The organism is Streptomyces sp. NPDC025784, assembly GCF_055558435.1.
The window spans coordinates 171,768-223,533 of the sequence record NZ_JBVHMN010000010.1; the positions used below are offsets into that span (position 1 = coordinate 171,768).

Annotated in this window: 51 protein-coding genes and 1 pseudogene (1 of these 52 running past the window's edge); 34 read left to right on the forward strand and 18 right to left on the reverse strand. The window is 72.2% G+C overall.

Features of this window, described 5'->3' with window-relative positions; genetic code table 11:
• The 3 genes and pseudogenes from ACZ4IF_RS23200 to ACZ4IF_RS23210 all read left to right on the forward strand — a co-directional run.
• Window positions 1-219, forward strand: the final stretch of a protein-coding gene (locus ACZ4IF_RS23200; protein ID WP_467565584.1) for a carboxypeptidase regulatory-like domain-containing protein. It extends 1,167 nt beyond the left edge of the window; 219 of the gene's 1,386 nt are visible here — the last part of the coding sequence; its start codon lies beyond the left edge, outside the window; its stop codon occupies window positions 217-219.
• 351 nt (window positions 220-570) lie between these two features.
• Complete coding sequence (locus tag ACZ4IF_RS23205) at window positions 571-1,377, forward strand: thioesterase family protein (protein ID WP_467565586.1); 807 nt, start codon at window positions 571-573, stop codon at window positions 1,375-1,377.
• 179 nt (window positions 1,378-1,556) lie between these two features.
• Window positions 1,557-2,432: pseudogene (locus ACZ4IF_RS23210) on the forward strand (SulP family inorganic anion transporter); the annotation flags it as partial.
• A gap of 87 nt (window positions 2,433-2,519) precedes the next feature.
• Here ACZ4IF_RS23210 and ACZ4IF_RS23215 read toward each other — a convergent pair.
• The 8 genes from ACZ4IF_RS23215 to ACZ4IF_RS23250 all read right to left on the reverse strand — a co-directional run bounded on the left by ACZ4IF_RS23215 (window position 2,520) and on the right by ACZ4IF_RS23250 (window position 11,566).
• The gene (locus ACZ4IF_RS23215; RefSeq protein ID WP_467565588.1) at window positions 2,520-3,875 is read right to left on the reverse strand and encodes a diacylglycerol/lipid kinase family protein; all 1,356 of its coding nucleotides are present in this window, start codon (window positions 3,873-3,875) and stop codon (window positions 2,520-2,522) included.
• A gap of 49 nt (window positions 3,876-3,924) precedes the next feature.
• Complete coding sequence (locus tag ACZ4IF_RS23220; protein ID WP_467565590.1) at window positions 3,925-4,347, reverse strand: DUF7144 family membrane protein; 423 nt, start codon at window positions 4,345-4,347, stop codon at window positions 3,925-3,927.
• A gap of 32 nt (window positions 4,348-4,379) precedes the next feature.
• Complete coding sequence (locus tag ACZ4IF_RS23225) at window positions 4,380-4,862, reverse strand: SHOCT domain-containing protein (protein WP_467565592.1); 483 nt, start codon at window positions 4,860-4,862, stop codon at window positions 4,380-4,382.
• Window positions 4,863-5,004: 142 nt separating this feature from the next.
• Window positions 5,005-5,676, reverse strand: a complete 672-nt coding sequence (locus tag ACZ4IF_RS23230; RefSeq protein ID WP_467565594.1) for an HdeD family acid-resistance protein — start codon at window positions 5,674-5,676, stop codon at window positions 5,005-5,007.
• A gap of 221 nt (window positions 5,677-5,897) precedes the next feature.
• A complete protein-coding gene (locus ACZ4IF_RS23235) occupies window positions 5,898-6,101 on the reverse strand; it encodes a hypothetical protein (RefSeq protein WP_095932753.1) in 204 nt (67 codons plus the stop codon).
• Window positions 6,102-6,231: 130 nt separating this feature from the next.
• The gene (locus ACZ4IF_RS23240) at window positions 6,232-6,756 is read right to left on the reverse strand and encodes a hypothetical protein (RefSeq protein ID WP_467565596.1); all 525 of its coding nucleotides are present in this window, start codon (window positions 6,754-6,756) and stop codon (window positions 6,232-6,234) included.
• Between the two features lie 19 nt (window positions 6,757-6,775).
• Window positions 6,776-8,422: an MFS transporter gene (locus ACZ4IF_RS23245; protein WP_467565598.1), complete on the reverse strand. Its 1,647-nt coding sequence runs from the start codon at window positions 8,420-8,422 to the stop codon at window positions 6,776-6,778.
• Between the two features lie 474 nt (window positions 8,423-8,896).
• Window positions 8,897-11,566, reverse strand: coding sequence for a winged helix-turn-helix domain-containing protein (locus ACZ4IF_RS23250; RefSeq protein ID WP_467565600.1), 2,670 nt, complete (start codon window positions 11,564-11,566; stop codon window positions 8,897-8,899).
• A 229-nt stretch (window positions 11,567-11,795) separates the two neighbouring features.
• On the opposite strand from ACZ4IF_RS23250, the gene ACZ4IF_RS23255 reads away from it, so the two are divergent.
• The 9 genes from ACZ4IF_RS23255 to ACZ4IF_RS23295 all read left to right on the forward strand — a co-directional run bounded on the left by ACZ4IF_RS23255 (window position 11,796) and on the right by ACZ4IF_RS23295 (window position 19,887).
• Complete coding sequence (locus ACZ4IF_RS23255; RefSeq protein ID WP_467565602.1) at window positions 11,796-12,461, forward strand: SDR family NAD(P)-dependent oxidoreductase; 666 nt, start codon at window positions 11,796-11,798, stop codon at window positions 12,459-12,461.
• A gap of 121 nt (window positions 12,462-12,582) precedes the next feature.
• Window positions 12,583-13,665 carry an NADH-quinone oxidoreductase subunit B family protein gene (locus ACZ4IF_RS23260; protein ID WP_345658062.1) on the forward strand — a complete coding sequence of 361 codons (1,083 nt, stop codon included), beginning with the start codon at window positions 12,583-12,585 and terminating at the stop codon, window positions 13,663-13,665.
• Between the two features lie 50 nt (window positions 13,666-13,715).
• Entirely contained in the window at window positions 13,716-15,497 is a 1,782-nt protein-coding gene (locus tag ACZ4IF_RS23265) for a nickel-dependent hydrogenase large subunit (RefSeq protein WP_467565605.1), read from the forward strand.
• 21 nt (window positions 15,498-15,518) lie between these two features.
• Window positions 15,519-16,427: a NifU family protein gene (locus ACZ4IF_RS23270; protein WP_467565607.1), complete on the forward strand. Its 909-nt coding sequence runs from the start codon at window positions 15,519-15,521 to the stop codon at window positions 16,425-16,427.
• Window positions 16,424-17,104: a DUF5947 family protein gene (locus ACZ4IF_RS23275; protein WP_467565609.1), complete on the forward strand. Its 681-nt coding sequence runs from the start codon at window positions 16,424-16,426 to the stop codon at window positions 17,102-17,104. The genes ACZ4IF_RS23270 and ACZ4IF_RS23275 overlap by 4 nt, the downstream gene beginning before the upstream one ends.
• Window positions 17,101-17,742 carry a DUF6084 family protein gene (locus tag ACZ4IF_RS23280; protein ID WP_359489930.1) on the forward strand — a complete coding sequence of 214 codons (642 nt, stop codon included), beginning with the start codon at window positions 17,101-17,103 and terminating at the stop codon, window positions 17,740-17,742. Before ACZ4IF_RS23275 ends, ACZ4IF_RS23280 begins: the two co-directional genes overlap by 4 nt.
• A gap of 1 nt (window position 17,743) precedes the next feature.
• The gene (locus tag ACZ4IF_RS23285) at window positions 17,744-19,246 is read left to right on the forward strand and encodes a hypothetical protein (RefSeq protein ID WP_467565611.1); all 1,503 of its coding nucleotides are present in this window, start codon (window positions 17,744-17,746) and stop codon (window positions 19,244-19,246) included.
• Window positions 19,243-19,764 carry a hydrogenase maturation protease gene (locus ACZ4IF_RS23290; protein WP_095932762.1) on the forward strand — a complete coding sequence of 174 codons (522 nt, stop codon included), beginning with the start codon at window positions 19,243-19,245 and terminating at the stop codon, window positions 19,762-19,764. The genes ACZ4IF_RS23285 and ACZ4IF_RS23290 overlap by 4 nt, the downstream gene beginning before the upstream one ends.
• Before the next feature lie 18 nt (window positions 19,765-19,782).
• Window positions 19,783-19,887 (forward strand): DUF6893 family small protein, encoded by a 105-nt coding sequence (locus ACZ4IF_RS23295; protein WP_373557516.1) that lies wholly within the window; start codon window positions 19,783-19,785, stop codon window positions 19,885-19,887.
• Here ACZ4IF_RS23295 and ACZ4IF_RS23300 read toward each other — a convergent pair.
• Window positions 19,863-20,483 carry a helix-turn-helix transcriptional regulator gene (locus tag ACZ4IF_RS23300; RefSeq protein WP_467565614.1) on the reverse strand — a complete coding sequence of 207 codons (621 nt, stop codon included), beginning with the start codon at window positions 20,481-20,483 and terminating at the stop codon, window positions 19,863-19,865. The two genes, ACZ4IF_RS23295 and ACZ4IF_RS23300, sit on opposite strands and share 25 nt — an antisense overlap.
• Before the next feature lie 88 nt (window positions 20,484-20,571).
• Here ACZ4IF_RS23300 and ACZ4IF_RS23305 point away from each other — a divergent pair, with 88 nt between their 5' ends.
• The 8 genes from ACZ4IF_RS23305 to ACZ4IF_RS23340 all read left to right on the forward strand — a co-directional run bounded on the left by ACZ4IF_RS23305 (window position 20,572) and on the right by ACZ4IF_RS23340 (window position 28,724).
• Window positions 20,572-21,009: a hydrogenase maturation nickel metallochaperone HypA/HybF gene (locus tag ACZ4IF_RS23305; RefSeq protein ID WP_467565616.1), complete on the forward strand. Its 438-nt coding sequence runs from the start codon at window positions 20,572-20,574 to the stop codon at window positions 21,007-21,009.
• On the forward strand, window positions 20,993-21,883 hold the full coding sequence (hypB, locus tag ACZ4IF_RS23310) for a hydrogenase nickel incorporation protein HypB (RefSeq protein ID WP_467565618.1): 891 nt from the start codon (window positions 20,993-20,995) through the stop codon (window positions 21,881-21,883). The genes ACZ4IF_RS23305 and hypB overlap by 17 nt, the downstream gene beginning before the upstream one ends.
• The gene (gene hypF, locus ACZ4IF_RS23315) at window positions 21,880-24,258 is read left to right on the forward strand and encodes a carbamoyltransferase HypF (protein WP_467565620.1); all 2,379 of its coding nucleotides are present in this window, start codon (window positions 21,880-21,882) and stop codon (window positions 24,256-24,258) included. The genes hypB and hypF overlap by 4 nt, the downstream gene beginning before the upstream one ends.
• A 36-nt stretch (window positions 24,259-24,294) precedes the next feature.
• Window positions 24,295-24,687: a HypC/HybG/HupF family hydrogenase formation chaperone gene (locus tag ACZ4IF_RS23320; protein ID WP_467565622.1), complete on the forward strand. Its 393-nt coding sequence runs from the start codon at window positions 24,295-24,297 to the stop codon at window positions 24,685-24,687.
• Window positions 24,684-25,802 carry a hydrogenase formation protein HypD gene (gene hypD / locus ACZ4IF_RS23325; RefSeq protein WP_467565624.1) on the forward strand — a complete coding sequence of 373 codons (1,119 nt, stop codon included), beginning with the start codon at window positions 24,684-24,686 and terminating at the stop codon, window positions 25,800-25,802. Before ACZ4IF_RS23320 ends, hypD begins: the two co-directional genes overlap by 4 nt.
• A gap of 73 nt (window positions 25,803-25,875) precedes the next feature.
• The gene (gene hypE, locus ACZ4IF_RS23330; protein ID WP_467566031.1) at window positions 25,876-26,865 is read left to right on the forward strand and encodes a hydrogenase expression/formation protein HypE; all 990 of its coding nucleotides are present in this window, start codon (window positions 25,876-25,878) and stop codon (window positions 26,863-26,865) included.
• A 197-nt stretch (window positions 26,866-27,062) separates the two neighbouring features.
• Complete coding sequence (locus tag ACZ4IF_RS23335) at window positions 27,063-27,419, forward strand: DUF779 domain-containing protein (RefSeq protein ID WP_467565626.1); 357 nt, start codon at window positions 27,063-27,065, stop codon at window positions 27,417-27,419.
• Between the two features lie 75 nt (window positions 27,420-27,494).
• The gene (locus ACZ4IF_RS23340) at window positions 27,495-28,724 is read left to right on the forward strand and encodes a phosphodiester glycosidase family protein (protein WP_467565628.1); all 1,230 of its coding nucleotides are present in this window, start codon (window positions 27,495-27,497) and stop codon (window positions 28,722-28,724) included.
• 29 nt (window positions 28,725-28,753) lie between these two features.
• Here the strand turns inward: ACZ4IF_RS23340 and ACZ4IF_RS23345 are convergent, their stop codons facing one another.
• From ACZ4IF_RS23345 to ACZ4IF_RS23370, 6 genes are all read right to left on the reverse strand, one after another.
• Window positions 28,754-28,948, reverse strand: coding sequence for a hypothetical protein (locus ACZ4IF_RS23345; protein WP_359489910.1), 195 nt, complete (start codon window positions 28,946-28,948; stop codon window positions 28,754-28,756).
• Between the two features lie 181 nt (window positions 28,949-29,129).
• A complete protein-coding gene (locus tag ACZ4IF_RS23350; RefSeq protein ID WP_467565630.1) occupies window positions 29,130-29,993 on the reverse strand; it encodes a phosphatidylinositol-specific phospholipase C/glycerophosphodiester phosphodiesterase family protein in 864 nt (287 codons plus the stop codon).
• Between the two features lie 181 nt (window positions 29,994-30,174).
• Window positions 30,175-31,269: an acyl-CoA dehydrogenase family protein gene (locus tag ACZ4IF_RS23355; protein ID WP_467565632.1), complete on the reverse strand. Its 1,095-nt coding sequence runs from the start codon at window positions 31,267-31,269 to the stop codon at window positions 30,175-30,177.
• Window positions 31,266-32,447, reverse strand: a complete 1,182-nt coding sequence (locus ACZ4IF_RS23360) for an acyl-CoA dehydrogenase family protein (protein ID WP_467565633.1) — start codon at window positions 32,445-32,447, stop codon at window positions 31,266-31,268. The genes ACZ4IF_RS23355 and ACZ4IF_RS23360 overlap by 4 nt, the downstream gene beginning before the upstream one ends.
• The gene (locus ACZ4IF_RS23365) at window positions 32,444-33,421 is read right to left on the reverse strand and encodes an NADPH:quinone oxidoreductase family protein (protein WP_467565636.1); all 978 of its coding nucleotides are present in this window, start codon (window positions 33,419-33,421) and stop codon (window positions 32,444-32,446) included. Before ACZ4IF_RS23365 ends, ACZ4IF_RS23360 begins: the two co-directional genes overlap by 4 nt.
• A gap of 118 nt (window positions 33,422-33,539) precedes the next feature.
• Window positions 33,540-34,124 carry a helix-turn-helix domain-containing protein gene (locus tag ACZ4IF_RS23370; protein ID WP_467566034.1) on the reverse strand — a complete coding sequence of 195 codons (585 nt, stop codon included), beginning with the start codon at window positions 34,122-34,124 and terminating at the stop codon, window positions 33,540-33,542.
• A gap of 89 nt (window positions 34,125-34,213) precedes the next feature.
• Between ACZ4IF_RS23370 and ACZ4IF_RS23375 the strand changes: the two genes are divergently transcribed.
• The 5 genes from ACZ4IF_RS23375 to ACZ4IF_RS23395 all read left to right on the forward strand — a co-directional run bounded on the left by ACZ4IF_RS23375 (window position 34,214) and on the right by ACZ4IF_RS23395 (window position 39,054).
• Window positions 34,214-35,152: an NAD(P)/FAD-dependent oxidoreductase gene (locus ACZ4IF_RS23375; RefSeq protein WP_467565639.1), complete on the forward strand. Its 939-nt coding sequence runs from the start codon at window positions 34,214-34,216 to the stop codon at window positions 35,150-35,152.
• Between the two features lie 167 nt (window positions 35,153-35,319).
• Entirely contained in the window at window positions 35,320-36,858 is a 1,539-nt protein-coding gene (locus tag ACZ4IF_RS23380) for an ATP-dependent DNA ligase (protein ID WP_467565642.1), read from the forward strand.
• Window positions 36,855-37,319 (forward strand): NUDIX hydrolase, encoded by a 465-nt coding sequence (locus ACZ4IF_RS23385; RefSeq protein ID WP_467565645.1) that lies wholly within the window; start codon window positions 36,855-36,857, stop codon window positions 37,317-37,319. The genes ACZ4IF_RS23380 and ACZ4IF_RS23385 overlap by 4 nt, the downstream gene beginning before the upstream one ends.
• A 75-nt stretch (window positions 37,320-37,394) precedes the next feature.
• Entirely contained in the window at window positions 37,395-38,789 is a 1,395-nt protein-coding gene (locus ACZ4IF_RS23390; protein WP_467565648.1) for an NADP-dependent succinic semialdehyde dehydrogenase, read from the forward strand.
• 25 nt (window positions 38,790-38,814) lie between these two features.
• On the forward strand, window positions 38,815-39,054 hold the full coding sequence (locus ACZ4IF_RS23395; RefSeq protein ID WP_467565651.1) for a DUF6213 family protein: 240 nt from the start codon (window positions 38,815-38,817) through the stop codon (window positions 39,052-39,054).
• Window positions 39,055-39,090: 36 nt separating this feature from the next.
• Here ACZ4IF_RS23395 and ACZ4IF_RS23400 read toward each other — a convergent pair whose 3' ends face one another.
• The gene (locus ACZ4IF_RS23400) at window positions 39,091-39,858 is read right to left on the reverse strand and encodes a transcriptional regulator (protein WP_467565654.1); all 768 of its coding nucleotides are present in this window, start codon (window positions 39,856-39,858) and stop codon (window positions 39,091-39,093) included.
• Window positions 39,859-39,978: 120 nt separating this feature from the next.
• On the opposite strand from ACZ4IF_RS23400, the gene ACZ4IF_RS23405 reads away from it, so the two are divergent.
• The 3 genes from ACZ4IF_RS23405 to ACZ4IF_RS23415 are packed head-to-tail and all read left to right on the forward strand — an operon-like array spanning window position 39,979 to window position 42,843.
• On the forward strand, window positions 39,979-41,094 hold the full coding sequence (locus ACZ4IF_RS23405) for a type III polyketide synthase (protein WP_257004611.1): 1,116 nt from the start codon (window positions 39,979-39,981) through the stop codon (window positions 41,092-41,094).
• Window positions 41,095-41,099: 5 nt separating this feature from the next.
• Window positions 41,100-42,314, forward strand: coding sequence for a cytochrome P450 (locus ACZ4IF_RS23410; protein ID WP_467565658.1), 1,215 nt, complete (start codon window positions 41,100-41,102; stop codon window positions 42,312-42,314).
• 7 nt (window positions 42,315-42,321) lie between these two features.
• Window positions 42,322-42,843: a cupin domain-containing protein gene (locus tag ACZ4IF_RS23415; protein WP_467565661.1), complete on the forward strand. Its 522-nt coding sequence runs from the start codon at window positions 42,322-42,324 to the stop codon at window positions 42,841-42,843.
• Here ACZ4IF_RS23415 and ACZ4IF_RS23420 read toward each other — a convergent pair.
• Window positions 42,840-44,066, reverse strand: coding sequence for an acyl-CoA dehydrogenase family protein (locus tag ACZ4IF_RS23420; protein WP_095932782.1), 1,227 nt, complete (start codon window positions 44,064-44,066; stop codon window positions 42,840-42,842). The two genes, ACZ4IF_RS23415 and ACZ4IF_RS23420, sit on opposite strands and share 4 nt — an antisense overlap.
• A 169-nt stretch (window positions 44,067-44,235) precedes the next feature.
• On the opposite strand from ACZ4IF_RS23420, the gene ACZ4IF_RS23425 reads away from it, so the two are divergent.
• Window positions 44,236-44,883, forward strand: a complete 648-nt coding sequence (locus tag ACZ4IF_RS23425; RefSeq protein WP_359489884.1) for a TetR/AcrR family transcriptional regulator — start codon at window positions 44,236-44,238, stop codon at window positions 44,881-44,883.
• A 276-nt stretch (window positions 44,884-45,159) separates the two neighbouring features.
• Here the strand turns inward: ACZ4IF_RS23425 and def are convergent, their stop codons facing one another.
• Window positions 45,160-45,699 (reverse strand): peptide deformylase, encoded by a 540-nt coding sequence (gene def / locus ACZ4IF_RS23430; protein WP_467565666.1) that lies wholly within the window; start codon window positions 45,697-45,699, stop codon window positions 45,160-45,162.
• 154 nt (window positions 45,700-45,853) lie between these two features.
• On the opposite strand from def, the gene ACZ4IF_RS23435 reads away from it, so the two are divergent.
• From ACZ4IF_RS23435 to ACZ4IF_RS23455, 5 genes are all read left to right on the forward strand, one after another.
• On the forward strand, window positions 45,854-47,092 hold the full coding sequence (locus tag ACZ4IF_RS23435; protein WP_095932785.1) for a MurT ligase domain-containing protein: 1,239 nt from the start codon (window positions 45,854-45,856) through the stop codon (window positions 47,090-47,092).
• Between the two features lie 19 nt (window positions 47,093-47,111).
• Window positions 47,112-47,840: a type 1 glutamine amidotransferase gene (locus tag ACZ4IF_RS23440; protein WP_345658098.1), complete on the forward strand. Its 729-nt coding sequence runs from the start codon at window positions 47,112-47,114 to the stop codon at window positions 47,838-47,840.
• Window positions 47,841-48,124: 284 nt separating this feature from the next.
• Window positions 48,125-49,150 (forward strand): 6-phosphofructokinase, encoded by a 1,026-nt coding sequence (locus tag ACZ4IF_RS23445; RefSeq protein WP_359489880.1) that lies wholly within the window; start codon window positions 48,125-48,127, stop codon window positions 49,148-49,150.
• Between the two features lie 181 nt (window positions 49,151-49,331).
• Window positions 49,332-50,285 carry a cytochrome c oxidase assembly protein gene (locus ACZ4IF_RS23450; protein ID WP_467565671.1) on the forward strand — a complete coding sequence of 318 codons (954 nt, stop codon included), beginning with the start codon at window positions 49,332-49,334 and terminating at the stop codon, window positions 50,283-50,285.
• Between the two features lie 125 nt (window positions 50,286-50,410).
• Window positions 50,411-51,766, forward strand: a 1,356-nt coding sequence (locus ACZ4IF_RS23455) for a DUF6777 domain-containing protein (protein ID WP_467565674.1), incomplete at its 3' end; no start/stop codon positions are given.

Below are 51,766 nucleotides of genomic sequence, written 5' to 3' on the forward strand. Positions count from 1 at the left end.
GACGCCCGCGGCCGGAGGCTGGTGTCCACGACGACGAACGCGCACGGCGAGTACGCCGTGGCCGGACTGCCCGAGGGACACCTCAGCGTCGTCGCGTCCTCGGCGGGCCGCAGACCGGTGGTCCACCGGGAACTGCTCGGCGCCGGCGCCGTCCTGCGGACCGACTTCGCGTTGCACGAGCGCGGGACGGCTCCGCGGCAGACCGTCGGCGAGCGCTAGACATGGACACACGGGCATCCGGGCACGGGGCATCCGCGCGCGGACGTGGACGCGTGGACCTCCACGCCCGGACAGGCCTGCGCACCGGACGCCACGCGCGGCTCGACGATCGTGCGGCAGCCGTCGGCGCGGAGGCCCGTGGGTATCCTCGCGATCCTCGGGGTGACGGCATTGCACGGCTCCGTGCCCGCCGACCCGCACGGCTCGGGGGTACGCGCTGCTCGCGGTCGCCGTCCGCGTCGGCGTCCACCTCGGCGCGCGGCCGCCGCACCGTCCCCGGTGCCGGCATCGGCGCCGCCGTCCATGCCGTCCTGCTCAACACCCTGTGACCCGTACAAGGAGAGACGTCCGTTGACCACCGGCACCCCGGCCCCCGGCAGCTACTACGAGCGCATCGACGAGCACCGCTACAAGCCCACCGCCCACGCGAGCGGCGCCTGGGACTCCGGCGAGCTGCACTTCAGCCCGCTCGGCGGTCTCGTCGCGCACGCCCTGGACCGCCACACGGCCACGCGTGCGGACTCCGGACTGCTGCTGTCCCGCATCAGCTACGACATCCTCGGGCGGCTCGCTCTCGACGAGTGCGAGATCCGCGTGGAGACGATCAGGCCCGGCCGCACCATCGAACTGCTCGAAGCCGTCGTACTGATCGCCGACCGCCCAGTGGTCCGTGCCCGTGCCTGGCTCCTCGCGGCCCTCGACACCGGCGATGTCGCGGGCGGTGCCGACGAGCGCCTCGCCCCGCCCGAGAGCCTCCCCCGGCGGCAGCTGTCCGACGTGTGGCCGGGCGGCTACATCGCCTCCCTCGACGTGCGAGCGGTCACCACGCCCCGGCCGGGCCGGGCGACCGCCTGGGTCTCCACGCCCCTCGACCTCGTCGCCGGCGAACCCAGCGGCCCGCTCGCCTCCTACCTCGCGCTGGTGGACACGGCCAACGGCATCGCCGTACGGCAGCCGCCGACGGCCTGGATGTACCCCAACGTCGACCTGACCGTCCACCTCCACCGACGCCCCGAGGGCGCGTGGACCGGTCTGGACACCACCGTCACGTTCGGGCCGACGGGCCAGGGTGTCACCAGCACCGTCCTGCACGACGTGCGCGGGCCGGTGGGTCACGCCCAGCAGATCCTCACCGTCCGGCCGATCACCGCCGACTGATCGCGCCGGTGGACAGCCGGCCCGGCCCCGGCAGCGACCGGCCGGTCGCTCCGGTCGGGGCGGGCGCCGCCCGGAGGGCGGGGCCCGGTCCGGCAGTCACCCGTGGAGGGTGAACCGTCGCGGGCGCGCCGGGCGGATGCTGCGAGCCGGGGCGGCCGAGCGCGGCGGGAGTGTGGCCCATGACGATCCGGCACCGCACCACGAGAGGCCCCGCCTGGCTGCGGGCCGTGCCCGGGGTCCGCGCGGTGGCGTCCTACCGGCGGGAGTGGCTGGCCAAGGACGTGGTGGCCGGGGTCGTCCTGACCACGCTGCTGGTACCGCAGGGCATGGCGTACGCCGAGCTCGCGGGCCTGCCTCCGATCACCGGGCTCTACACGACGATCCTGTGCCTTCTCGGCTACGCGGTGTGCGGCCCGTCCCGGATCCTGGTGCTGGGTCCGGACTCCTCGCTCGGGCCGATGATCGCCGCCACCGTCCTGCCCCTGATCGCGGCGGAGGGCGATCCGGCGCGTGCGATCGCGCTGGCGTCGACGCTCTCGATCATGGTCGCGGCCGTCATGATCCTGGCGTCGGTGGCGAAGCTGGGCTTCATCGCCGACCTGATCTCCAAGCCGACCATGATCGGCTATATGAACGGTCTGGCCCTGACCATCTTCGTCGGCCAATTGCCCAAGCTGCTCGGCTTCAAGGTCGACGCGGACCATCTGATCGGCCAATGCGTCGAGGTGGTCCGGAAGCTGGCCGAGGGAGCCGTGGTGCCCGCCTCGGCCGCCGTCGGCATCTGCGGGATCGTCCTGATCGTGGTGCTCCAGCGCCGGCCGCCGAAGGTCCCCGCGGTGCTCGTGATGGTGGTGCTGGCCATCGCCGCAGCCACAGTCTTCGACCTGGGTGCGCACGGGGTCGGTCTGGTCGGTGTGCTGCCCGAGGGCTTCCCGCCGCTGACGGTTCCCGACGTGCGGTTCGGCGACCTGGCGCCGCTGTTCGCGGGGGCGCTGGGCATCGCCGTGGTGTCGCTGGCCGACACGATCTCCAACGCCTCGGCCTTCGCCGCCCGGCCTATCGCCTACGCACGAGCGCGGAGTGGACCTTTGTCCCCTCCGCCGGACGGATCCGGGACCGGTGAGCGGGCGGAGCCGGCCCGGTCAGCCGGGAAGCAGCGGGCGCAGGGCGATGCGGACCACCCTCGGCCAGTCGACCGCCGGTCTGTTCACCGGCGTGCCCGGGCGGTGACGCGGCACCCGGACCCGCAGTGCCCCCGGAGCGATGCGGCACACCACGGGTGCGGGGAGCACGACGTGCTCGCCGTCGATGCCCGCCGGGACGGTGCCGGTGTCGGCCTCGACGACGACCTCCGGGGCCGTCAGCCGCAGGAAGCTCGAGGAACGGGCCCCGCTCACCATCCGTGCCGCCTGCGCGGAGTTCTCGACGCACACGCCCAGCACCCCGAGCAGTCCGGAGTCCAGGCGCTCCCGGCGCCCCGGACGCGCCGCGTCGACGGCGCGCCGGTAGGGGTTGTTGCTGACGAGCAGCGCCTGCAGTCCCTCGGCCCGGGTGTCGCCGGCGCGCATCCGTAGCCGGGTCGCGTCGTCGCCCGTGAGGAGACCCGGCAGCGTCTCCAGGATCGTCTGCGCCTTCGCGTCCCGGTAGGCGGGGTCGCCGACGACGGCCGCGTACGTCCCGAAGGACGCGTTGTTGACGAAGACGCGGTCGGCGGCGAACCCCAGGTCGGCGCGGATCTCGACACCGTCGGTCAGGGCGTCCAGGGCGGCCGCGGGATCGTCGCGGTCGAGGCCGAGGTCGAGGGCGAAGTGGTTGCGGGTACCGGCCGGGATCACCAGGAAGGGCAGGCCGTGCCGCGCCGCCACCTCGGCCACCAGGGCCTGGGTGCCGTCGCCGCCCGCGACGGCGAGGAGGTCGGCTCCGTCGGACACGGCCTGCCGGGCCAGTTCGCTCACGTCCTCGTGTCCGGCACCGAGCAGGACGACGTGGGCGCCCGCCGCCCGCGCCTTCTCCACGAGCTGGAACCGGTCCACCTTGCCGCCGCCGGAGCGAGGGTTCATGAGGATCCAGGGGCGCCGTGGCGGCTCGACGCGGGTGCGTTCGCGGACGTGGGCGGTGTGCAGCGGCGCCAGGGCCGTACGGGCCGCCGTGACGGCCAGCACCCACAGGGCCAGGGCGACGAAGGCCGGGGCCAGCAGTCCGAAGACGGCGTAGAGCACCAGGACGGACAGCGGCGCGAGGACGGACAGGGCGACTCCGAGGACGCGCACGACGCCGGTGTGGGCGAGGGTCCACCACACACCGACGGCGGCGAGGGCCAGCCCGGCGACGCCGATCAGAACCCAGAACACGCTCCGCAGACCCGCCGCGACGAGCGGGATCAGCACGCAGGCCGTCAGGGCGAGCAGCGCCAGACGCGCCCACCCGGCCCGCCCTCTGCGGGCGGCCGTGGTGGGGCACGCGTCCGGCGCCCTCGCATTGCTTCGGTGTCGTCGCACCTGTCCGTCCGCTCCGCTCACCGCCGCGGGCCGACGGCACTCCGGTCCCTCAGACCTTCGCGCTCTCGTCGGGGCGTGCCACGCACAGGGCCCAGATGATGAACCCCGAGAAGGCGATCATCACGATCGACCACACCGGGAAGTACGGCAGGGACAGGAAGTTGGAGATGATGATCAGCCCGGCGACGGCCACGCCCAGGACACGTCCCCACATCGTGTCCTGGAAGAGCCCGATGCTGACGATCACGGCGATCGCTCCGAGGATGACATGGATCCAGCCCCACCCGGTCAGGTCGAACTGGAACACGTAGTTGCGCGTGGTGAGGTAGACGTCGTCCTCGGCGATCGCGCTGATGCCCCGGAGGATGTCGAGGATCCCGGCGATCGCCAGCAGGACGGCTCCGAAGACCACGAGCCCCGTGGCCCACTGATGCTTGGCCGTGTGTACGTGTGCGGTGTGTGTGGCGGTCATCCTGCTGCCTCGTTTCGTCTCGTCCGGCCCGCTCAGCGGCCGGAGGCGGAGGTGGAGGAGGTGGAGGTGGTGGTTGCGGAGCCCGTACCGTCGGATGCGCCGTGGCCGCTGAGGACCAGGTCCTTGGCGCGGCGGAACTCCTCGTCCGTGATGTCGCCGCGGGCGCGGATCTCGGACAGCTTGGCGAGTTCGTCGACGCTGCTGGTGCCTCCGGCGGCGGTCTCACGGATGTAGGCGTCGAAGGCGCCCTGCTGGGCCTTCGCCGACTCCAGCTCCCGGTGGCCCATGCTCTTGCCGCGGGCGATCAGATAGACCAGGACGCCCAGGAACGGCACGATGATGACGCCCACCAGCCAGCCGGCCTTGCCCCAGCCGCCCAGGGTGTCGTCGCGGAAGATGTCGCCGATGATCCTGAAGAGCAGGATGAACCACATGATCCACAGGAAGAACCAGAGCATGGTCCAGAAGGCGCTCAGCAGCGGGTAGTCGTACGCGAGATACGTCTGGGCGGTCATGGTCTCTCCTCCGTCCCGGGCGTTCGCCCGGCAGGCGTTCTGTGCCGTTCTCAGCGTGCCGGGGGCAGGGCCGGGCGGCCTCACCCCAGGCGGGTGATCTTGCGTTCCACGACGGGTGACGGGGGTGCGTCGGTGCGGGGTCTCACACCGTCGCGGTCGGGCCGGTGGGGCCGGTCGGGTAGTCGGTGAGCGTCTTGCGCAGCGCCGCCCGCCAGGCGAAGGCGAGGATCAGCTCGGCCACGCCGAGCAGCACCATCCACAGTCCGAGCAGCCGGGTCAGGGCGCGGGCCGACTCGGTCGGCAGGGCCAGTACGACGATGCCCGCGACGATGCCGAGGACCGCGGCGCCGATGACGAACCCGCGATGCGGCAGGTCCTTGGTGGCGATGGCCGTGTACGCGGTCAGCATGCCGGACACCAGCCAGACGATCCCGACGATCAGCGAGAGCGCGGCGATCGTCTGCATCGGGTTCCGCAGGCAGAGCACTCCGGCGAGGACGAACAGCACCGACAGGAGCAGTCCCGGGAGCCGTTCGCCGTGTTCGTGCCGGGAGAAGGCCGACACGAAGCGGAATCCTCCGGTGACGAGCAGGTAGAGGCCGAGGAGCACCGCCAGGATGTGCAGGGTCTCCTCGGGCCAGACGAGGATCAGGACGCCCGGCATCAGCGTGGTGATCGCCGAGCCCAGGATCCAGGTCCACGAACTGCCCAGTCCCGCAAGCAGTTCCGCCGCGTCCGCGGTCGAGTCGGACGCCGCCCCGTCGGGCATGTGTTCCGGTCCGGTCTGCGGTGCCGGGCCACGCGAAACGGTCATGGCTCCTCCTCGCGCGCATCGAACGGGTCGTTCCGGACCGCCGACGGGGCGGTGCGGAGACCTCGCCGAGCCAGCGTCCCGCGGGCCTCCGGCTTCCGGATCACCCTCGGCGGGTGATCTGTGGGCGGCACCGAAGAGGGGGCGCCACCCGCTCCCGGTGCCCGGGCACGCCCCGCGAGGCGCGTGCGTCGCGCCAGGAGGGGGCGGTGACAGCGACCAGGTCACTCCGTCTCCGGCAGAGGGCGCATCTCCACGACGCGCAGGCCCAGCGACTGACAGCGGGCCAGGAGCGCGTACAGATGTGCCTCGTCGACGACGGGGCCGAACAGCACGGTCTGACCGGACATCACCACATGGTCCAGCTCGGGGAAGGCTTTGGTCAGCGTCTCCGACATGTGTCCTTCGACGCGGATCTCGTAGCGCATGAGCTGCTCTCCCGCATGCGGCCTGGGGGCAGGCGGACGGCGCCCTTCCATCGATCCTCCTTCCCGGCGCCCGGTCCGGCCTCACCCGATGCAGGTGATACGAAGGACCGGCTCTTGTGTGCGCCGCACGTCAGTGGGTGAGGAACAGCTTGAGCGAGATGATCACGAGGCCGAGCACCAGATTGACCGAGGCGGTGACGGCGACGAGGTTCCACGAGGCACCGGCGCGCCGTGCCGCCGTCGCCGACCAGCCGACCTGACCGGCCACGGCGACGGCCACGGACAGCCAGATGGCGCCCTGTACGCCCAGCCCCAGCAGCGGGCTGACGGCGACCGCGACGGCCGGTGGCACGGCGGCCTTGACGATCGGCCACTCCTCACGGCACACCTCCAGGACGACACGGCCGTCGAGGCTGCGCTGCGCCATCCGTGCCCCGAACAGCTGGGCATGCACGTGGGCGATCCAGAACACGAGACCGGTGAGCAGGAGCAGCACCACCAGCTCGACGATGGGGAAGTCTCCGAGGGTGCCGGCTCCGATGACCACGGACGCGGCGAGCATGGATCCGTAGACGGCGCCCGTGTAGTTGGCATGAGCCCTGCGCTCGGCTCTGCGGGCGCGGCGGGCCGCGGAGGAGTGGCGGATCCTTGGCATGCAAAGTCTCCCGTGGGCATCAGCTCGGGGCGCCGGGCGGAGCGCCGTCGTCGTGCTGCCGCGGACGGCGGGAAGCACCGGAGTCCCGCCTGCTGCCGGACCGTCCGGCGGGCAGGTGTGGGGTGACGAGGAAACTGGCCAGCGTGATGCCCCCGGTGGCGAGGATCGCCGCCCGCAGCCCGTCCAGTTGCGCCGACGCGTACGAGTCCGTGACCGCGTCGACCTGACCGGGCGGCAGCCCTGCGTCCTCGGCCGCCGCGTGCACCTGGGCGGTGGAGACGAAGTTGACCCCGGCTTCGAGAGCGACGCCGGTCTGCCGGCGGGCCTCGTCGGACAGCCGCGGATTCTCCTGCACCTGTGTGGTGAAGGCGTGCGCCAGGGCACCGATGAGGATCGAACCGATGAGCGCGGTGCCGAGCGCCGACCCGAGGTTCTGGGCGGTGAACTGGAGTCCGCCGACCTCGCTGCGTTCCTCCTCCCCGGCGCTGGACTGGACGACGTTGCCCAGTTGCGACGCGAGCAGGCCCATCCCCACGCCCAGCACGGCCATGGCCCAGGCGAACTGGGCGTCGTCGATGGCCGGGTCGATGGTGGCCAGCAGCCAGACGATGGCCGCCGCCAGCGTCGTCAGCGCCAGCCGGACCACCAGGCGCGGTCCCGCCACCCGTGCCAGCGGTGAGCCGCACAGGGAGGCCACCAGCATGGTGACGGACACCGGGAGCAGGCGCAGCCCGGTCTCGAAGGCGTCGAAACCCTGCACCACCTGGAGGTAGAGCGGGATGGTGAAGAACAGTCCCAGGAGGATCAGGTTCTGACTCAGCAGCGTGAGCAGACCGGCGCGCAGCACGGGGCGGCGCAGGAGCGCGAGGTGCATGAGCGGGTCGGCGCCGAGGGCGTCCCGGTGCCGCTCCCAGCGCACGAAGACCGCCAGGACGGCCACCCCCGCTCCGACGACGAACAGCGTCGGGGCGAATCCGAGGACGGTGAAGGGCGGGTTGCGCGGCTGCACCCAGCCCCAGGAACTGCTCTGCAGCACCCCCAGGACGCCGAGCGCCAGCCCGGCCGCCGACAGTGCGGCGCCGACGCCGTCCAGCCGGGGCCGGTGGCCGCTCGGGGCAGGCTCGGTGATGACCCGGTAGGCACACAGGACGGCCGCGACGACCACGACCTCACCGGCGAAGACGAGGCGCCAGGTGAGGTACGTCGTCACCCAGCCGCCGAGGAGCGGGCCGATCGCGATGCCAGCCCCGGCGAGCCCTCCGATGACGCCGTACGCGACGGCACGGTCGGCGCCGCGGTAGGAGGCCGCGACGAGGGCCGCCATGGCGGGCAGCACCAGGGCGGCGCCGAGGCCCTCGATGACCGACCAGCCGAGCGCGAGGACCCACAGGGTGGGCGCCAGGGCGGTCAGCGCCGAACCCGTCCCGTAGACGACCATGCCGATGACGAACACGCGGCGGCGGCCCAGGATGTCGCCGAACCTGCCGCCGATGATCATGAAGGCGGCCATGACCAGCGCGTAGAGGGTGATCACCGCCTGGATGGCGGTGACCTCGGTGTCGAAGTCCTCGACCAGCCGGCTGATGGACACGTTCATGACGGAGGTGTCCAGGACCATGAGGAACTGGGCCGTCCCCAGCACGATCAGCGCCCGCCAGCGTCTCACTGCGTCCACCTCACCGACTCGGCCCGGGGCTCCGCGGAGCGGGCCGGGCGGCGGCCGGTGCGTACCGTGCCGCACTCCCATCGCACCGGAAGAACGCGCCCTGCGCCTCACCCGCCGCGGGCGACGGTGCGGCGCCCGGTTCGTCGTCCCCCACCTGCGGCGGGAGCGCGTGGGCGGGTCGGACCGTCGCCCTCCCCCACGCCACCACCGCGAGGAAGGACCCGACCGTCCGGCCCGACCGGCGCCACCGCAGCGAGGGCGAACGCGACGGTCCTCCCCCATCGGCGGCACCACGACGGGACCGGGTCCGGCCCCCACCGGCGGCACCACCGGGAGGACGATTCGGCCCGTCGGCCCTCCCCCGGGCACCATCACGGCGGGGACGGATCCGGCAGCCCTCGACCGCCGGAGTGCGCCACCGCGAGACCGGGCCCGCTCCCCCCGGCGGCAGGTCCGCGGCGGCGGACCCCGGGTTCACAGCAGACGCAGTTCGCGGGCCCGGCGCACGGCCTCGCCCCGCCGGTTGACGGCCAGCTTGCGGTAGACGCTCTTGAGGTGGGTCTTCACCGTGTTGACGGAGACGAACAGGTCGGCGGCGATCTCCTCCGTCGACATCATCTGTGCCAGCCGCCGGAGGACATCGAGCTCACGGGCGCTCAGTTCCTCCACGACCACCGAGGCGGGCGCGGGTTCGGGTCGCGGCGGCTCACCGGGGCGCGACGCGGCCGCCGTGAGCCACCCCGCCGACAGTTCCTGGAGCGCAGCGGACTCCATCAGGCGCCGTACCCAGGGTCCGGCTTCGAGGAAGGGGCGCCGCAGCCGTTCACGGCGGGCCTTGAACAGCGCCTGGGCCACCAGCCTGCGGGCGGTGTCGAGGTCTCCGGCCGCCTGGGCGGCCTGGGCGCGCACCAGTGTGGCGCGGACGGTCACCGCAGGACCGGTGCGGCCCTCCGTGTGCAGGCCGTCGAGCATGTCGAGCGCCGCGCCCGGGTCACCCACGGCGAGCTGGACCCGTGCCGCCTCCACGGCGCACGCGGGCTGGTCGTCGGGGGCCTGCCGCAGCACCTGCGCCGCGCTCTCCGGTCTGCCCTCGGCCAGGTGCGCGGCGGAGGCGACGAGCGCGGCGTGGCCCTCGGCCCACGGCGACAGCACGTCGGCGGCGACGGCGGGTCCCGACACTTCCAGGGCGGCCCGCGGATTGCCGCGGGCCAGCAGCAGGCGCGCCGTGACCATGGCCCGGCCCGCCGCCATCACGGGGTCCTCCCGCGGTGGACGGGAGTCGGCCGCCTCGTCGAGAAGAACCTGGGCCTGTGCGAGTTCGTTGCGGTCGACGGCCACGGCGGCCAGGACCAGCCGGCCCATGCCGGACGCGGAGGGCCGCGACAGCCCGAACCGCTCGGTGTCCGCCGCGGCCTCCAGTGCCTTGCGTTCCGCTCTGCCGATCCAGCCGTCCAGGTAGTCGATCAGTGCCAGGTGGCACAGGGACTCCTCCCTGGGGAGGGCCGTGGACGCCCCGCCGCTGCTCCCGGCCACCGTCGTCAGGGCGGCGCGCGCGTCCTCGAAGCGGCCGGCCCACAACCGTGTGGCGCCCAGGTGGGTGAGGAGCAGCGCGGCGAGTTCGGGGTGCTTCTCCACGAGGTGGGCGGGGACTTCGTGCCGCCATTCCTCCGCGGTCTCCGCCGCCTTCTCCGCACGTACCGGCGAGCCGGTCAGCCGGGCGACGAGGGCTTCCAGCAGGGCTCGGCTCAGCTGGGCCGCCGCCAGATCGGGCATGTCGGCGGCGAGGGCCTCCTCGGCGTGGTGCAGGTGGACCAGACCGCGGTCCAGGTCGCACTGGGACAGGTCACGGGCCGCCCGTACGAGGTCGGTGGCCGCGCTGGTGGCCTCCGGTCCCATCCGTGAGAACAGTTCGTCCAGGCCGTCGGAGCTCAGGCCGGTGAACAGCTGCCCGATCGCCAGGTCGTCGACGAGGGCCCGCGCGGTGAACTCCCAGTCGCCCGCGGCGGCGCCGTGCGCGAGGGTCTCCTGGAGGGACCCGGAGCGGCGCAGCCACTGAGCGGCGCTCCGGTGCAGTTCGGGTTCGAGTCCGGGCGAGCGGACCCGCAGATGGGCGCGGAGGATCTCCCCGAACAGGGGGTGGAGCCGGTACCAGGAGTGCCCGAGGTCCTCGACGAAGGCGTTCTCGCGGTGCAGTTCGGCCAGGATGGGTTCGGCGTCGGTCCGCCCGGTCAGCGCGTTCGCCAGATCGGGGCAGAAGCGTTTGAGGACGCTGACGCGCAGCAGGAGGTCCTGCGTCTCCTCCGTCTGCCGCTTGAGCACCTCGGCCAGCAGGTAGTCGGCGACCGTACTGCGCCCGGCCTCGAACTCCTTCAGGTAGACGACCGGATCGGGGCTCTCCTGGGCGGCCAGGGCGCACAGGCGCAGCCCGGCGGCCCAGCCCCGGGTGCGGTCCACGAGGGAGGCCGCGGCGTCCACGGGCAGGCTCAGGCCGTGCACCTCCAGGAGTTCGGACGCCTCTTCGGGGGTGAAGGCGAGTTCCGCGTCGCGGATCTCGGTCAGGTCGCCGGCCGCCCGGTAGCGGTGCAGCGGCAGCAGCGGTTCGGTGCGGGTGACGATGAGCAGGCGCATGCCGGGCCCGGCATGGTGCAGGACGAATTCCAGCTGCTCCGCGATCTCCGGGTCGGTGACGCGGTCGTACTCGTCGAGCACGACGATCGCGGGCCGGTCGCGGCCGCTGAGACCGGCGGCGAGCCGGGCCAGCAGGGTGTGGTCCACACGGCTCGCGTCGGCGGGGAAACCGACCTCCGCGGGCACCGGGACGCCCGAGACCCGGAGGGCCTGGAGCAGGTAGGCCCAGAACACGCCGCGTCGCTGGTCCGCGGAGTCGTTGGTGAGCCAGGCGACGGGCTGGCCGAGGCCCGCGGCCCAGTCGGCCACCAGCAGGGTCTTGCCCGAGCCCGCGGCTCCGTTGACCATCGTCAGCGGGGTCAGCAGGGCCTGGTCGAGATGGCTGACGAGGCGCTGCCGCCGCAGGAACGTGCCGGGTCTCGCGGGGAGGGCGAACCGTGTCCGAAGGAACGGGTCACCCAGGGGATCCACACACGGAATGCCGGACCCCGCCCCCTCCTCGTCGATCGCAGCCATGGCGCTCACCACCACCGTCCGTCAGGGCATGGGCAGCGCTACCCCCCTCAGGATCCCAGCTTTCCGCCGCACCCGCGCGCCACGCAGTCGGCCGGGCACACACGGCAGCGGGCCGCCGCCGGACGCCGGCGGGTCCGGCGGCGGGCACGCCGGGACCTGGCGCATCCGTGGCCGGGCACCGCGACGCGCGCGCTGGTCCTCGTCCGCGTCGTAGGGAACGCTGGGAACCATGACCACCATCGCCATCATCGGAGCCGGCCCCGGTCTCGGCGCCGCCGTCGCGCGGCGGTTCGGCCGCGAGGGGTACGACGTCGCCCTCGTCGCACGCGACCAGGGCCGCCTCGACGCGCTGGCCGACCGACTGGCGGCCGACGGGGTGCGTGCCCGCGGCTTCGCCGCCGACGTACGCGATCCGAAGGCCCTGGCGGCCGCCCTGGACGCGGCGACCGCGATGCTGGGACCGATCGAGATCCTCCAGTACAGCCCGGTTCCGCACCGCGACTTCATGCGGCCGGTGCTGGACACCGGGCCCGAGGACCTCGTCGGGCCGATCGAGTTCTCGCTGTACGGACCGGTCACCGCCGTCCGGCAGGTGCTTCCCGGCATGCGCGCGCTCGGGAGCGGGACGGTCCTGTTCGTCAACGGCGGATCCGCCGTGGTCCCGCACGCCGAGCGCGCCGGTACGTCGATCGCGTTCGCCGCCGAGGGCGCGTACGCGCGGCTGCTGCACGACACGCTGGCGCCCGAGGGCATCCACGTGGCGCAGTTGATCATCCCGGGCGCGATCGTCCCGGGGCACCACCGCAAGGACCCGACCGTGCTCGCCGACACCCTGTGGCGCCTGCATCACGAGCGGCGCGGTTTCCGGCACTTCGCCGACGACCTGGATTCCTGATGCCCGGTGCGGCGGGCCGATAGGGCCGTCGCGCACTTACCGGCGGGGCAACCACGCCGCCACCATGAAGGAGGCAGTTTGGCCAGTTATGCCTGAAATGCGTTGATCTCTAGGAGGGCTCATGGACGCCCCGACCGCCACAACGGCAGACGCCGCCCCGCGGGACGACGTACAGGAAGAGCCGACCGTACACATCCTCTGGATCAACGCGGGGCTGAGCTGCGACGGGGACTCCGTCTCGCTGACCGCCGCGAGCCAGCCGAGCATCGAGGAGCTGGCGCTGGGCGCCCTGCCGGGACTGCCCAAGATCGCGGTCCATTGGCCCCTGATCGACTTCGAGTGCGGGCCCGTGCAGGGTGCCGACAACTTCGTCGACTGGTTCTTCAAGGCCGATCGCGGCGAGCTGGAGCCCTTCGTCCTCGTCGTCGAGGGCTCGATCCCCAACGAGCGGGTCAAGCCCGAGGGCTACTGGTGCGGCTTCGGCGACGACCCGGAGACGGGCCAGCCGATCACCACCAGTGAGTGGCTGGACCGGCTGACGCCCAAGGCGCTGGCCGTCGTGGCGATCGGCACCTGCGCGACGTACGGCGGCATCCACGCGATGGCGGGCAACCCCACCGGGGCGATGGGCGTCCCGGACTACCTGGGCTGGGAGTGGAAGTCCAAGGCGGGCATCCCGATCGTGTGCGTCCCGGGCTGCCCCGTGCACCCCGACAACGCCTCCGAAACCCTGCTCTACCTGCTCTACCAGGCGGCGGGCGCGGCCCCGATGATCCCCCTGGACGAGGAGCTGCGGCCGTCCTGGCTGTTCGGCGCCACGGTCCACGAGGGCTGCGACCGGGCCGGCTACTACGAGCAGGGCCAGTTCGCCACCGAGTACGGCTCTCCCGAGTGTCTGGTCAAACTCGGCTGCTGGGGCCCGGTCGTGAAGTGCAACGTGCCCAAGCGCGGCTGGATCAACGGCGTGGGCGGCTGCCCGAACGTGGGCGGCATCTGCATCGCGTGCACCATGCCCGGATTCCCCGACAAGTTCATGCCCTTCATGGACGAGCCGCCGGGCGGCCATGTGTCGGCGACGGCGAGCGGCATCTACGGCTCGGTCGTGCGACGGCTCAGGCACATCACGGAGAAGACCGTCGAGAAGGAACCGAAGTGGCGCGGCAAGGGCGAGAAGCTCACGACCGGCTACAAGGCCCCGTGGTGACACCGGTTCCCCGCTGAGGAAGACACCCGACAGGAAGGCGGCACGGCACCATGGCGACGGCGACGAACAAGCCGGCCGGTGACGGCCTGATGGAGATGTCGTGGGACCCGATCACCCGCATCGTGGGCAGTCTCGGCATCCACACGAAGATCGATTTCGCCGCGAAGCGCGTCGCGGAGTGTTACAGCACCTCGTCCGTCTTCCGCGGCTACAGCGTGTTCATGCGCGGCAAGGACCCGCGGGACGCGCACTTCATCACCAGCCGGATCTGCGGCATCTGCGGCGACAACCACGCCACCTGCTCCGTCTACACCCAGAACATGGCCTACGGCGTGGCGCCGCCGCACCTCGGCGAGTGGATCATCAATCTCGGTGAGGCCGCGGAGTACATGTTCGACCACAACATCTTCCAGGAGAACCTGGTCGGCGTGGACTACTGCGAGCGGATGGTCCGCGAGACCAATCCGGGCGTGCTCGAACTCGCCGAGCGCACCGAGGCCCCGCACGCGGCCGATCACGGCTACCGCACCATCGCCGACATCATGCGCTCGCTCAACCCGCTGGAGGGCGAGTTCTACCGCGAGGCGCTCCAGGTGAGCCGCTACACGCGCGAGATGTTCTGTCTGATGGAGGGCCGCCACGTGCACCCCTCCACCCTGTATCCCGGAGGCGTCGGCACCGTCGCCACCGTGCAGTTGTTCACCGACTACCTCACCCGGCTCACCCGCTACGTGGAGTTCATGAAGCGCGTCGTCCCGCTCCACGACGACCTCTTCGACTTCTTCTACGAAGCGCTGCCCGGCTACGAGGAGGTCGGCAAGCGCCGTGTGCTGCTGGGCTGCTGGGGCGCCCTGAACGACCCCGAGCACTGCGACTTCCGGTACGCGAGCATGGAGGACTGGGGCCGGCGGATGTACGTCACCCCCGGCGTCATCGTGGACGGCAACCTGGTCACCAACAGCCTCGTCGACATCAACCTCGGCATTCGCATCCTGCTCGGCAGCTCCTACTACGAGGACTGGGCGGGCATGGAGAAGTTCGTCGAGCAGGACCCCCTGGGCAACCCGATCGACGAGCGGCACCCGTGGAACCAGCACACCGTCCCCGCGCCGCAGAAGCGCGACTTCGACGACAAGTACAGCTGGGTCATGTCTCCGCGCTGGTTCGACGGCACCGACTACCTGGCCCTCGACACCGGCGGCGGCCCGCTCGCCCGGCTGTGGTCCACCGCCCTGTCCGGACTCGTCGACATCGGCTACATCAAGGCCACCGGCCACAGCGTGCAGATCAACCTGCCGCGGACGATGACCAAGCCGGAGATGTCGCTGGAGTGGCGGATCCCGCAGTGGAGCAACGCCATCGAACGCAACCGCGCCCGGACCTACTTCCAGGCGTACTCCGCCGCCGCGGCCCTCCACTTCGCCGAGCAGGCGCTGGAGGAGGTGCGCGCGGGACGGACCCAGACCTGGGAGAAGTTCGACGTACCGGACGAGTCGATCGGCTGCGGCTTCACCGAGGCGGTCCGCGGAGTGCTCTCCCACCACATGGTGATCAGGGACGGCAAGATCGCGAACTACCACCCGTACCCGCCGACTCCGTGGAACGCCAGTGTGCGCGACAGCTACGGCACGCCGGGCCCGTACGAGGACGCGGTGCAGAACACGCCCATCTTCGAGGAGAACCCGCCCGAGAACTTCAAGGGCATCGACATCATGCGGGCCGTCCGCAGCTTCGACCCGTGTCTGCCGTGCGGCGTGCACATGTACGTCGGCGGCGGCCGGACCGTCCAGCGGACGCACATGCCGACGGGGCTGAGCGGCCTGGCCGTCTGACCTTCGAAGAGAGGGGATCCGATGGCCGGACAGGAGACGGGTGAGCGGATCGCCGCGCTCCTCGACGAACTGGCGCGGCAGGCGGGACCAGAGGCGCGTGACACCGCGGACGAACTCGTGCGCTGCATCGTGGAGTTCTACGGCGAGGGCCTCGCGCGTACGGTACGGCTGCTGCGCTCCGCACCGGACGGCGCGGATCCCCTCGCCGTCCTCACCGCGGACGAACTCGTCAGCGACCTGCTGATCCTGCACGACCTGCACCCCGAGGACACCCTCACCCGGGTGGGCCGTGCGCTCGACAAGGTGCGGCCCTACCTCGGTTCGCACGCCGGCGACGTCGAGGTCGCGGGGCTCGACCCGCAGGGGGCGGACGGGCCGACGCTGCGGCTCCGGCTGCGCGGCAGTTGCGAGGGCTGCCCGTCCTCCACCCAGACCGTGCGCTGGACCATCGAGGAGGCGATCGCCCGGACCGCCCCCGAGATCGCGCACATCGAGGTCGAGGGGATGACCGAGGACACCCACGAGGCGCCCCTGCTGCAGATCCTTCCGCACCGCCCGGACGACGCCCCCGGCGGCCCTCTCTCCCCCGCCGCCGACGGCCCGGCGCACTGGTACACCGTGGGCCCGCAGGCCCTGCCCGCGCACGACCGGGCCACCCGTGCGACGCGGGTGGCCGGGCAGGCCCTGCTGCTCGTACGGCTGCCGGGACAGCTCTACGCCTATCGCGACCGCTGTCCGGCCTGCGGCACGGGCCTCGCCGACGCGGCCCTCGACGACGAACGGCTGCGCTGCTCGCAGTGCGCCGCGGAGTTCGACGTCCGGACGGCGGGCCGCGGCGCGCTCGGGCACCTGGAGCCGGTACCGCTGCTGGAGGAGAGCGGATCGGTGCGGGTGGCGCTGCCCGGTGAACTGCTGGGGGCGGAGCCGTGACCGCGGATGTGCTGCGGCAGTTCACGCGCCGGCCGCCGCCCCCCGGGGAGCGGTGCGACCTGTGCGGGGAGCCGCTGCCCGCCGAGCACCGCCATCTCGTCGACACGACCCGGCGGTCCCTCAAGTGCGCCTGCCCGCCGTGCCATCTGCTCTTCACCCGGCCCGGCGCGGGAATCGGCCGCTTCCGCGCCGTCCCCGACCGGTACCTCACCGACCCGGACTTCGCCCTCGACGAGGGCGACTGGACCCGGCTCCAGATCCCCGTGGGGCTCGCCTTCTTCTTCCGCAGCTCCGCCGTCGACCGGCTGGCGGCCTTCTATCCGAGTCCTGCGGGCGCGACCGAGAGCGAACTCGATCCGCAGACCTGGGACGCGGTGCTCGGCCGCACCCCGCTGACCGGCATGCTCGAACCCGACGTGGAGGCACTGCTGCTGCGCTACGAGCGCGGCGGCCCGGTGACCTGCACTCTCGTACCGGTCGACGTCTGTTACGAGCTCGTCGGCCGGATGCGGCTGCACTGGAAGGGGTTCGACGGCGGCGCGGAGGCACGCGCGGACATCGACGCGTTCTTCCGCCGGATCGCGGCCGCGGCCAGAGCCCTGGACGCGGACTCACCCGGCGCCCCGTCACCCGCGGAGCCCGACGAACCGCCCCCGGAGACCGGGGGCGCACCATGACGGACCTCCACTTCCAGTGCACCGGCGTACGGCCGGAGCCGTTCGGCGCCGGGCCCACCCTGCTGTTCGGGCTGCGGATCGAGGAGGCCGACCACCAGCCGGTGCACGCCATGGCCCTGCGCTGCCAGATCCGCATCGAGCCCGCCCGACGCCAGTACGAACCGGAGGAAGTCGGCATGCTGGGCGACCTGTTCGGTGAGCCCGACCGCTGGAGCAGCACCCTCAAGCCGCTCCAGTTCGCCCACGCCTCGATCACGGTGCCGGGCTTCACGGGCACGACGCACGTCGACCTCCCGGTGCCCTGCACCTACGACACGGAGGTCGCGTCCGCGTCGTACTTCCGGGCGCTCTCCCGGGGCGAGGTCCCACTGCTCCTGCTCTTCTCCGGCACGGTCTTCACCGGCCGCGACGGCTTCCGCGCGGAGCCCATCCCCTGGCACAAGGAGACATCCTTCCTGATGCCGGTGGACGTGTGGCGGAGCATGATCGAGCAGTACTTCCCGCACACGGGCTGGCTGCGGATCCGCCAGGACGTCCTGGAAGCCCTGCGGCGCTACCGCTCGGCACGTGCTCTGCCGTCCTGGGAGCAGGTCTTCGAGGAACTTCTGGCCACCGCCGACGCGAAGGGCGGCGACTGACATGCGCAATCCCCTGGAGGACGGCTTCGGACAGGCCCGCGCGGTCGCCGACGCGGTCCTGTTCGAGGGGTACGTCCTGTACCCGTACCGCGCCTCGTCCGCCAAGAACCGACTGCGCTGGCAGTTCGGCGTCCTGGTGCCGCCCGCCTGGGCCGCCACCGGCGGGGAGCACGCCGTCCAGCGCACCGAGGTCCTCCTGGAGCCCCGGGCCGGCGACCGGCTCCACGCCGAGCTGCGCTTCCTGCACGTGCGGCGGCGCACGGTCGAGCGGCTCGGGTCCGACGGCCGCTACACGGAGGTGGCCGAACTGGAGCTGCCCGACCGGGTGCTGGTCCCCTGGGACGAGGGGCACGAGGAACGCGTCCTGATCCACGCGCCCTTCGACGAGCTGACGGAACCTCGAGCAGCCGCGCGCGTGGTGAAGTTCGACCTGCCGCCCGCCACCGAGCACGAGCCCGTCACGGACTCCGAGGGCCGGACCGTGGGCCGGCTCGTCCGGCACCGCGAGCGACTGTCCGGCGAGCTGCGCCCCCTCGTCGAGGAACTCCCGGGCCCCTACCGGGTGTTGCGGCTCACCGTCGGCGTGCACAACACCACGGACGCCGACGTCGCCGACCGTACGGAGGCACTCGCCCACAGCATGATCGGCACCCATCTGCTGCTCGGCGTGCCCGGCGGACGGTTCCTGTCGATGACGGACCCGCCGGAGTGGGCCCGCCCGGCCGTCGCGGAGTGCCACAACGACCACACCTGGCCGGTGCTGGCGGGACCGCCCGGAGCGGAGGAGATCATGCTCTCCTCGCCGATCATCCTGGAGGACCATCCGGCCCTCGCCGACGAGAGTCCGGGCCCGCTGTACGACGCCACCGAGATCGACGAGATCCTCTCGCTGCGCACGGCCGCGCTCACCGAGCGGGAGAAGCGCGAGGCACGTGGCACGGACGCGCGCTCCGCCGAGGTCGTCGACCTGGTCGACACCATGCCGCAGGCGGTACGGGAGCGGCTGCACGGGGCGATCCGCGGTCTGCGCGAGGTCACGGGGGAACCCGGACCCGGGGGACTCGCCCCGGCCGGGCCGGTCCCCGCGGCGGCCGGTGCGAGCTCCGGGGCCGCCGAACCGTACCCGGCCCCGGCGGCACGGGTCTTCTCCCCCACCGCGACCGGCCTGACCCTGCCGGACGGCCCCGGACACCCTTGGTGGGACCCCGCGCAGGACCCCGCCGCCGGCGAGGAGGTGCCTGCCGCCGTCGTCATCGACGGCCGGACCGTGCGCGCCGGAAGCAGGGTGCTGCTCACGCCGGGCACCCGGCGCTCGGACGCCCAGGACGAGTTCCTCCTCGGCCGGCTCGCCACGGTCGAGGCGGTCGTCGGAGACCTCGACGGCGAGACACATCTCGCGGTGGTCGTGGACGACGACCCGGGCACCGACCTGCGCCGCGCACAGGGCCGCTTCCTGTACTTCCGGCCCGACGAGGTGGCCCCGCTGGAGGAGGAGACACCATGACCGAGCCGGACAGGACGCGCCGGATCCTGGTGGCGGGAGTCGGCAACGTGTTCCTTCAGGACGACGGATTCGGTGTGGAGACGATCCGGCGTCTCGCGGACCGTGCCGGTGAACTGCCGCCCGGCACCGAGCTCATGGACGCCGGTATCCGGGGTGTGCACCTCGCGTACCGCCTGCTGGAGGGCTATCACACCCTCGTGCTCGTGGATGCCGTCAGCCGCGGCGGCCGGCCCGGCACGCTGTACACCGTCGACGTCGGACCCGAGCCGCCCGCCGCCCCCTCCGCGCCGATGGACAGTCACGCCATGGACCCCGCGAGCGTCCTGGCGCTGCTGCACGACCTGCACGCCGGTGCGGGCGGCACCCTCCCCGAGGCGGTGTACGTCATCGGCTGCGAACCGCGCGCCACGGACGAGGGCATGGGCCTGACCGCGCCGGTGGCCGAGGCGGTGGAGACCGCCGCGGACCTGGTGCTCGACCTGGTGCGCCGCGACACGTCCGTACCCCAGAGAAGCTGACGAACGATGGAGGCAACCATGGAATGGACATGGGTGGGCGTCGCCGCGGGCCTCGTACTGGCCTACGGAGTCGCCAGGAACCTGCCGGACATGCGCCGTTACCTGCGCATGCGGCGCATGTGATCCCGGATCAGCGCCTCGGTCTCCCGCAACTGCCCGTCGGTGGGCCGCGATCCGTCGACGGGCCGGGGGTCACCGGGCCGCGAACCGTCGGCGGGCCGGGGACCGTCGGCGCCCCGCGAGCCTCGCGCGCGTCCGTCGGCCGCCGCCCGGGGCCCGCCCGCACCCGGCGCCCGCCGGCCGGTACCGGACCCGGACGCGTCGGCGGCCGGCCGGCGTGCGGCGGGGCCGGGAGCGCCACCGCGCCCGTCCCGGCCGCCGACGTCCTCAAGCTGCACATACCGTTCGAGGAAGAGGTGGAGGGTGCTGTGCAACTCCCCCAGGCGCACGAACCACAGCGCGAGGTCCATCGCACCCTGCTGGGTGATCGCGTAGACACGGCGCGCGGGACCGCTCGCGGAGGCGTGCCAGCGCGAGGTGACCTCACCACTGCTCTCCATGCCGCGCAGCAGCCGGTACACATGTGCCGGATCGGTGTCGGCGCAGCCGAATCCGCCCAGGCGCTGCACCAGCTCGTAGCCATGGCCTTGACGCTCGGCCAGGAGCAGGAGAAGCACCGGGGTGAGCAGAGCGCGCCGTTCGACGTCATGCCCAGTCATGGTCCTCTCAGCCTAGCCAGCCGGGCGCGACCCACAATTTCGCAGAGCGCGCGGCCGGCCCGCGCATGGACGCGGGCGGGTGGCGCCGGTGCATGAGCTCTCCATCGCCGTCGCGGTCGTCGAACAGGTCGAGGAGGCCCTACGGGGACAGGGCTGCGCGGTCGAGTCGCTGACCCTGCGGATCGGCGAGCTCGCCGGTGTGGTGCCCGAGGCCCTGGACTTCTCGTTCGGGCTCGCCACGGAGGGAACCGCGCTGGCGGGGGCACGGCTGCTGATCGAGACTGTTGAGGCGCGGGCGCGCTGCGACGGGTGCGGCCGCGAGACCCCCACCGGGATGCCTCCCGTGCTGTGGTGTGCCGACTGCGGGAGCACGCTGACCCTGCTCGGCGGCCGGGAGCTGGAGATCGTCCGGTTGGTGGTCGCCGGCGGGAGCCCGGACGGTGGAACCCCGCACCGCGGGCCGCGGGCCGCCCCGGCGGCGGGCCGGACGGACGACCAGGAGACGAGCCATGTGCCGCACCGTTGACCTTCATCAGGCCGTCCTCGCCAAGAACGACGAGAACGCGCTGACCCTGCGGGGCTATCTGGGTGACCGGGGCACTACCGCGGTGAACCTGCTGTCCAGTCCCGGCAGCGGCAAGACGGCCCTGCTGGAGCGGCTGTTGGCCCGTGCCGTGGCCGAGGGCACCCCCGCCGCGGCGGTCACCGCGGACCTGGCCACCGAGAACGACGCGACCCGGCTCGCCCGTTCGGGTGCCCCGGTGCGGCAGATCCTCACCGACGGGCTCTGTCATCTGGAGGCGGGCATGCTCCAGCGGCAGCTGGACGGCTGGCTGCCCGAGGGCACCCGGGTCCTGTTCGTCGAGAACGTCGGCAATCTCGTCTGCCCCGCCTCCTACGACCTCGGCGAGACCCTGCGCATCGCGCTCGCCTCGGTGACCGAGGGCGAGGACAAGCCCGTCAAGTACCCGACGGCCTTCGGGCTCGCGCATCTCGTGGTGGTGACCAAGACCGACATCGCGGACGCCGTCGGCTTCGACCGTGAGGCGTTCCTGCGCGGCGTCGAGCAGGTCAATCCCGGGGTGCCCGTCCTGGAGACGTCCGCGCGCACGGGCCGGGGCGTCGACGCGCTGCTGGCCCTCGTGCTGCGCTGCGCGGCCGGCGACGCGCCGCACACGCCGGTGCTCGCCCAGGAACACTCCCGGCATCTGCACAGCCACGAGCACGAGGCCGGACCCGCACAGGCGAACGGACACCACCCGCAGACGGCGGGACAACGGTCGTCCGGCCCTCGGCACTCGCACCCGACGGATCACCACGCGTCCGGCCCGGGGGACCCGCGCACCGCGGACCACCCCGTCGGCCCGGGACACCCGCACGAGCAGGAGCCCGCCAGGTGAGTCCGTCCCCGGGGCGCGAGCGCAGGCACATCACCGTCAGGGGCGTCGTCCAGGGAGTCGGCTTCCGGCCGTTCGTGTACACGCTCGCCGAGCAACTCGGCCTGACCGGCTGGGTCACCAACAACGCGCAGGGCGTCGAGGCCGAGGTGGAGGGTCCGGCCGCCGCCGTCGCGGAGTTCTGCGAGCGCGTCGGGACCCGGCCCCCGCCACTCGCCGTCGTCGAGTCGGTCGAGCACCGTGTCGTGCCGCCGGAGAACGACGGCTCGGTGTTCACCATCCGGCCCTCCGCCGGCGGCCCGGGCCGCACACTGGTCTCCCCGGACACCGCCACCTGCGACGCCTGTCTGAGCGAGCTCGCCGACCCGGCCGACCGACGCCACCGGCATCCGTTCATCACCTGCACGCACTGCGGTCCGAGGTTCACCATCGTCACCTCGCTGCCCTACGACCGGGACCGGACCACCATGGCCGGGTTCCCGATGTGCGCCGACTGTGCGGGCGAGTACACCGATCCGGCTGACCGGCGCTTCCACGCCCAGCCGATCGCCTGCCCGGCCTGCGGCCCGCGGCTCACCCTGCGGACCGGGCCCCACGACGCCGACGGGCCGCGCGACGCGGCGGCACTGGCCGAGGCCCGCCGGATGCTGGCCGAGGGCGCCGTGGTCGCGGTGAAGGGGCTCGGCGGCTACCACCTGGCGTGCGACGCGGGCGACCCCTCGGCCGTGCGCACCCTGCGCAAGCGCAAGAACCGGGGCGACAAGCCGTTCGCCGTGCTGGCCGACTCCCTGGCGACGGTGGAGCGGCTGGCTCTGGTGGGCGACGCCGAGCGCGAACTGCTGCTCGGGCCGCGCAAGCCGGTCGTCCTCCTGCGGCGCCGGACGTCCGCGTGCGCCGACGTGGCCGCGGCGGTCGCCCCGGGCAGCCCCGACCTCGGGGTCATGCTGCCGTACACGCCGCTGCACCGGCTGCTGCTCGGGCTGCCCGGAGATCCTCCCGGCCCGGCCGTCCTGGTCATGACCAGCGGCAACCGGTCGGGCGAGCCGATCGTCACGGACGACGCAGAGGCGCTGACCCGGCTGGAGGGTCTGGCCGACGCCTGGCTCGCCCACGACCGCCCCATCCACGTGCCGTGCGACGACTCGGTGGTGCGGGTGTGCGCCGGGGCCGAGCTGCCGGTGCGCCGCTCACGCGGGTACGCCCCGTTCCCCATCGCCCTGCCGGTACCGGTGGTCCCGGCGCTGGCCACCGGCGGCGACCTCAAGAACACCTTCTGCGCCGGTGACGGCCGCTACGCCTGGCTGTCCGCACACGTCGGCGACATGGACGACCTGGCGACGCTGAACGCCTTCGCGCGGGCCACCGCGCAGCTGACGGACCTCACGTCCGTCGCACCGCGGCTGCTGGTCGCCGACCGGCACCCCGGTTATCGCTCCACCCAGTGGGCGCACCGCGAGGCCCGGGCGCGTGACCTGCCGCTGCGTCAGGTGCAGCACCACCACGCCCATGTCGCCTCCGCCATGGCCGAGCACGGGCTGGACGGCTCCGAGCCGGTCATCGGGGTCGCCTTCGACGGAACGGGGTACGGCGACGACGGTGCCGTGTGGGGCGGCGAGGTACTGCTCGCCGACTACGACGGATACCGCAGGTTCGCCCATCTGGGCTATGCGGCCCTGCCGGGCGGCGACGCCGCCGTGCGCAACCCCTACCGGATGGCGCTGTCCCACCTGCGCACGGCGGGTCTGCCCTGGTCGGAGGAGCTGCCGTGCGTCGGGGCCGCCACGCCGGAGGAACGCCGGCTGCTGCGACGGCAGCTGGAGCGGAACCTCAACTGCGTGCCCACCTCCAGCATGGGCCGGCTGTTCGACGCGGTGTCCTCGCTGGCGGGCGTCTGTCACCGGGTGGAGTACGAGGCGCAGGCGGCGATGGAGCTGGAGAACGCGGCGCTGGAGGACCTGTCCGGCGCCTCTGGGTCGCCCGCCGGCCTCCTCGACGACGGGCGAAAAGGTGCGTACCGGTTCATGCTGAGACCGGTCCGTCAGGACCCGGAGGCACCGTTGGTCGCCGATCCGGCGCCGGTGCTGGCCGCTGCCGTCGCGGATGTCCGCGCCGGGGTCGCGGCCGGTCCGGTGGCGCGTCGGTTCCACGCGGCGGTGGTCTCCCTCGTCCAGGAGGTGTGCGCGGTGGCACGGGAACGCACCGGCATCGGCACGGTCGCCCTGAGCGGCGGCGTGTTCTGCAACGCCCTGCTGACCGAGGGCTGCTGCGCCGTTCTGGAACGGGACGGCTTCGCCGTCCTGCGGCACCACAGGGTTCCCCCCAATGACGGCGGTCTTGCGCTCGGACAGCTGATCGTCGCCGCCCGCGCCACGCGGTAGCGCGGGAGTACCGCACGAGCGAGGCAGGAGCGACTCATGTGTCTGGCCGTACCCGGCCGAGTGCTGAAGATCGAGGAACGTGACGCGACGCGGATGGCCAAGGTGGACTTCGGCGGTGTCGTCAAGGACGTGTGTCTGGAGTACGTGCCGGACATGCAGGTCGGTGACTACGCCATCGTCCACGTCGGGTTCGCCCTGCAACGGCTGGACGAGCAGTCGGCGAAGCAGACCCTGGAGCTCTTCGAGAACCTCGGGGTCCTGGAGGAGGAGTTCGGCGACGCCTGGGGCAAGGCCGCCAGGGACGCGGGTGCCGAGCGCCCCGCCGGTACCGAACTCCCGGACACCGGACCCGCCCCCACGAACGGCGTCCGGCCCGGTCACGACGGGCCCGCCGCCGAGGACAGTGCCGACAAGGAGGCGCGGTCATGAAGTACCTGGACGAGTTCAGCGACCCGGTCCTCGCCAAGCGGCTCTTCGACGACATCAGGGCGGTCACCACACGGCCCTGGTCCCTCATGGAGGTCTGCGGCGGGCAGACGCACTCGATCATCCGTCACGGCATCGACCAGTTGCTGCCCGAGGAGATCCAGCTGATCCACGGGCCGGGCTGTCCGGTGTGCGTGACGCCTCTGGAGATCATCGACAAGGCGCTGGAGATCGCCTCCCGCCCGGACGTGATCTTCTGCTCCTTCGGGGACATGCTCCGGGTGCCCGGCAGCGGACGAGACCTGTTCAAGGTCAAGAGCGAAGGCGCGGACGTCCGGGTCGTGTACTCCCCGCTGGACGCGCTGAAGATCGCCCAGGAGAACCCGGACCGTCAGGTCGTCTTCTTCGGCATCGGCTTCGAGACGACGGCCCCGCCCAACGCGATGACCGTCTACCAGGCCAAGAAGCTGGGCATCACCAACTTCAGCCTGCTGGTCTCCCACGTGCGGGTGCCACCCGCCATCGACGCGATCATGAATTCTCCGGACTGCCGGGTCCAGGCGTTCCTCGCCGCGGGCCACGTCTGCACGGTCATGGGCACCGCCGAGTATCCGGAACTGGCCGAGCGGCACCGGGTGCCCATCGTGGTGACCGGTTTCGAGCCGCTCGACATCCTGGAGGGCATCCGCCGGGCGGTGCGGCAGCTGGAGTCGGGTCGGCACACCGTGGAGAACGCCTACCCCCGGGCCGTTCAGGCCGACGGCAGCCCCGCGGCGCGCGCCATGCTGGCCGACGTCTTCGAGGTGACCGACCGGGCGTGGCGCGGCATCGGCACGATCCCGCGAAGCGGCTGGCGGCTGTCGCCCAAGTACCGCGACTACGACGCCGAACACCGCTTCTCGGTCACCGGCATCGAGACCGAGGAGTCGACGGTGTGCCGCAGCGGCGAGGTCCTCCAGGGCCTCATCAAGCCGCACGAGTGCGCGGCGTTCGGCAAGGAGTGCACACCGCGCAATCCGCTGGGCGCGACCATGGTCTCCAGCGAGGGCGCGTGCGCCGCCTACTACCTGTACCGACGGCTGGACGCCCCGAACAAGGAGGCGAGCAGCGTTGTCTGACTCCGCTTCGGCACCCGTCGACTTCTCGTCCTGGACCTGCCCTGCGCCGCTGCGCGACCACGACAGGATCGTGATGGGGCACGGCGGTGGCGGCACGCTCTCCGCCGAGCTGGTGGAGCACCTGTTCGCGCCGGCCTTCGGCAGCGACGTGCTCGCCGAACTGGGCGACTCCGCGCGGCTGCACCTGGACGGCGCCCGCCTGGCGTTCTCCACCGACTCCTTCGTCGTCCGTCCGCTCTTCTTCCCGGGCGGCAGCATCGGGGACCTCGCGGTGAACGGCACGGTCAACGACCTGGCGATGGCCGGGGCCGTGCCCGCCTACCTCTCCTGCGGGTTCATCCTGGAGGAGGGCGTCGAACTGGCCGTCGTGGGACGCGTGGCGGAGGCTCTCGGCGAGGCGGCCCGTACCGCCGGGGTGACGGTGGCGACCGGTGACACCAAGGTGGTCGACGCGGGGCACGGGGACGGCATCTTCATCAACACCGCCGGGATCGGTGTGATCCCGGCGGGCGTGGACATCCGTCCGCAGCGCGCGACCCCCGGGGACGTGGTGCTCGTCAGCGGCCCCATCGGGGTGCACGGCGTGGCCATCATGAGCGTGCGGGAGGGGCTGGAGTTCGGCGTCGAGATCCAGAGCGACACGGCGTCGCTGGCCGGTCTGGTCGCGGAGATGCTGGCCGTCTGTCCGGACCTCCATGTGCTGCGCGACCCGACCCGCGGCGGTCTGGCCACCTCCCTGAACGAGATCGCGGCAGCGGCGAACGTCGGCGTCAGGCTCGACGAGCGCTCGCTGCCCGTGCCGGACACGGTCGCCAACGCCTGTGCGTTCCTCGGCCTGGACCCGTTGTACGTGGCCAACGAGGGCAAGCTCGTGGCGTTCGTGCCGCCCGAGCACGCCGATGCCGTGCTCGCGGCCATGCGCGCCCATCCGCTCGGCAAGGAGGCCGTGGCGATCGGCCACTGCGTCCCGGATCATCCCGGCATGGTGGTCGCGTCCACCGGGCTCGGCGGCACCCGCGTCGTGGACATGCCGCTGGGCGAGCAGTTGCCCCGCATCTGCTGACGACCGGCACATCGGGTCCCGAGACCGGCCCCGGTGACGTCTCCCGCGCACGGCGGGCGTCACCGGGGCCGGTCTCTCGCGGAACCGGCCCCGTGTGCAACCCTCTCGCAACCTCCGGGATGGTCGGCTGTGCGGTGGCCCGGCCGTGGTGCGCCGTCGGTGGGGTCACCGCATCCGTGACCCGACGGGGAGAGCCGATGGATGTCGTCCCGCGCGTGGAGCTGACGCCCGCCGCAGCCGAGCTGGTCCGGCGGCTGAGCGCCCTCCACGGACCGTTGATGTTCCACCAGTCGGGCGGCTGCTGCGACGGCAGTGCGCCCATGTGCTATCCGAACGGCGAGTTCCGCACCGGCGGCTCCGACGTCCTGCTCGCGGATCTGGAGGTCGAGGGCCTCGACGACCCGGTGGCCTTCTGGATGTCCCGGAGCCAGTACGAGCTGTGGAGCCATACGCGGCTCATCGTGGACGTGGTGTCGGGGCGGGGCAGCGGCTTCTCGCTGGAGGCACCCGAAGGAGTGCGTTTCCTGATCCGTTCCCGGGTCGTCGGCCCCTAGCCATCGGCACGGGCGCCGCCGTCTGGTGCAATTCCCCTGAGTCCTGCCAAAGTTGACGAGACCTCAGGGGGCACTGTGACGCGTCGTGATGGACGGCTCAGAACGGCACTGACGGTTTTCACGGCATGCGGAGCGCTGGCCGGTGCCGCCCTGGTGGGGGCGGCACCGGCCAGCGGCGCGGAGGACGGCACCGCGATCGCGCCCGGCGTGGAGTACACCCAGCTGGACATCCAGGGGGCCAAGGGGGTGGCGCACGCGCATGTGCTCGACGTCGACCTGCGCGACCCCCGTGTGCGCGTCGGACTGCTCCACCCGGGCGCGGTGGCGGCCCGGGCGCCCGTCTCCCGGCTCGCCGAAGCACAGGGCGCCGTCGCGGGAGTCAACGGCGACTTCTTCAACATCACGGAGACCCAGCATCCGGGCGTGGAGGCGACCGGCGCGACCGTGGGCCCGGCGATCGCGGGCGGGCACGCGCTCAAGGCGGCCGTGCCGAACGGGCAGCGCTTCGGCCCCGCCCTGCCGCCCGGCACGACCACCGAGGACGTGTTCGGCGTGGGCGTCGACCGCAGGGCCCGGCTGGACGGTCTGGCGCTCGACGGTTCCGTGCGCAGCCACGAGGGACGGTGGCCGCTGGGCGGGCTCAACCAGTACGCGCTGCCCGAGGGTTCGATCGGCGCGTTCACGTCGGACTGGGGCAGTGTCTCCCGGGTGCGGGCCACCTGCGGCACGGACACCGAGCGGGCGGCGCCGTGCAGCACGGACACGTACGAGGTGACGGTCGAGGGGGGACGGGTCGTGTCGGCGGCCGACACCCCTGGCGCCGGTCCCGTCGCGTCGGGCAGCACGGTGCTGGTGGGCCGGGAGGCGGGCGCGCAACTGCTGCGGAAGCTGTCCGTGGGCGAGCGGGTCACGGTGCGGCACCGTCTGGTGGCGGAGGCCTCCCGCATCCCGTACGGCATGGCGCTGGGCGGCTACCCGATGCTCGTCGACGGCCGTCCACTGCCGGGACTGGACGACACGACCGCGGCGGTGCGGACCGCCGTGGGCGTCGCGGACCACGGCCGGCGGATGCTGCTCCTCGCCCTGGACGGCGCGCCCGAGTACCGCAATGGGCTGACGATCGCGGAAGTGACGGAGACGATGCGGCAGTTGGGCTCGGAGGACGCGTTCAGCCTGGACGGCGGGGGATCCAGCACGATGGTCGCCCGGCAGCCGGGTGCGGACGTGGCCGGCGTCCTCAACCATCCGAGCGGTGGCGCCGAACGCCCCGTGCCGAACGGCATCGGCGTGTTCTCGCGTCCCTGACCGCCGGGTCCGGCCCGCGCCGAAGTGTCTCAGGGGCGCAGGCTGCCCACGATGTCCGCGGTGGCCGTGAGCCCGCTGAGGATGGTCGGGGCCATGCTGGTGCCGGCCAGGTAGAAACCGAGCAGCACACAGACCAGGGCGTGGGAGATCTTCAGTGCGCCGTTGCGCAGGAAGACCACCGCCAGGATCACGAGCAGCAGCACCACAGAGATGGAAATCGCCATCGTCAACCTCCTCCACCACGTCCGCTTCGCGGCGTTCGGCCGTAAGTGTGGCGTAGCGAAGGGTTCGTCCGGGCGGCTGACCTGTCCTCCGAACGTGTGGTTCTCGCACCCGGTCGCCCGGCGGCGGGCGACCGGGTGCGCAGGTGGTGGCCGGTGCCTGATCGGATCCGAACGAATCCCCCTAGACCCGCCGGTGGGCGTCCAGGAACGTCTCCAGGCCTGCCAGGTCGTCCGTGTTCAGATGGTCGACGTCGGCGGCCAGCAGTTCGCCCCACAGCGCGTCACGGGCCGGGCCCGCCAGATCGGGTGTCGCCCAGAAGCGGACCTTCTGCCGGCGTCCGTGCGCCGCCGCGATGATGCCGCGCAGCTTCTCGCGCTCGGCCGCCGGGAACGGGCCGTCGCCCAGCCAGCTGAAGTTCAGGGTCCAGTTGTCGCTGATCAGCGGGACGAACGAGGCGGGGGCCGTGGTGCCGAGGTCGCTGAGCCGCCCGTCGTAGAAGGCGCGCCGCACGGTCTGGGCCTCCATCGGCGCCCGGGCCGCACGGTCGCCGGAGATCACCGCCGTGACCGGTCCGGGGTGCACCCGGCCGTGCGCGTAGGTGGTGAACAGATGGCGGTAGCGGCGCAGGTGACGGTCGAGTTCGAGATACGTCGACGCGCCCTCGGTCTTGATGTCGACGAGCAGTTGCAGGGGTTCGCGGTAACCGCGGTACACCGAGCCGTGGTTGGCCCTGACGCGGGCGGCGAGGGGTTCGAGGTAGAGGGATTCGAGGGTGCGGTTCGGGTCGAGGTCGACGGGGTCGTGGGCGACGAGGAGCTGGTCGCCGACGAGGTAGATGTCGGCCTCGACGCTGCCGAACCGGTGGTCGAGGGCGTCGTACAGGGGGCGCGGGTGTTCGTAGTCGTTGTGGGCGTGGGCGCGCCACAGCGGGCGGGGGCCGTGGTGGCCGCCGCCCGCCCACGCCTGCGTGGCCGGCAGTGCGACCGCGCCGGCGAGGGCGGTGCCGAAAGTGGTGAGGGCTCTGCGACGGGTGGTGAGGGCCATGCTCTGCCTCCCTTTGAGGGCCGGGTGGGACCGAACGAGTATGCGTTCGGTCGGAGCCCAAGGAGCCTCTCCGTGCGGGGAGTTGGCTGGACTGCCGCCCTCTGTTCACTTCCGCGGGGCGGCCCGCACGACAAAGCCCGCCCCAGGTGGGGCGGGCTTTCCCGGACGGGCCGGAGGCAGGTCAGGGCGCGCGCAGGTCGACCAGTTCGGCCAGCGCCTCGCGGTGGGCGCCCGCCGTGCCGTACGCCAGGGAGTCGGCCTTGGCCCGCTTGAGATACAGGTGCACGGGGTGCTCCCAGGTCATGCCGATGCCTGCGTGCAGCTGGAGCGCCTCCTCGGCGGCGTGCACCGCGACCGGAGCCGCGTAGGCCTGGGCCACCGCGACCGCGACGTCGGCGTCCGCGCTGCCGGTGGCGAGCGCGTCGGCGGCATTGCGGGCGGCGGCACGCAGGTTGACGACCTCCAGCCACAGCTGTGCCAGCCGGTGCTTGAGCGCCTGGAAGCCGCCGACGGGCCGGTTGAACTGCTTGCGCTCCTTCAGGTAGCGCACTGTCTCCGTCAACGACCATTCGGCCAGACCGAGTTGTTCGGAGGCCAGCAGTCCGGCACCGGCGCGCAGGGCCCGTCGCACGGCCGGCTCCGCGTCGCCCAGCCGTCGGCCCGTGACGCCGTCGAGGCCGACGGTGGCGACGGGGCGCGTCAGGTCGAGGGACACCCGCGGGGTGACGGTCACGGACTCCGCGTCCACGGCGTACAGCCCGCCGTCCTGTGCGGGCACCAGCAGCACGTCCGCGGCGACGGCGTCCGTGACGCCGGTCAACTCGCCGTGCAGCAGCCCGTCTTCCAGCCGTACGGTGCTGAAGGCGGCGCCCGGCGCGGTGCCGAGGCTCACGGCGAGCACTCCGACGGTCCGTCCGGAGGCCAGCCGGGCCGTCAGTTCGTCGTCCTCGCAGGCCAGCACGGCCTCGGTGGCCACCACCGCGCTGCTCAGATAGGGCACCGGGGCGACGGCCCGCCCGAGCTCCTCCAGGACGACGGCGGCTTCACGATGGGTGGCGCCCTGGCCGCCCCGGGCCTCGGGCACCAGGAGGCCCGCCAGCCCCATCCCGGCCGACAGCGCCTTCCACAGCTCGGGGTCGTGCGGTGTGCCCGACTCGGTGCGGGCGATGACGCCCGCCGCGTCGCAACGGTCGGCGAGGAGGTCGCGGACGGCGGCGCGGAGCGCCTCTTCCTCCTCCGAGTAGAGCAGATCGGGCTGGTGGCTCTGCGTTGTCATCGGGCGAGGTCCTTCCACGCGACGTCCTTGTCCGTGCGCGGCTCGGACGGGAGTCCCAGGACGCGTTCGGCGACGATGTTGAGCAGGACCTCGCTGGTCCCGCCCTCGATGCTGTTGCCCTTGGAGCGGAGATAGCGGTAGCCGGCGTCGCGGCCGGTGAAGTCGACGAGCTCGGGCCGTCGCATCGTCCAGTCGTCGTACAGCAGGCCCTCCTCGCCGAGGAGTTCGACCTCCAGGCCGGAGATCTCCTGGTTGAGCCGGGCGAAGCCCAGCTTCATGCCGGAGCCCTCCGGGCCGGGCTGGCCCGCGACGAGCTGCTGGCGCAGCCGCTCGCCGGTGATGCGGGCGACCTCGGCCTCCACCCACAGCTTCAGCAGCCGCTGGTGCAGGTCGTGGGTGCGCAGTTCGGGGCGCTCGCGCCAGGTCCTGGAGACCGGACCGATCATGCCGCCCTCGCGCGGGATGCGCATCCCGCCGATGGACACGCGCTCGTTCATGAGCGTGGTCTGCGCGACCTTCCAGCCGTCGCCGACGTCGCCGAGGCGCCGGGAGTCGGGGATGCGGACGTCGGTGAGGAAGACCTCGTTGAACTCGGCCTCGCCGGTGATCTGGCGCAGCGGCCGGACCTCGACGCCCGGGTCGGTCATGTCGCAGACGAAATAGGTGATGCCCCGGTGCTTGGGCACGTCCGGGTCGGTGCGGGCGATGAGGATCGCCCAGCGGGCCACATGGGCGCTGGACGTCCACACCTTCTGCCCGTTGACCACCCAGGCGTCGCCCTCGCGGACGGCCCGGGTGCCGAGCGCGGCGAGGTCGGACCCGGCGCCGGGCTCGCTGAAGAGCTGGCACCAGACCTCCTCCCCGGTCCACAGGGGCCTGAGGAAGCGTCGCTTCTGCTCCTCGGTGCCGAAGCCGAGGATCGTGGGCGCCGCCATGCCGAGGCCGATGCCGATGCGTCGCGGGTCGTTGTCGGGGGCTCCGGCGGCCTCCAGTTCGGCGTCCACGACGGCCTGGAGGGTGCGCGGGGCACCGAGTCCGCCGAGGCCCTCCGGGTAGTGCACCCAGGCCAGGCCGGCGTCGAAGCGCGCCCGGAGGAAGTCCGTGCGGTCGGTCGTGGCGGGCGGGTGCGCTGCCAGCAACTCCTGGGTGCGGCGGCGCAGTTCGGCTGCGTCGGTCATGCTGCGGCTCCATTCTCCAGTGCGGGGAGCACGGCGATCCGTCCGGTGGTGACACCGTCGGCGACGCGCTGCACGGCGGCTGCCGCCCCGCTCAGCGGCACGCGCTCGCTCACCAGCGGCTTGACGGCACCCCGGGCGGCGAGCTCGGTGAGCTGCTCGTGGCAGTGCTGGACCAGCTTCGGGTTCTTGGTGTTGTACAGGCCCCAGTGCAGGCCGAGGATCGAGTAGTTCTTCACGAGGGCGTGGTTCAGCGCGGGGCTGGGGATCGTGCCGCTCGCGAAGCCCACGACGACGATCCGGCCCTCGAAGGCGACGACCTTCGTGGACTGGGTGTAGGCCTCGCCGCCGACGGGGTCGTAGACGACGTCGGCACCCCGGCCGCCGGTGGCCTGCTTGACCGCGGCGACGACGTCCTCGGCGCGGCGGTCGATCACCACGTCGCAGCCCAGCTCGCGGGCCACGGCGGCCTTGTCGGCGCCGCCGACGACGCCGATGACGGTGGCGCCCGCCGCCTTGCCGAGCTGCACGGCCGCGCTGCCGACCCCTCCTGCGGCAGCGTGGACGAGCAGGGTCTCGCCGGCCTCCAGGCGGGCGCGGCGGTGCAGGCCGAACCACCCCGTCTGGTAGCCGATGTGCAGGGCGGCGGCCTCGGCGTCGTCCAGGGCCTCCGGTGCGGGCAGCAGGGCGGCGGCGTCCGCGATCGCGTACTCGGCGAATCCGCCGTGCGGCAGGGCCGGGTTGGCGATCACGCGGCGTCCGTCCTCGGTCTCGCCGCAGATCTCCACGCCGGGGGTGAACGGCAGCGGCGGCCTGACCTGGTACTGGCCGCGGCACAGCAGCGCGTCCGGGAAGTTGATGTTCGCGGCGCGCACCTTCAGCAGGACCTGGCCGTCACCGGGCGTGGGCCGCTCCACCTCCTGGAGGCGCATCGCCTCGCTCGGCTCGCCGTTCTGGTGCACTTGCCATGCCTGCATGCGGGGCCTCCAGGGGCTGCGTCTCGGTGTCCGGCGTCTGGACCGCGGTCGATCGCATACTAAGCGGTCGCTTGCCTGCCTGGGAACAGTAGGCGCCGGTCGTCTTCGACACGCCCCGTCAGTCGGCCCGCCCGCGCCGGGCGGGCCGCGCCCGGACATGCATCCGCTCCCCCTGTGCACCGAACAGACTCAGGAACTCCACGGGCCCCTCCCCCGTGGACCCGAACCAGTGCGGTACGCGGGTGTCGAACTCCGCGGCCTCCCCCGGCCCGAGCACCACGTCGTGCTCGCCGAGCACCAGCCGCAGCCGCCCCGACAGGACGTACAGCCACTCATAGCCCTCGTGGACCCGCGGGTCCGGCTCCATGCGCCGCTTCGGTTCGAGCACCTTGTAGGCCTGGAGCCCGCCGGGCTGACGGGTCAGCGGCCAGTGGGTGCGCCCGTATCGCACGATCGGCTCGGCCCGTACGCGCGGGTCGCCCACCGGCGGCGCGCCGACGAGCTCGTCCAGCGGCACCTGGTGCGCCCGCGCGATCGGCAGCAGCAGTTCCAGACTGGGTTTGCGCAGCCCGGACTCCAGGCGGGAGAGCGTGCTCACCGAGATGCCCGTCGCCTCGGACAGCCCCGCGAGGGTCGCGCCCCGCTCCTTGCGGATCCGCCGCAGGCGCGGCCCGACCTCGGCCAGCACCTCGTTCGTCTCCATGTCCTCACTCATGCTCGTATTGCAGGATCGGCAAAGTCGTTTGTCAATTCGGCGCGACTCGCGGGACCTTCTCGGTGGAGGTGGTCACCATGACCGAGAGGTTCGAAGTCGTCGTCGTGGGCGGCGGCACGGCGGGACTGTCCGCGGCGCTGGTCCTCGGCCGGGCCCGGCGCCGCACGCTGGTCGTCGACGCGGGCGAGCCCCGCAACGCCCCCGCCGCGCACCTGCAGGGCTATCTGTCGCGGGACGGCATGCCGCCCGCCGAGTTCCTCGCCGAGGGACGGCGCGAGGTCGAGGGGTACGGCGTCGCACTGGTCCGGGACCGCGTGGTGGACGTGGCCCGGGACGGCGCCGGCGAGTTCGACGTCACGCTCGCGGACGGGCGGCCGGTGCACGCGCGCCGGCTGATCGTCACGACCGGCCTGGCCGACGAACTGCCGTCGGTGCCGGGGCTCGCCGAGCGGTTCGGGCGGGACGTGCTGCACTGCCCGTACTGCCACGGCTGGGAGGTGCGCGACGAGGCCTTCGGCGTGCTCGCCACCACGCCGATGAGCGTGCACCAGGCGCTGATGGTGAGCCAGTGGTCGAAGGACGTGACGCTCTTCCTGCACACCGTCCGCGAGGACGAGCTGACGGACGACGATCTGCGCCGGCTGGCCGCGGCGGGCGTCGCCGTGGTGCCGGGCGAGGTCGCGGAGCTGGTGGTCGGGGACGACCGGCTCACCGGGGTGCGGCTCGCGGACGGCACGACGCACGCCCGTTCGGTGCTGTTCGTCGCGCCGCGCGCCGTCCCGCGGACCGGCCTGCTGGAACGTCTGGGCGCCGAACTGCGCGAGACCCCGTTCGGAACGTATCCGGTGGTCGACGAGACGGGGCTGACGAGCGTGCCCGGCGTCTGGGCCGCGGGCAACGCGATCGGCTTCGCGGAACAGGTCGTGAACGCGGCGAGCGGCGGCTACCGGGCGGCGGCCACGCTCAACGGCGAGCTGCTCTTCACGGACCTCGACGCGGCCGTGGCGCGGGGTTGAACCGGGCAACGTGGCCGCCCGCCCGCCGTGGCACGGGGCTGAACCGGGGAGCGGACCGGCCGGCCGCCGTGGCACGGGCCCGAGCCCGGCCGGACGCCGACAGGTGGTGCCCGCACGACGGGCCCCGCAGGGGTGTGCACGCGGCGCGCTCGTTGCACCATGGCTGCATGCTGCTGAGCCGGCTCGCCCAAGTGTCGCAGGAGGTCGCCGCCACCTCGGCGCGGTCCCGGAAGATCGGGCTGCTCGCCGAGCTGTTCCGGGACGCCGACGCGGACGACGCGCCGATCGTGATCCCGTACCTCGCGGGCCGGCTGCCCCAGGGGCGGCTCGGCGTCGGCTGGAAGGTGCTGAGCCGACCCGTCGCCCCGGCCGCCGAGCCCGCCCTCACCGTGCGGGAGGTGCACGCGCTGCTCACCGAGCTGGGTGAGGTGTCCGGCACCGGCGCGCAGGAGCGCAGGACACGCCTGGTGGGGCAACTGATGGCGGCGGCCACCGCCGAGGAGCAGCGCTTCCTGCTCGGGCTGATCACCGGTGAGGTGCGGCAGGGCGCGCTGGACGCGGTCGCCGTGGAGGGGCTCGCCCGGGCGACGGGAGCGCCCGCCGCCGACGTCCGGCGGGCGGTGATGCTCGCCGGTTCGCTGCAGACGGTGGCGCAGGCCCTGCTGGCACAGGGGCCGACGGCCCTGGAGGGGTTCCGGCTGACCGTGGGCCGCCCGGTGCTGCCGATGCTGGCGCACACGGCGGCCTCCATGTCCGAGGCCGTGGACAAGCTGGGCGTGTGCGCCGTCGAGGAGAAGCTCGACGGCATCCGCGTCCAGCTGCACCGCGACGGCGACGACGTACGCGTGTACACCCGGACCCTGGACGACATCACCGACCGCCTGCCCGAGCTCACCGGGGCCGCGCTGGACCTGAAGGGCGAACGGTTCGTCCTGGACGGCGAGGTGATCGCGCTGGACGCGGCGGGGCGCCCGAGGTCCTTCCAGGAGACGGCCGGACGCGTGGGCTCCCGCGTGGACGTGGTCACGGCCGCGCGGACCGTGCCCGTCTCCCCCGTCTTCTTCGACGCGCTGTCCGTCGACGGGCAGGACCTGCTGGACCTGCCGTTCGCCGAACGGCACGCGGAGCTGGCGCGGCTGGTGCCCGAGCCGATGCGGGTGCGGCGCACGCTCGTCGACGGCCCGGCGGACCTCTCCGCGGCGGAACGGTTCCTCGCCGACACGCTGGAACGCGGCCACGAGGGGGTCGTGATCAAGGCGCTCGACGCCCCCTACAGCGCGGGCCGGCGCGGCGCGTCCTGGCTGAAGGTCAAGCCCGTGCACACCCTCGACCTGGTCGTCCTGGCGGCCGAGTGGGGCCACGGACGGCGCACCGGCAAGCTCTCGAACCTGCACCTGGGCGCGCGGGACGCGGACGGGTCCTTCGCGATGCTCGGCAAGACCTTCAAGGGCATGACCGACGCGATGCTCGCCTGGCAGACCGAGCGGCTCCGGGAGCTGGCCGTCGGGGACGACGGTCACGTGGTGACCGTACGGCCCGAACTCGTCGTCGAGATCGCGTACGACGGTCTCCAGCGGTCCACCCGCTACCCGGCCGGTGTCACCCTGCGTTTCGCGCGCGTCGTGCGGTACCGCGAGGACAAGGCCGCCACCGAGGCCGACACGGTCGCGACGCTGCTGGCCGCGCATCCGGAGGTCACTCGGTGAGGGGGAAGCACAGCGCGGGACTGCTGCTGTTCCGGCGCACCGACGACGGCCTGGAGGTCCTGCTCGGCCACATGGGCGGCCCGTTCTTCGCGCGACGCGACGCCGGGGCCTGGACCGTCCCGAAGGGCGAGTACGAGGCCGACGAGACCCCCTGGGCCGCGGCGCGCCGTGAGTTCCAGGAGGAACTGGGGCTCCCGCCGCCGGACGGGCAGGCACTCCCGCTCGGCGAGGTCACCCAGGCCAACGGCAAGCTCGTCACGGCCTGGGCGATCGAGGCGGACCTGGACCCGGCGTCCGTCGTCCCCGGCACCTTCGAGATGGAGTGGCCGCCCAAGTCGGGCCGGCGGCGGGAGTTCCCCGAGCTGGACCGGGTGGAGTGGCTCGGCCTGGACAGGGCGCGGACGCTGATCGTGAAGGCGCAGGGGGAGTTTCTCGACCGGCTCGCCGAGCACTCGTCCTGAGCGGCGCACTCTGCGTTGCGGTGTCGGGTGCGGCGCGGGAGGGTCGAAGACACAACCCGCTCCAGGAGGTCGGCCATGCCCATCGCGACGGTGAACCCGGCGAACGGCGAGACGCTCAAGACGTTCGACGCCCTGAGCGCGGAGGAGATCGAGCGCAGGCTCGCCATCGCCGAGTCCGCGTTCCGCACCCACCGCACCACGTCCTTCGCCGAGCGGGCCCGGCTGCTGCACCGGGCCGCCGACCTCCTCGACGAGGACCTTCAGACCATCGGCCGGGTGATGACCACGGAGATGGGGAAGCCGGTCAAGCAGGCCCGCGCGGAGGCGGCGAAGTGCGCGAAGGCGATGCGCTGGTACGCGGACCACGCCGAGCGTCTGCTGGCCGACGAGGAACCCGACCCGTCCGACGCCAAGGACTCCGGCGCCTCCCGGGTCCTGGTGCGGTACCGGCCGCTGGGGCCCGTCCTGGCCGTCATGCCGTGGAACTTCCCGCTGTGGCAGGTGGTCCGGTTCGCCGCGCCGGCGCTGATGGCGGGCAACGTGGGCCTGCTCAAGCACGCCTCGAACGTGCCGCAGACCGCCCTGTACCTGGAGGACCTGTTCCGCCGGGCGGGCTTCGCCGACGGCTGCTTCCAGACGCTGCTGATCGGCTCGGGCGCCGTCGAGGCCGTCCTGCGCGACCCGCGCGTGAGGGCGGCCACGCTGACCGGGAGCGAGCCCGCGGGGCGGGCGGTCGCGTCGGTGGCCGGCGACGAGGTGAAGAAGACGGTCCTGGAGCTGGGCGGCAGCGACCCGTTCGTCGTCATGCCGTCGGCGGACATCGACCGGGCGGCGCGGATCGCGGTGACGGCCCGGGTGCAGAACAACGGACAGTCGTGCATCGCGGCGAAGCGGTTCATCGTGCACGCGGATGTGTTCGACGCCTTCGCCGAGCGGTTCACGGCGGGCATGGAGGCGCTGAAGGTCGGCGACCCGCTGGACGAGGACACGGACGTCGGTCCGCTCTCCACCGAACAGGGCCGCAGCGACCTGGAGGAACTGGTCGACGACGCCGTGGAGAACGGCGCGAACGTGCTGTGCGGCGGCGAACGTCCCGAGGGACACCGGGACCGGGGCTGGTTCTACGCGCCGACGATTCTCGCCGACATCACCCCGCAGATGCGCATCCACCAGGAGGAGGCCTTCGGGCCGGTCGCCACGCTCTACCGCGTGGCGGACCTCGACGAGGCGGTGGCTCTCGCCAACGACACACCGTTCGGGCTGAGTTCGAACGTGTGGACGCGTGACGAGGGCGAGGTGGACCGGTTCGTCCGCGACCTGGAGGCCGGCGGCGTGTACGTCAACGGGATGACGGCGTCGCACCCGGCGTTCCCGTTCGGCGGGGTGAAACGGTCCGGCTACGGACGTGAGCTGTCCGAGCACGGAATCCGCGAGTTCTGCAACATCACCACGGTATGGCACGGAGCGTGAGCGTTCCGCAGTTACGATCCCCTCTGTGAACCGCGAAGTGACCCTGCCTCTGATCGTCGACGACCGCGGAACGTTGCAGGTGGCGGCCGCCGACGTCAGCAAGCTGCTGCGCACGGTGGGCGGCCGGTGGCTGCATCTGGTGGAGGCCGGCCAGGACGGGCTCGACGAGAACACCGTGGCCACGCTCACGATCGAACTGGCCAAGCTGGCCGACCGCATCGACGTGGCCTGCATCGCGCACAGCAGCGGCACGAGGGGCGACTGACGCATCCTCGGGCCGGCCGCGCGGGCCGGCCCCGTCTCAGGCGACCCGCTGGTCCAGCTCCCACAGGGCGTGCCAGAACCTCGACTCGTAGGCCTGGAGCAGCCGGCCGAAGCGGTGCACCTCCTCCTCCGAGATCCGCCCCGCGTCGAGCCCCTCCTGCACCGCGGCCAGCGCGCGCCGCTCCAGCTCGGGAGCGGGCGCGGCGAAGAGGTCGAAGAAGCCGCAGGCCTCGTCGTCCAGTCCGTAGTGGCGGCGCAGCGCATCGGCGATCGTGCCGCAATAGCCGCCCCATGCGGCGAAGTTGGCGCTGAGCGCCAGGACCACGTCGGCGGGTGAACCGTTCAGGGCGAGCCAGGCGACATAGGCCGGATAGGCCTGGCAGTCCGGCAGCCACTCGTGCGCCGCACGCTCCTCGTCGGCCCCGACCGCGGCGGCGTAGGCACCCAGCCGATCCTGGGCCGAGGCCTCACCCTCGGCGAGCAGCGTGAAGTACGCGGCGCTCGCCGGGGCCGTGCCCTCGCCCGCCGTGGCCGGGCCCTGGGGGCCCGGCTCGCCCCGCACCGCCGTCTCCTGGGCCGCGCCTGCCGGCACCGCGGGCGTCGCCGCCCCCGCCGACCGTTCGGCCAGATGCAGGAAGGCGCGCCGGTCCGCGGCGATCACATGGGCCTGTTCGAGGGCGAGCGCGGCCAGCGTGGTCCGCCGCGCGGCGCCCCGCGCGATCAGCGGCAGAAGACGGTTGGCACGAGGGTCCGGGGCGAGCTTCCCGGTCGTGCTCTCCAGCAGTTCCCTGGCCGTCCGCATCATCGGGCACCCCTTCGGTTTCGACTGCTCCGAGGCCCTTTCCAACAGGGTCCCACGCCCACACAAAGATCCCCTCAATGGAGTAGCCCGACGAGATATCGCCGCTCGGACGGGTGATCGTGGGTGAACCACCCGGAGGGCGCAGCGCCCACCGGAAGGCGAAAGAAGGCGCGCACCATGGCGACTTTGTGCAGACCCTCGGTATCGGTCCCGGAGTACGTGATCACGATGGAGGAGACGCTGGAGCTGGCGCGCTCCCGTCACGAGGATCACCCCCAACTGCCGCTGGCACTCAGGCTCATCGAGAACACAGGAGTCAAGACCCGGCACATCGTCCAGCCCATCGAGGAGACGCTGAAGCACCCGGGTTTCGAGGAGCGCAACAAGGTCTACGAAAGTGAGGCCAAGGCGCGGGTACCCGCCGTCGTACAGCGGGCGCTTGACGACGCCGAGCTGCTCACCACCGACATCGACGTGATCATCTACGTCTCGTGCACCGGGTTCATGATGCCCTCGCTCACGGCGTGGCTGATCAACTCGATGGGCTTCAGCAGCGACACCCGGCAGATACCCATAGCCCAGCTGGGCTGCGCCGCGGGAGGCGCCGCGATCAATCGGGCGCACGACTTCTGCACGGCGTACCCCGACGCCAACGCACTCATCGTGGCCTGCGAGTTCTGCTCGCTGTGCTACCAGCCGACCGACCTCGGCGTCGGGTCCCTGTTGTCCAACGGGCTGTTCGGCGACGGCATCGCCGCCGCGGCCGTCCGAGGCAACGGCGGCACCGGCATCGAGCTGGAGCGCAACGGCTCGTACCTGATCCCCAAGACCGAAGAGTGGATCATGTACGACGTCCGCGCGACGGGCTTCCACTTCCTGCTCGACAAGCGGGTGCCCGGCACGATGGAACCGCTCGCCCCCGCCCTGCACTCGCTCGCGCGGCAGCACGGCTGGGACGCCTCCGACCTGGACTTCTACATCATCCACGCGGGAGGTCCGAGGATTCTCGACGACCTCAGCAAGTTCCTCGAAGTCCCCCCGGACGCCTTCCGGTTCAGCCGGGCGACCCTCACCGAGTACGGCAACATCGCCAGCGCCGTGGTGCTGGACGCGCTGCGCCGGCTCTTCGAGGAGGGCGGCGCCGAGCACGCCTCGCGCGGACTGCTCGCGGGCTTCGGCCCCGGCATCACCGCGGAGATGTCCCTGGGTCGCTGGAACACCGGCGACAGAACGGCGTGAGGGCCATGGCCGAGGACATCCTCACGGAGGCGTTGCCTCCCGTCCGGCACTGGCCCGCCCTCGACCTGATGGGCGTGGATTTCGACCCGGTCCTCACGGATCTCATGCGTGAGGGCCCGGTCACCAGGATCCAGCTGCCCAACGGCGAGGGCTGGGCCTGGCTGGTGACCCGGCACGACGATGTGCGCGTGGTCGCCAACGACCCCCGGTTCAGCCGTGAGGCGGTCATGGACCAGCGGGTCACCAGGCTCGCCCCGCACTTCATCCCGACGCGTGGCGCGGTGGGTTTCCTGGACCCGCCCGACCACACGCGGCTGCGCCGCTCGGTGGCCCCCGCCTTCACGGCACGCGGCGTCGAGCGGGTGCGGGCGAAGTCCCGGCAGGTGCTGGACGGGCTGATCGACGATCTGCTCCAGGGCGGTCCGCCGGCCGACCTCACGGCGACGGTCCTGAGCCCGTTCCCCATCGCGGTCATCTGCGAGCTGATGGGGGTCCCGACCGCCGACCGGCACCGTATGCACGCCTGGACCCAGCTGATCCTGTCCTCCTCGCACGGCGCCGACGTCAGCGAGCGGGCCAAGCAGGAGATGAGCGCGTACTTCGGGGAGCTGATCACGGACCGGGCCGGGAGCACCGGCGAGGACGTCACCTCGCTGCTCGGCGCCGCCGTGGGACGCGACGAGGTGACGCTGGAGGAGGCCGTCGGGCTCGCCGTTCTTCTGCAGATCGGCGGCGAGGCGGTCACCAACAACAGCGGACAGCTCTTCTACATCCTGATGACGCGCCCGGATCTGGTGGCGCGGCTGCGGGCCGAGCCGGAGATCCGCCTCCAGGCGATCGACGAGCTGCTGCGCTACATCCCGCACCGCAACGCGGTCGGGCTGTCGCGGATCGCGACCCAGGACGTGGAGATCAAGGGCGTACGGATCCGGGCGGGCGACGCGATCTACGTGTCGTACCTGGCCGCGAACCGCGACCCGGACGTCTTCCCGGACCCGGAGACGATCGACTTCTCACGCAGCCCCAATCCGCATGTGGCGTTCGGCCACGGCCCGCACTACTGCCCCGGCGGAATGCTGGCCAGGCTGGAGTCCGAGCTCCTCGTCGACGCGCTGCTGGACCGGATCCCGGGCCTGCGGCTCGCCGTGCAGCCGGATCGGGTCTCCTTCAGGAAGGGCGCGCTGATCCGTGGTCCCGAGGCCCTGCCCGTGATGTGGTGAGCGACCCATGACGAAGACCGAAGGACTGCTTGTGCCACCGGGTCACGGCCGGGTGGTGCGCACACCGGCCCAGCACGTGACCTTCAAGGTGACCGGCTCGCACTCGCGGGCGGCCTCCACGTTCGAGGTGGAGGTCCCTCCGGGCTTCGACGTCGGCGCCCATGTGCACACACGCAGCGAGGAGTTGTTCTACGTGCTCGAAGGCGAGCTGGACGTGCTCGCCTTCGAGCCCCGCGTGCGGACACCCGACAACTGGCAGAAGTGGGAGTCCACTTCAGGCAACCGGGTGGTCCGCGCGACACCGGGCACGGTGATCGTCGTACCTCCCGGGTGTCCGCACGCATTCGCCAACCCGACGGACAGCCAGGCCAAGATGTTCTTCCAGGCCTCCCCGCCGCCCGACCACGAGCGGTACTTCGAGGAGTTGCTGGAGATTCTCGGCTCTGGCGGTCCGCCGGACCACGAGGCGATCCAGGAACTGCGCAGCCGCTACGACATCGAGCAGCTCACGCCGCTCCGGATCCGCTAGCGGATGGGCATTCCCGCGAGGGTGCGGGCGATGACCAGTCGCTGGATCTCGCTCGTACCCTCGAAGATCGTGTAGATCGCGGCGTCCCGGTGCATTCGCTCGACCGGGTACTCGCGGGTGTAACCGTTGCCGCCCAGGATCTGGATCGCCTGGGCGGTGACCTTCTTGGCGGTCTCGCTGGCGAACAGCTTCGACATGGAGCCCTCGGCCGCCGTGAACGGCTTGCCGTTGACCGCCATCCAGGAGGCGCGCCACACCAGCAGCCGGGCCGCGTCGATCGACGTCCGCATGTCGGCGAGCTGGAAGGCGACACCCTGGTTGTCGATGATCGGCCGGCCGAACTGCTCACGGGTCGTGGCGTACTCGAGGGCGACCTCGTACGCGGCCCGCGCGGTGCCGACCGCCATGGCGCCGACGGCCGGGCGGGACGCCTCGAAGGTCGCCATCGCGGCGTTCTTCACGCGCTCGCCGCCCGTCCTCGCCCGCTCGCGGGCGCGGGCGAGGCGCTCGTCGAGCTTCTCCTTGCCGCCGAGGAGGCAGGACCCGGGGACGCGGACGTCCTCCAGGACGACCTCGGCGGTGTGCGAGGCACGGATGCCGTGCTTCTTGAACTTCTGGCCCTGGGAGAGACCGGGCGTGTTCGGCGGGACGATGAAGGACGCGTGGCCCTTGGAGCCGAGCTCGGGGTCGACGACCGCGACGACCACGTGGACGTTGGCGATGCCGCCGTTGGTCGCCCAGGTCTTGGTGCCGTTGAGGACCCACTCGTCCTTGGCCTGGTCGTACACGGCACGGGTGCGCATGGAGGCGACGTCGGACCCGGCGTCGGGCTCCGAGGAGCAGAAGGCCGCGACCTTGACATCGTTGACATCGCCGTACATCTGGGGGATCCAGGTGCCGATCTGCTCCTCGGTGCCGTTGGCGAGGACGCCCACGGCGGCGAGGCCGGTGCCGACGATGGAGAGGGCGATGCCCGCGTCACCCCAGAACAGCTCCTCCATCGCCATCGGTATACCGAGGCCGGTGGAGTCGAAGTACTGCTGGGCGTAGAAGTCGAGCGAGTAGATTCCCACCTTCGCGGCTTCCTGGATGACCGGCCAGGGAGTCTCTTCGCGCTCGTCCCATTCGGCGGCCGCGGGGCGGATGACGTCGGCGGCGAAGCCGTGCAGCCAGTCCCGGACCTCCCTCTGTTCGTCGTTGAGCTCCATGGTGAACTCGGCCATGACCCCTCCAGCACTGCACTCATCTGTTACTTGCGGTAACGGGAGTGTGTTACTGCCCAGTAGGAAAAGTCAACTCCCGGATCGAGCTCGGCAGCCCGTTCGATACGCATCCGCCGATGAGTGTTAGTTTGCGCAGGCGTCACCGAAACACCACGGGTGGGGAGAGCACATGGACACCACACAGCGGACCGATCAGCAGAGGTCCGCCGACCGCCGCCGGCGTGAGCTGCTGGAGGCCGCCGACAGGGTGGTGCTCCGCGACGGCCCCGGGGCCTCGATGAACGCCATCGCCGCCGAGGCGGGCATCACGAAGCCCATCCTGTACCGCCACTTCGGCGACAAGGGCGGGCTGTACGCGGCGCTCGCCAAGCGGCACACGGACGCCCTCCTCGGAGCGCTGCGGGCCGCTCTGGACGCACCGGCCGAACGCCGCGAGCGGGTCGAGTCGACGCTCGACACCTACCTGGCGGCCATCGAGGCCCGTCCGCAGGTGTACCGCTTCCTGATGCATCCGGCGGAGGGCACCCAGGCGCCCGGCGACGCGGGCTTCGACGTCGGCAAGCACTCCGCCCCGCTGCTGCGCCGCATGGGCGAGGAGCTGGCCGAGGTCATCGAGGAGCGCGTCGACCTGGGACCGGGCAGCCAGCAGCTGGCACGCGTGTGGGGGCACGGGATCGTCGGCATGATGCATGCCGCCGGAGACTGGTGGCTCGGCGAACGCCCCTGCTCGCGCGCCGAGTTGGTCCGCAGCCTGGCCGATCTCCTGTGGGGACGCCTGGCCGCCGCCGGCGACCGCGTCGGCGGCCCCGGCTTCTGACCCGCCTCGCAAGGGGCGCGGAGACCCCCGCGCCCCACAAGAGGCGCGGGGAACCGCGCACCAGCCACGACGAACCGGCGGCCGAACAACCGGGACCAGCCCCCACAAGGGGCGCGAGGAACCGCGCGCCCAGCCACGACGAACCCGCGGCCGAACGACGGAGCTCACCCCCGAGGGACGGCCTCGCAAGGAGTGCGGCACCCGGGGGTACCGCCGAGCGCCAAGGCTGCGGCGCACCCACCCCCAGGGCACCGCACCCGCGACCGAGCGTCGGCCTCAACGACCCCAGGAAGCCCGCGCAGCCTGCCGCAGCACCCGGCGACGACGCCATCCCCGCAACCGGTCCACGTACACCTCACCGGCCAGGTGGTCGCACTCGTGCTGGAGGCAGCGGGCGAACCAGCCGGTGCCGTGCAGCCGTACCCGCTGGCCGTCCGCCGTGAACCCCTCCACGACCGCGTGGTCGTAGCGCTCGGTGCCGGCCTCCAGCCCCGGCAGCGACAGACATCCCTCAGGTCCGCGCAGCACGACGCCGTCGGCCTCGACGAGCCGCGGGTTCACCACGTGTCCCCGATGGCGGACGTCCTCGTCGTCCGGGCAGTCGTACACGAAGACCCGCAGCGGTACGCCGACCTGGTTCGCGGCCAGGCCGACGCCCTCGGCCGCGTACATCGTCGCGAACATGTCCTCGACGAGCCGGGCGAGTTCGGGACCGAAGTCGGTGACGTCCTCGCACGGCGTGTGCAGGACGGGGGCGCCGAGCAGGGTGAGAGGCCGGACGCGCCCGTGGGTGCCCGGGATGGAGCCGTGTCGCATGGCGGCAAGGGTACGGTCCTGGAAGGAACGCGAACGTCGCACGGGCACCGTGGTGGTGCCGCGATTCGGGCACCTGAGTGGATCTCGATAGGCTGAGGCCCACACGGTGCCGGGGGCAGAGGCGCGGCGCGTACGCAAGGAGGATCGAGAAACGATGTCAGGCAACTCGGACCCGCTGACGCCGCGGGCCAAGCTGGCCGTGACGGCGGGCAAGGCGGCAGCGGCCGTCTCGCGTGCCGCCGGACGCGGCAGCGGATCGGTGATCGGCGGCCGGGTGGCACTCAAGCTCGACCCAGACCTGCTGGCACGGCTGGCCACCCACCTGGACGTGATCCTGGTCTCGGCCACCAACGGCAAGACCACGACGACCCGGCTGATCGCGGAGGCGCTGCGCGCCGCGGGCCCGGTCGTGTCCAACGCGCTGGGCGCGAACATGCCGGCCGGCATCACCTCGGCGCTCGCCGGCGGCTCGGACGCCAAGTTCGCGGTGATCGAGGTCGACGAGAAGTACCTCTCCGGAGTCGCGCGCGACACCGACCCGAAGTGCATCGCCCTGCTCAACCTCTCCCGCGACCAGCTCGACCGGGCCGCCGAGACCCGCATGATGGCCGAGCACTGGCGCGAGGGGCTGGCCGGCTCCAAGGCCGTCGTGGTGGCCAACGCCGACGACCCGCTCGTCGTGTGGGCTGCCTCCTCCTCACCGAACGTGATGTGGGTCGCCGCCGGCCAGATGTGGAAGGACGACGCCTGGTCCTGCCCGTCCTGCGGCGGTGTCATGCAGCGCCCCGGCGACGACTGGTTCTGCGGGGAGTGCGGCTTCCGCCGCCCCACGCCCACCTGGGCGCTGTCCGGCGACCACGTGCTCGACCCGCACGGCTCCGCCTGGCCGATCCATCTCCAGCTGCCGGGCCGCGCCAACAAGGCGAACGCCGCGTCCTCGGCCGCCGTCGCCGCCGTCTTCGGCGTGCCGCCGCAGGTCGCCCTGGAGCGCATGTACCAGGTGCAGGCGGTGGCCGGACGCTACGACGTGGTGCAGTTCATGCAGCGCGACCTGCGTCTGCTGCTCGCCAAGAACCCCGCGGGCTGGCTGGAGACCTTCTCGCTGATCGACCCGCCGCCGACTCCGGTCATCCTCTCCGTGAACGCGCGCGGCGCCGACGGCACCGACACCTCCTGGCTGTGGGACGTCGACTACACGCGTCTGACCGGGCACCCCATCTTCGTTCTCGGCGACCGCAAGCTGGACCTCGCCGTGCGCCTCGAGGTCGCGAACCAGCACTTCCAGGTCTGCGAGAACCTCGAACAGGCCGTACAGATGGCGCCGCCGGGGCGCATCGAGGTCATCGCCAACTACACCGCATTCCAGGACCTGAGGCGTCGTGTCGGCAACTGAGCCACGGAGGACGAAGAGAATGAGCGACAACAGCCTGCGTCTGGTGTGGATCTACCCTGACCTGCTGAGCACCTACGGCGACCAGGGCAACGCCCTCGTCGTGGAGCGCCGGGCCCGCCAGCGCGGTCTCGACGTGGCCCGTCTCGATGTGCGCAGCGACCAGCCGATCCCGACCTCGGGCGACATCTACCTGATCGGTGGGGGCGAGGACCGGCCGCAGCGGCTCGCTGCGGAGCGCCTGCGCCGCGACGGCGGCCTGCACCGCGCGGTCGCCAACGGCGCGATCGTCTTCTCGGTCTGCGCCGGCTACCAGATCCTCGGCCACGAGTTCATCAACGACCTCGGCCAGCGCGAGCCGGGTCTCGGGCTGCTCGACGTGGTCTCGGTGCGCGGCGAGGGCGAGCGGTGCGTCGGTGACGTCCTCGCGGACATCGACCCGCGCCTCGGGCTGCCCCAGCTGACGGGCTTCGAGAACCACCAGGGCGTCACCCACCTCGGCCCCTCCGCGCGCCCGTTCGCGAACGTGCGGCTCGGCAAGGGCAACGGCACGGGCGACGGCACCGAGGGCGCGTACAACGACACGGTGTTCGGCACGTACATGCACGGGCCCGTCCTCGCCCGCAACCCGCAGATCGCGGACCTGCTGCTGAAGCTGGCGCTGGATGTGAACGCGCTGCCGCCGATCGACGACCGGTGGTACGAGGCGCTGCGCAACGAGCGCATCGCGGCCGCGCAGCAGCCCGCGTGAGCACTGCCGCCCGGCAGCCCGCCTGAGCCGGCCCGGAAACGGTTCGGCAGACCCCGGCGAGGACCCCGCACGACGGTCCCGCCGGGGTCTTCGCGTCCGCTCCCCCGCCGCTGGAGTTCCGCTGCGCGGGGGCCCGTCTGACAAGGCCTCCGCTCACCTGTGCGGGTGCGTCCAGCAGGCGGACGCAGGTTACGGAAGGGCCCCCTCCCGCCGGTAGGGTGGCGGGGATCCTGCCGGACAACGTGGTCCGGTCCCCGGCCCACGTTGAGAAGGTATTTCGGGCTATGCGCATTGGTGTCCTCACGTCCGGCGGCGACTGCCCCGGTCTGAACGCCGTCATCCGGTCCGTCGTGCACCGTGCCGTCGTCGACCACGGCGACGAGGTCATCGGCTTCCGGGACGGCTGGAAGGGCCTCCTGGAGTGCGACTACCTCAAGCTCGACCTCGACGCGGTGAGCGGCATCCTGGCTCGCGGCGGCACGATGCTGGGCTCCTCCCGGGTCCAGCCCTCCCACCTGCGGGACGGCGTGGAGCGGGCGAAGGGGCACGTCGAGGAGCTCGGCCTCGACGCGATCATCCCGATCGGGGGCGAGGGCACGCTCAAGGCGGCCCGTCTGCTCTCGGACGGCGGTCTGCCCATCGTCGGCGTGCCGAAGACCATCGACAACGACATCGCGGTCACGGACGTCACCTTCGGCTTCGACACGGCCGTCGGTGTCGCCACCGAGGCGCTCGACCGGCTGAAGACCACCGCCGAGTCCCACCAGCGCGTCCTGGTCGTGGAGGTCATGGGCCGCCACACCGGCTGGATCGCACTGCACTCCGGCATGGCGGCGGGCGCCCACGCCATCGTCGTACCGGAACGCCCCTTCGACATCGAGGAATTGGCGGCCAAGGTCGGCGAGCGCTTCGAGGCGGGCAAGCGGTTCGCCATCGTCGTCGCCGCCGAAGGCGCCAAGCCGCGGGCCGGCACGATGGAGTTCGACGAGGGTGGCAAGGACATCTACGGGCACGAGCGCTTCGCGGGCATCGCCCGGCAGCTCTCCCTCGAACTGGAGGAGCGCCTCGGCAAGGAGGCCCGCCCGGTGATCCTCGGCCACGTGCAGCGCGGCGGCACCCCGACCGCGTACGACCGTGTCCTCGCGACCCGCTTCGGCTGGCACGCCGTGGAGGCCGTGCACCGCGGTGAGTTCGGCAGGATGACCGCGCTGCGCGGCACCGACATCGTGATGGTCTCGCTCGCCGAGGCGGTCGAGACGCTCAAGACGGTGCCCGACGAGCGGTACGCCGAGGCGGAGTGCGTGCTCTGACACCACCTCCGGCGCGGGCCGTCCCGCCCGGTCGTCGCCGGCAGCCGTCGTACGTGGATGGAACCGCCCCCGGTCGCAGCCGCGACCGGGGGCGGTTCTACTCTGGTGCGGACAGACAGCGCACAACCTCCCCCAGTGGCCCAAAAGCCTGGGAGGCCCCCCACGAAACAGGAGCCGGCGGATGGATCACAGCGGGCACGGCATGACCATGGATCTGCCGCCGTTCACGCTGGGGCGGGGGCTCGAATGGTCCGCGGACCCGTTCTTCCTCGTCGCCTGCCTCGTCGGGCTCGGCCTGTACGGCTGGGGGGTCGTACGGCTCGCGCGGCGCGGCGACAAGTGGCCGGTCGGCCGGACCGCCGCGTTCGTCGTCGGTGTGCTGACCGTGATGCTCGTCATGTGCACCGGACTGAACGACTACGGCATGGTCATGTTCAGCGTACACATGGTGCAGCACATGGTGATCAGCATGCTGTCGCCGATCCTGATCCTGCTCGGGGCGCCGATCACCCTGGCGCTGCGCGCGCTGCCGGTCGCCTCGACGCGAGGCAGCAAGGGCCCCCGTGAACTGCTGCTGATGTTCCTGCACAGCCGGTACATGCGGATCGTCACCCATCCCGCGTTCACCATCCCGCTGTTCATCGCGAGCCTGTACGCGCTGTACTTCTCGCCCCTCTTCGACTTCCTCATGGGTTCCAAGGCCGGGCACATCGCGATGATGTGCCACTTCCTCGCGGTCGGACTGGTCTTCTTCTGGCCGATCATGGGCGTGGACCCGGGGCCGCACCGCCCCGGCCATCTGATGCGCATGCTGGAGCTGTTCGCGGGCATGCCGTTCCACGCGTTCTTCGGCATCGCCCTGATGATGGCCTCCGAGCCGATGGTCTCGACGTACAAGCACCCGGCCGCGTCGCTCGGCGTCGACGCCCTGTCCGACCAGAGCGCGGCGGGCGGCATCGCCTGGGCGTTCAGCGAGATTCCGTCGGTCCTCGTGCTGCTCGCCCTGCTCTTCCAGTGGTACCGGTCCGAGCAGCGGCAGGCGAGGCGCAAGGACCGGGCCGCGGACCGGGACGGCGACAAGGAACTCGAGGCGTACAACGCCTATCTGGCCTCACTGAACGCGCGCGGTCGCTGAATTAACTTTCCTTTTCTCCTTGCGGGAAAGGCATTTCCATTCAGTAGCATGGAGGGGCGAAGTTCCGCGTCCGGTCGCACGCCCGCGCCGCGGAGTCCACGGGGGAAACCGCAGGGGGAGCGGTCATGACAATTCGCGTTTCCATGCACAGGGCCGTGATATCGACGGTCCGCAGGGCCGCTCTACTGCTGGTTTTCGTGCTGATAATCGGTGGCTGCGGCACATCCGATCAGGTGTTCGCGGTCCGCGCCGTGGCCATGGGCATTTCACAGGCCGATCCCTTCTTCGAGGAGGACGGCCTGCTCGGCCGGGACACCAAGGTTCCCGAGGCGCCGCCGAGCGGCGGGGTGCAGGCCAGCAACAGCCCGGGGCTGTACGGCGGCACACCGGACGACGGCAGTGACCAGGGTGGGGGCGACTCCGGCGGTGACGGTCCGTCCGGGGGCGGCACCGGCGACGGCTCCGGCGACGGGGGCGGTTCCGGTGGGGACGGCTCGGGCGGTGGCACTGCCGGGCAGAACGGCGGCTCACCGGGGCAGGATCCGACCGGTGGGGCCACCGGTGAGTTCGGCGGTTCGACGAAACCCGGCACCTGTGCCGTGGCGAAGCTGAAGCAATTCCTCACCGCGCCCGAGAACTCCGCCAAGGCGAAGGAATGGGCACGCGCCCTGCATATCCGCCCGGATCAGATCTCGGATTATGTCGATCACCTCACACCCGTGGTACTGCGCCACGACACGCTCGTGACGAACCACCAGTACAAGCACGGCAAGGCCGTCCCCTTCGACGCCTTGCTCCAGGCCGGAATCGCCGTTCTGGTCGACAGGCAGGGACTGCCCGCAGTGAAGTGCTCCTGCGGGAATCCGCTGCGCCCTTCGAAGGTGAACGTCAAAAAAGCGTCCGTGCGGTTCGAGGACGGCAACAAGAAGTGGTCCGGGTACCGGCAGGACCACATCGTCGTCGTCGAACCGCCGCCCGGCGACCACCGGATCGACCGGCTCCAGCTCATCGACGTGCAGGACCCGGACCGGGGCATCGCCCGCCGGCTCGGCACCGACGGCGACGACGAAGCCTTCGACCCGCACGCGGAACACACCGTCCCGACCGTCACCGGCATGTCGTTCGCCGAGGCGACGCAGGCGCTGGCCGGAGCGGGGCTGGCGACGGCGTACGACGGTGACGCCCTGCCGCCCGACGACGCCCGGGTCACCGCCTCGCAGCCCGTCGAGGGCAGCACGCTGGAATGGGGTGCGCCCGTGACCCTGTCCGTCGCCGGGGACGACGGCGAGGACGGGAGCACTCCATCGGACTCCGGCGGCCTCGGCCCGGATCCGAGCGATTCGGGAACCGGCACCGGCCCGAGCGGGACCGGTACCGGAACGGGCGGGACGCCCACCGACACCGCGGGCACCACCACCGGAAACGGCGGCACACCCACCGACACCGCGGGCACCACCACCGGGACCGGCGGCACACCCACC

Bases quoted from the DNA above. Each gene is read 5' to 3' on its own strand.
- ACZ4IF_RS23220 (WP_467565590.1), bottom strand. From the start codon at position 4,347: ATGACCGCCACACACACCGCACACGTACACACGGCCAAGCATCAGTGG.
- ACZ4IF_RS23225 (WP_467565592.1), bottom strand. From the start codon at position 4,862: ATGACCGCCCAGACGTATCTCGCGTACGACTACCCGCTGCTGAGCGCC.
- ACZ4IF_RS23230 (WP_467565594.1), bottom strand. From the start codon at position 5,676: ATGACCGTTTCGCGTGGCCCGGCACCGCAGACCGGACCGGAACACATG.
- ACZ4IF_RS23235 (WP_095932753.1), bottom strand. From the start codon at position 6,101: ATGCGCTACGAGATCCGCGTCGAAGGACACATGTCGGAGACGCTGACC.
- ACZ4IF_RS23240 (WP_467565596.1), bottom strand. From the start codon at position 6,756: ATGCCAAGGATCCGCCACTCCTCCGCGGCCCGCCGCGCCCGCAGAGCC.
- ACZ4IF_RS23250 (WP_467565600.1), bottom strand. From the start codon at position 11,566: ATGGCTGCGATCGACGAGGAGGGGGCGGGGTCCGGCATTCCGTGTGTG.
- ACZ4IF_RS23255 (WP_467565602.1), top strand. From the start codon at position 11,796: ATGACCACCATCGCCATCATCGGAGCCGGCCCCGGTCTCGGCGCCGCC.
- ACZ4IF_RS23260 (WP_345658062.1), top strand. From the start codon at position 12,583: ATGGACGCCCCGACCGCCACAACGGCAGACGCCGCCCCGCGGGACGAC.
- ACZ4IF_RS23265 (WP_467565605.1), top strand. From the start codon at position 13,716: ATGGCGACGGCGACGAACAAGCCGGCCGGTGACGGCCTGATGGAGATG.
- ACZ4IF_RS23270 (WP_467565607.1), top strand. From the start codon at position 15,519: ATGGCCGGACAGGAGACGGGTGAGCGGATCGCCGCGCTCCTCGACGAA.
- ACZ4IF_RS23280 (WP_359489930.1), top strand. From the start codon at position 17,101: ATGACGGACCTCCACTTCCAGTGCACCGGCGTACGGCCGGAGCCGTTC.
- ACZ4IF_RS23285 (WP_467565611.1), top strand. From the start codon at position 17,744: ATGCGCAATCCCCTGGAGGACGGCTTCGGACAGGCCCGCGCGGTCGCC.
- ACZ4IF_RS23290 (WP_095932762.1), top strand. From the start codon at position 19,243: ATGACCGAGCCGGACAGGACGCGCCGGATCCTGGTGGCGGGAGTCGGC.
- ACZ4IF_RS23295 (WP_373557516.1), top strand. From the start codon at position 19,783: ATGGAATGGACATGGGTGGGCGTCGCCGCGGGCCTCGTACTGGCCTAC.
- ACZ4IF_RS23300 (WP_467565614.1), bottom strand. From the start codon at position 20,483: ATGACTGGGCATGACGTCGAACGGCGCGCTCTGCTCACCCCGGTGCTT.
- hypB (WP_467565618.1), top strand. From the start codon at position 20,993: ATGTGCCGCACCGTTGACCTTCATCAGGCCGTCCTCGCCAAGAACGAC.
- ACZ4IF_RS23320 (WP_467565622.1), top strand. From the start codon at position 24,295: ATGTGTCTGGCCGTACCCGGCCGAGTGCTGAAGATCGAGGAACGTGAC.
- hypD (WP_467565624.1), top strand. From the start codon at position 24,684: ATGAAGTACCTGGACGAGTTCAGCGACCCGGTCCTCGCCAAGCGGCTC.
- hypE (WP_467566031.1), top strand. From the start codon at position 25,876: ATGGGGCACGGCGGTGGCGGCACGCTCTCCGCCGAGCTGGTGGAGCAC.
- ACZ4IF_RS23335 (WP_467565626.1), top strand. From the start codon at position 27,063: ATGGATGTCGTCCCGCGCGTGGAGCTGACGCCCGCCGCAGCCGAGCTG.
- ACZ4IF_RS23345 (WP_359489910.1), bottom strand. From the start codon at position 28,948: ATGGCGATTTCCATCTCTGTGGTGCTGCTGCTCGTGATCCTGGCGGTG.
- ACZ4IF_RS23350 (WP_467565630.1), bottom strand. From the start codon at position 29,993: ATGGCCCTCACCACCCGTCGCAGAGCCCTCACCACTTTCGGCACCGCC.
- ACZ4IF_RS23355 (WP_467565632.1), bottom strand. From the start codon at position 31,269: ATGACAACGCAGAGCCACCAGCCCGATCTGCTCTACTCGGAGGAGGAA.
- ACZ4IF_RS23360 (WP_467565633.1), bottom strand. From the start codon at position 32,447: ATGACCGACGCAGCCGAACTGCGCCGCCGCACCCAGGAGTTGCTGGCA.
- ACZ4IF_RS23365 (WP_467565636.1), bottom strand. From the start codon at position 33,421: ATGCAGGCATGGCAAGTGCACCAGAACGGCGAGCCGAGCGAGGCGATG.
- ACZ4IF_RS23370 (WP_467566034.1), bottom strand. From the start codon at position 34,124: ATGGAGACGAACGAGGTGCTGGCCGAGGTCGGGCCGCGCCTGCGGCGG.
- ACZ4IF_RS23375 (WP_467565639.1), top strand. From the start codon at position 34,214: ATGACCGAGAGGTTCGAAGTCGTCGTCGTGGGCGGCGGCACGGCGGGA.
- ACZ4IF_RS23380 (WP_467565642.1), top strand. From the start codon at position 35,320: ATGCTGCTGAGCCGGCTCGCCCAAGTGTCGCAGGAGGTCGCCGCCACC.
- ACZ4IF_RS23390 (WP_467565648.1), top strand. From the start codon at position 37,395: ATGCCCATCGCGACGGTGAACCCGGCGAACGGCGAGACGCTCAAGACG.
- ACZ4IF_RS23400 (WP_467565654.1), bottom strand. From the start codon at position 39,858: ATGATGCGGACGGCCAGGGAACTGCTGGAGAGCACGACCGGGAAGCTC.
- ACZ4IF_RS23410 (WP_467565658.1), top strand. From the start codon at position 41,100: ATGGCCGAGGACATCCTCACGGAGGCGTTGCCTCCCGTCCGGCACTGG.
- ACZ4IF_RS23415 (WP_467565661.1), top strand. From the start codon at position 42,322: ATGACGAAGACCGAAGGACTGCTTGTGCCACCGGGTCACGGCCGGGTG.
- ACZ4IF_RS23420 (WP_095932782.1), bottom strand. From the start codon at position 44,066: ATGGCCGAGTTCACCATGGAGCTCAACGACGAACAGAGGGAGGTCCGG.
- ACZ4IF_RS23425 (WP_359489884.1), top strand. From the start codon at position 44,236: ATGGACACCACACAGCGGACCGATCAGCAGAGGTCCGCCGACCGCCGC.
- def (WP_467565666.1), bottom strand. From the start codon at position 45,699: ATGCGACACGGCTCCATCCCGGGCACCCACGGGCGCGTCCGGCCTCTC.
- ACZ4IF_RS23435 (WP_095932785.1), top strand. From the start codon at position 45,854: ATGTCAGGCAACTCGGACCCGCTGACGCCGCGGGCCAAGCTGGCCGTG.
- ACZ4IF_RS23440 (WP_345658098.1), top strand. From the start codon at position 47,112: ATGAGCGACAACAGCCTGCGTCTGGTGTGGATCTACCCTGACCTGCTG.
- ACZ4IF_RS23445 (WP_359489880.1), top strand. From the start codon at position 48,125: ATGCGCATTGGTGTCCTCACGTCCGGCGGCGACTGCCCCGGTCTGAAC.
- ACZ4IF_RS23450 (WP_467565671.1), top strand. From the start codon at position 49,332: ATGGATCACAGCGGGCACGGCATGACCATGGATCTGCCGCCGTTCACG.